The sequence below is a fragment of the Sunxiuqinia elliptica genome (assembly GCF_900113005.1).
GTDB classification, from domain to species: Bacteria; Bacteroidota; Bacteroidia; order Bacteroidales; family Prolixibacteraceae; genus Sunxiuqinia; species Sunxiuqinia elliptica.
In genome coordinates, this window is the sequence record NZ_FONW01000002.1 from 690615 (window position 1) to 748285 (window position 57671).

56 protein-coding genes, 2 tRNA genes and 1 pseudogene (2 of these 59 cut by a window edge) are annotated in these 57671 nt (G+C 40.6%); 35 read left to right on the forward strand and 24 right to left on the reverse strand.

What is annotated here, in order from left to right:
- Window positions 1–2526 carry the 5' portion of a glutamate synthase large subunit gene (gene gltB / locus BM156_RS07685; protein ID WP_244525719.1) on the reverse strand. The gene continues 1998 nt to the left of window position 1, outside the view, so only the first 2526 of its 4524 coding nucleotides appear in the window; it begins with the start codon at window positions 2524–2526; the stop codon falls past the left edge of the window.
- 321 nt (window positions 2527–2847) lie between these two features.
- On the reverse strand, window positions 2848–4179 hold the full coding sequence (gene argH / locus BM156_RS07690) for an argininosuccinate lyase (RefSeq protein ID WP_093919244.1): 1332 nt from the start codon (window positions 4177–4179) through the stop codon (window positions 2848–2850).
- 220 nt (window positions 4180–4399) lie between these two features.
- Between argH and BM156_RS07695 the strand changes: the two genes are divergently transcribed.
- From BM156_RS07695 to BM156_RS07725, 7 genes are all read left to right on the forward strand, one after another.
- Complete coding sequence (locus BM156_RS07695; protein ID WP_093919245.1) at window positions 4400–6025, forward strand: ArnT family glycosyltransferase; 1626 nt, start codon at window positions 4400–4402, stop codon at window positions 6023–6025.
- Between the two features lie 56 nt (window positions 6026–6081).
- Window positions 6082–7746, forward strand: coding sequence for an ArnT family glycosyltransferase (locus BM156_RS07700; RefSeq protein WP_139218230.1), 1665 nt, complete (start codon window positions 6082–6084; stop codon window positions 7744–7746).
- 72 nt (window positions 7747–7818) lie between these two features.
- Window positions 7819–9453 carry an ArnT family glycosyltransferase gene (locus BM156_RS07705; protein WP_093919247.1) on the forward strand — a complete coding sequence of 545 codons (1635 nt, stop codon included), beginning with the start codon at window positions 7819–7821 and terminating at the stop codon, window positions 9451–9453.
- A gap of 398 nt (window positions 9454–9851) precedes the next feature.
- A complete protein-coding gene (locus BM156_RS07710) occupies window positions 9852–10502 on the forward strand; it encodes a TorF family putative porin (protein WP_093919248.1) in 651 nt (216 codons plus the stop codon).
- A gap of 161 nt (window positions 10503–10663) precedes the next feature.
- On the forward strand, window positions 10664–11020 hold the full coding sequence (locus BM156_RS07715) for a P-II family nitrogen regulator (protein WP_093919249.1): 357 nt from the start codon (window positions 10664–10666) through the stop codon (window positions 11018–11020).
- A gap of 27 nt (window positions 11021–11047) precedes the next feature.
- Window positions 11048–12265, forward strand: coding sequence for an ammonium transporter (locus BM156_RS07720; protein WP_093919250.1), 1218 nt, complete (start codon window positions 11048–11050; stop codon window positions 12263–12265).
- 220 nt (window positions 12266–12485) lie between these two features.
- A complete protein-coding gene (locus BM156_RS07725; RefSeq protein WP_093919251.1) occupies window positions 12486–12929 on the forward strand; it encodes a GNAT family N-acetyltransferase in 444 nt (147 codons plus the stop codon).
- Window positions 12930–13079: 150 nt separating this feature from the next.
- Here the strand turns inward: BM156_RS07725 and uvrB are convergent, their stop codons facing one another.
- From uvrB to BM156_RS07760, 7 genes are all read right to left on the reverse strand, one after another.
- On the reverse strand, window positions 13080–15098 hold the full coding sequence (uvrB, locus tag BM156_RS07730) for an excinuclease ABC subunit UvrB (RefSeq protein WP_093919252.1): 2019 nt from the start codon (window positions 15096–15098) through the stop codon (window positions 13080–13082).
- 97 nt (window positions 15099–15195) lie between these two features.
- The gene (locus BM156_RS07735) at window positions 15196–16194 is read right to left on the reverse strand and encodes an endonuclease/exonuclease/phosphatase family protein (protein ID WP_093919253.1); all 999 of its coding nucleotides are present in this window, start codon (window positions 16192–16194) and stop codon (window positions 15196–15198) included.
- A gap of 331 nt (window positions 16195–16525) precedes the next feature.
- Window positions 16526–17134 (reverse strand): HAD family hydrolase, encoded by a 609-nt coding sequence (locus BM156_RS07740; protein WP_093919254.1) that lies wholly within the window; start codon window positions 17132–17134, stop codon window positions 16526–16528.
- 155 nt (window positions 17135–17289) lie between these two features.
- Entirely contained in the window at window positions 17290–17436 is a 147-nt protein-coding gene (locus BM156_RS20680; protein ID WP_170846889.1) for a hypothetical protein, read from the reverse strand.
- 90 nt (window positions 17437–17526) lie between these two features.
- Window positions 17527–19380 (reverse strand): hypothetical protein, encoded by a 1854-nt coding sequence (locus tag BM156_RS07745; RefSeq protein WP_093919255.1) that lies wholly within the window; start codon window positions 19378–19380, stop codon window positions 17527–17529.
- 488 nt (window positions 19381–19868) lie between these two features.
- Window positions 19869–20465 carry a hypothetical protein gene (locus BM156_RS07755; RefSeq protein ID WP_093919257.1) on the reverse strand — a complete coding sequence of 199 codons (597 nt, stop codon included), beginning with the start codon at window positions 20463–20465 and terminating at the stop codon, window positions 19869–19871.
- 18 nt (window positions 20466–20483) lie between these two features.
- A complete protein-coding gene (locus BM156_RS07760) occupies window positions 20484–20966 on the reverse strand; it encodes an RNA polymerase sigma factor (RefSeq protein ID WP_093919258.1) in 483 nt (160 codons plus the stop codon).
- A gap of 255 nt (window positions 20967–21221) precedes the next feature.
- On the opposite strand from BM156_RS07760, the gene BM156_RS07765 reads away from it, so the two are divergent.
- The 3 genes from BM156_RS07765 to BM156_RS07775 all read left to right on the forward strand — a co-directional run bounded on the left by BM156_RS07765 (window position 21222) and on the right by BM156_RS07775 (window position 22583).
- A complete protein-coding gene (locus tag BM156_RS07765) occupies window positions 21222–21536 on the forward strand; it encodes a DUF3303 domain-containing protein (RefSeq protein WP_093919259.1) in 315 nt (104 codons plus the stop codon).
- Between the two features lie 174 nt (window positions 21537–21710).
- Window positions 21711–22097 (forward strand): hypothetical protein, encoded by a 387-nt coding sequence (locus BM156_RS07770; RefSeq protein WP_139218231.1) that lies wholly within the window; start codon window positions 21711–21713, stop codon window positions 22095–22097.
- Between the two features lie 189 nt (window positions 22098–22286).
- Window positions 22287–22583 carry a hypothetical protein gene (locus BM156_RS07775; RefSeq protein WP_093919261.1) on the forward strand — a complete coding sequence of 99 codons (297 nt, stop codon included), beginning with the start codon at window positions 22287–22289 and terminating at the stop codon, window positions 22581–22583.
- Window positions 22584–22651: 68 nt separating this feature from the next.
- Here the strand turns inward: BM156_RS07775 and BM156_RS07780 are convergent, their stop codons facing one another.
- From BM156_RS07780 to map, 4 genes and pseudogenes are all read right to left on the reverse strand, one after another.
- Window positions 22652–23944, reverse strand: a complete 1293-nt coding sequence (locus BM156_RS07780; protein WP_093919262.1) for an aminotransferase class I/II-fold pyridoxal phosphate-dependent enzyme — start codon at window positions 23942–23944, stop codon at window positions 22652–22654.
- A 183-nt stretch (window positions 23945–24127) separates the two neighbouring features.
- Window positions 24128–24511, reverse strand: a complete 384-nt coding sequence (locus tag BM156_RS07785; RefSeq protein WP_093919263.1) for a co-chaperone GroES — start codon at window positions 24509–24511, stop codon at window positions 24128–24130.
- 126 nt (window positions 24512–24637) lie between these two features.
- Window positions 24638–25945 carry a sensor histidine kinase gene (locus tag BM156_RS07790; RefSeq protein ID WP_093919264.1) on the reverse strand — a complete coding sequence of 436 codons (1308 nt, stop codon included), beginning with the start codon at window positions 25943–25945 and terminating at the stop codon, window positions 24638–24640.
- A gap of 278 nt (window positions 25946–26223) precedes the next feature.
- Window positions 26224–27000: pseudogene (gene map, locus BM156_RS07795) on the reverse strand (type I methionyl aminopeptidase); the annotation flags it as partial.
- Between the two features lie 92 nt (window positions 27001–27092).
- On the opposite strand from map, the gene BM156_RS07800 reads away from it, so the two are divergent.
- Complete coding sequence (locus BM156_RS07800) at window positions 27093–27833, forward strand: acyl-[acyl-carrier-protein] thioesterase (RefSeq protein ID WP_093919266.1); 741 nt, start codon at window positions 27093–27095, stop codon at window positions 27831–27833.
- A gap of 152 nt (window positions 27834–27985) precedes the next feature.
- Here BM156_RS07800 and miaA read toward each other — a convergent pair whose 3' ends face one another.
- Window positions 27986–28912 (reverse strand): tRNA (adenosine(37)-N6)-dimethylallyltransferase MiaA, encoded by a 927-nt coding sequence (gene miaA / locus BM156_RS07805; protein WP_244525720.1) that lies wholly within the window; start codon window positions 28910–28912, stop codon window positions 27986–27988.
- A gap of 59 nt (window positions 28913–28971) precedes the next feature.
- Here miaA and BM156_RS07810 point away from each other — a divergent pair, with 59 nt between their 5' ends.
- The 3 genes from BM156_RS07810 to BM156_RS07820 all read left to right on the forward strand — a co-directional run bounded on the left by BM156_RS07810 (window position 28972) and on the right by BM156_RS07820 (window position 31084).
- Complete coding sequence (locus tag BM156_RS07810) at window positions 28972–29556, forward strand: Yip1 family protein (RefSeq protein WP_093919268.1); 585 nt, start codon at window positions 28972–28974, stop codon at window positions 29554–29556.
- A complete protein-coding gene (gene smpB, locus BM156_RS07815) occupies window positions 29546–30004 on the forward strand; it encodes an SsrA-binding protein SmpB (RefSeq protein WP_093919269.1) in 459 nt (152 codons plus the stop codon). Before BM156_RS07810 ends, smpB begins: the two co-directional genes overlap by 11 nt.
- A 102-nt stretch (window positions 30005–30106) precedes the next feature.
- Window positions 30107–31084, forward strand: coding sequence for a DUF4412 domain-containing protein (locus tag BM156_RS07820; RefSeq protein WP_093919270.1), 978 nt, complete (start codon window positions 30107–30109; stop codon window positions 31082–31084).
- Between the two features lie 50 nt (window positions 31085–31134).
- On the opposite strand, the gene BM156_RS07825 is transcribed toward BM156_RS07820, so the two are convergent.
- Together BM156_RS07825 and udk are read right to left on the reverse strand one after the other, a co-directional pair.
- A complete protein-coding gene (locus BM156_RS07825; protein ID WP_093919271.1) occupies window positions 31135–31857 on the reverse strand; it encodes a ribonuclease H-like domain-containing protein in 723 nt (240 codons plus the stop codon).
- A gap of 2 nt (window positions 31858–31859) precedes the next feature.
- A complete protein-coding gene (gene udk, locus BM156_RS07830) occupies window positions 31860–32465 on the reverse strand; it encodes a uridine kinase (protein WP_093919272.1) in 606 nt (201 codons plus the stop codon).
- A gap of 122 nt (window positions 32466–32587) precedes the next feature.
- Here udk and BM156_RS07835 point away from each other — a divergent pair, with 122 nt between their 5' ends.
- The 8 genes from BM156_RS07835 (at window position 32588) to BM156_RS07870 (ending at window position 37981) form a co-directional block, all read left to right on the forward strand.
- Window positions 32588–32887: a Dabb family protein gene (locus tag BM156_RS07835; RefSeq protein ID WP_093919273.1), complete on the forward strand. Its 300-nt coding sequence runs from the start codon at window positions 32588–32590 to the stop codon at window positions 32885–32887.
- Window positions 32888–32908: 21 nt separating this feature from the next.
- Window positions 32909–33889: a type I phosphomannose isomerase catalytic subunit gene (locus BM156_RS07840; protein ID WP_093919274.1), complete on the forward strand. Its 981-nt coding sequence runs from the start codon at window positions 32909–32911 to the stop codon at window positions 33887–33889.
- A gap of 106 nt (window positions 33890–33995) precedes the next feature.
- Window positions 33996–34583: a ribosome biogenesis GTP-binding protein YihA/YsxC gene (gene yihA, locus BM156_RS07845; RefSeq protein ID WP_093919275.1), complete on the forward strand. Its 588-nt coding sequence runs from the start codon at window positions 33996–33998 to the stop codon at window positions 34581–34583.
- 161 nt (window positions 34584–34744) lie between these two features.
- A complete protein-coding gene (locus tag BM156_RS07850) occupies window positions 34745–35683 on the forward strand; it encodes a ribose-phosphate pyrophosphokinase (RefSeq protein WP_093919276.1) in 939 nt (312 codons plus the stop codon).
- Between the two features lie 110 nt (window positions 35684–35793).
- Window positions 35794–36402 (forward strand): 50S ribosomal protein L25/general stress protein Ctc, encoded by a 609-nt coding sequence (locus tag BM156_RS07855; RefSeq protein ID WP_093919277.1) that lies wholly within the window; start codon window positions 35794–35796, stop codon window positions 36400–36402.
- A gap of 85 nt (window positions 36403–36487) precedes the next feature.
- Window positions 36488–37054, forward strand: a complete 567-nt coding sequence (gene pth, locus BM156_RS07860; RefSeq protein ID WP_093919435.1) for an aminoacyl-tRNA hydrolase — start codon at window positions 36488–36490, stop codon at window positions 37052–37054.
- Window position 37055: 1 nt separating this feature from the next.
- Entirely contained in the window at window positions 37056–37436 is a 381-nt protein-coding gene (locus BM156_RS07865; protein WP_093919278.1) for an RNA-binding S4 domain-containing protein, read from the forward strand.
- Between the two features lie 2 nt (window positions 37437–37438).
- The gene (locus BM156_RS07870; RefSeq protein WP_093919279.1) at window positions 37439–37981 is read left to right on the forward strand and encodes a DUF4924 family protein; all 543 of its coding nucleotides are present in this window, start codon (window positions 37439–37441) and stop codon (window positions 37979–37981) included.
- Here BM156_RS07870 and BM156_RS07875 read toward each other — a convergent pair.
- Entirely contained in the window at window positions 37978–38385 is a 408-nt protein-coding gene (locus tag BM156_RS07875; protein WP_093919280.1) for a thiol-disulfide oxidoreductase DCC family protein, read from the reverse strand. The genes BM156_RS07870 and BM156_RS07875 overlap by 4 nt on opposite strands.
- A complete protein-coding gene (locus tag BM156_RS07880; protein WP_170846890.1) occupies window positions 38382–39410 on the reverse strand; it encodes an N-acetylmuramoyl-L-alanine amidase family protein in 1029 nt (342 codons plus the stop codon). The genes BM156_RS07875 and BM156_RS07880 overlap by 4 nt, the downstream gene beginning before the upstream one ends.
- 111 nt (window positions 39411–39521) lie before the next feature.
- On the opposite strand from BM156_RS07880, the gene BM156_RS07885 reads away from it, so the two are divergent.
- The 13 genes from BM156_RS07885 (at window position 39522) to BM156_RS07945 (ending at window position 50869) form a co-directional block, all read left to right on the forward strand.
- Window positions 39522–40280 carry a 5'-nucleotidase C-terminal domain-containing protein gene (locus BM156_RS07885; protein ID WP_170846891.1) on the forward strand — a complete coding sequence of 253 codons (759 nt, stop codon included), beginning with the start codon at window positions 39522–39524 and terminating at the stop codon, window positions 40278–40280.
- The gene (locus BM156_RS07890; protein ID WP_093919282.1) at window positions 40273–41196 is read left to right on the forward strand and encodes a bifunctional metallophosphatase/5'-nucleotidase; all 924 of its coding nucleotides are present in this window, start codon (window positions 40273–40275) and stop codon (window positions 41194–41196) included. The genes BM156_RS07885 and BM156_RS07890 overlap by 8 nt, the downstream gene beginning before the upstream one ends.
- Window positions 41193–42797: an apolipoprotein N-acyltransferase gene (lnt, locus tag BM156_RS07895; RefSeq protein WP_093919283.1), complete on the forward strand. Its 1605-nt coding sequence runs from the start codon at window positions 41193–41195 to the stop codon at window positions 42795–42797. The genes BM156_RS07890 and lnt overlap by 4 nt, the downstream gene beginning before the upstream one ends.
- 585 nt (window positions 42798–43382) lie before the next feature.
- A tRNA-Ser gene (locus tag BM156_RS07900) sits at window positions 43383–43471 on the forward strand.
- Between the two features lie 15 nt (window positions 43472–43486).
- A tRNA-Pro gene (locus BM156_RS07905) sits at window positions 43487–43561 on the forward strand.
- Window positions 43562–44076: 515 nt separating this feature from the next.
- Complete coding sequence (locus BM156_RS07910; RefSeq protein WP_093919284.1) at window positions 44077–45552, forward strand: glycoside hydrolase family 130 protein; 1476 nt, start codon at window positions 44077–44079, stop codon at window positions 45550–45552.
- 180 nt (window positions 45553–45732) lie between these two features.
- On the forward strand, window positions 45733–46194 hold the full coding sequence (locus BM156_RS07915) for a hypothetical protein (RefSeq protein ID WP_139218232.1): 462 nt from the start codon (window positions 45733–45735) through the stop codon (window positions 46192–46194).
- Window positions 46195–46704: 510 nt separating this feature from the next.
- Window positions 46705–46950 (forward strand): hypothetical protein, encoded by a 246-nt coding sequence (locus tag BM156_RS20590; protein ID WP_139218233.1) that lies wholly within the window; start codon window positions 46705–46707, stop codon window positions 46948–46950.
- A 474-nt stretch (window positions 46951–47424) separates the two neighbouring features.
- A complete protein-coding gene (locus BM156_RS07925) occupies window positions 47425–47901 on the forward strand; it encodes a universal stress protein (protein ID WP_093919287.1) in 477 nt (158 codons plus the stop codon).
- A 64-nt stretch (window positions 47902–47965) separates the two neighbouring features.
- On the forward strand, window positions 47966–48367 hold the full coding sequence (locus BM156_RS07930) for a hypothetical protein (protein WP_093919288.1): 402 nt from the start codon (window positions 47966–47968) through the stop codon (window positions 48365–48367).
- Between the two features lie 106 nt (window positions 48368–48473).
- Window positions 48474–49025: a PAS domain-containing protein gene (locus BM156_RS07935; RefSeq protein ID WP_093919289.1), complete on the forward strand. Its 552-nt coding sequence runs from the start codon at window positions 48474–48476 to the stop codon at window positions 49023–49025.
- Window positions 49026–49283: 258 nt separating this feature from the next.
- On the forward strand, window positions 49284–49526 hold the full coding sequence (locus tag BM156_RS07940; RefSeq protein WP_093919290.1) for a hypothetical protein: 243 nt from the start codon (window positions 49284–49286) through the stop codon (window positions 49524–49526).
- A 359-nt stretch (window positions 49527–49885) separates the two neighbouring features.
- Complete coding sequence (locus BM156_RS07945) at window positions 49886–50869, forward strand: GTP pyrophosphokinase (protein ID WP_170846892.1); 984 nt, start codon at window positions 49886–49888, stop codon at window positions 50867–50869.
- A gap of 46 nt (window positions 50870–50915) precedes the next feature.
- Here BM156_RS07945 and BM156_RS07950 read toward each other — a convergent pair whose 3' ends face one another.
- From BM156_RS07950 to BM156_RS07970, 6 genes are all read right to left on the reverse strand, one after another.
- The gene (locus tag BM156_RS07950; RefSeq protein WP_093919292.1) at window positions 50916–53156 is read right to left on the reverse strand and encodes a glycosyltransferase family 4 protein; all 2241 of its coding nucleotides are present in this window, start codon (window positions 53154–53156) and stop codon (window positions 50916–50918) included.
- A gap of 296 nt (window positions 53157–53452) precedes the next feature.
- Complete coding sequence (locus BM156_RS07955; RefSeq protein WP_093919293.1) at window positions 53453–54766, reverse strand: PAS domain-containing sensor histidine kinase; 1314 nt, start codon at window positions 54764–54766, stop codon at window positions 53453–53455.
- A 232-nt stretch (window positions 54767–54998) separates the two neighbouring features.
- A complete protein-coding gene (locus tag BM156_RS20875; protein WP_262987304.1) occupies window positions 54999–55121 on the reverse strand; it encodes a hypothetical protein in 123 nt (40 codons plus the stop codon).
- Between the two features lie 156 nt (window positions 55122–55277).
- Window positions 55278–56603: a B12-binding domain-containing radical SAM protein gene (locus BM156_RS07960; protein ID WP_212733446.1), complete on the reverse strand. Its 1326-nt coding sequence runs from the start codon at window positions 56601–56603 to the stop codon at window positions 55278–55280.
- A gap of 176 nt (window positions 56604–56779) precedes the next feature.
- Window positions 56780–57304, reverse strand: coding sequence for a hypothetical protein (locus BM156_RS07965; protein ID WP_093919295.1), 525 nt, complete (start codon window positions 57302–57304; stop codon window positions 56780–56782).
- Window positions 57305–57371: 67 nt separating this feature from the next.
- Window positions 57372–57671 carry the 3' portion of a helix-turn-helix domain-containing protein gene (locus BM156_RS07970; protein WP_093919296.1) on the reverse strand. The gene runs 261 nt beyond the window's last position, so only the last 300 of its 561 coding nucleotides appear in the window; its start codon lies off the right edge, out of view; the stop codon is at window positions 57372–57374.

The window sequence follows — 57671 nt, forward strand, 5'->3', positions numbered from 1 at the left end:
GTTATCCTGTCTGACAAGTGCACTGTATTCTTTGTATTTGCTGTAGTCGTTGGTTCGGGTTGCCCATTGCAATAAGCCAATGGCTTCTGGGTTCCAGGCATGGTGCTCGCCATATTTTCTCCAAGCGTAAACTCCTGAGTTTTCAAAACGGAATTTTTCTGGAGTATTGGAGCTTTGGTAGGCTATGCGGTGGAAGCGGCTGTATTCTTCAGCAATTTCTTCTAAGCCAATGCCACTCAGGCGAGAAGCTGTTCCGGTAAAGTACTTGTTGATTAACTCCCGGCTGACCCCCATTGCTTCGAACATTTGAGCTCCGTGGTAGGAGCGCAGGGTTGAAATTCCCATTTTCGACAGGATCTTCAATAAGCCCTTGTCAACGGCCTTGATGTAATTTTTCCGGGCGGTCTTGTACTCTATTTGTACTTTCTCTTCTTTAACCAAACGGTCGATAGCTGCAAATGCCATGTATGGGTTAATGACGCTGGCACCATAGCCTAACAATAAGGCAAAGTGGTTAATCTCGCGAGCTTCGGCTGTTTCAACGATGATTCCAACCTGCATCCGCTTTTTCTTCGAAATCAGGTGGTGATGAACCGCTGCTACCGCCAGTAAAGAAGGAATTGGAGCATGCTCGGCATCCACTTTTCGGTCGGACAGAATGATGAAGTTCTTTTCGTTATCCACCGCTTTTTCGGCCATTTCCAACATGTTGTCAAAAGCTTGTTTAAAAGCTTTGAAGCCTCCTTTGACAGGAAAAACCATTGGAATGGTTTTGTGGGTGAACATCTCATCCTTCAGGTCTTTGATCTTGCCGAGGTCGGTATTGGTAATCAGGGGATCATCAAACTTAATCAGCTTACAGTGTTGAGGAGTTTCAGTTAAAATGTTTGAGTTTAAAGACCCAATGTAGTTGGTTAAAGCCATGACCAGCCCTTCCCGGATTGGGTCAATTGCCGGATTGGTAACCTGGGCAAACATTTGTTTGAAGTAAGAGAAAAACAGTTGAGGCTTTTCTGAAAATACGGCCAGGGGCGTGTCGTTCCCCATCGAGCTGGTTGGTTCAGCTGCTCCGGTGGCCATCGGCTGAATCAGCTCATACATATCTTCTTTTGAATAGTTGAAGACTTTGGCCATGGTTTCAAACGAATCAATTTCAGAAGGAACCCGCTGCTTTACTTTAATATCCTTCATGCGCAAGCGGTTTTCTTTTAACCACATTTCATAAGGATTGCGCTTGCTGAGTTGGTTTTTCACTTCATTGTCAGGAATAATGATTCCCAGCTGGGTGTCAACCAATAATATTTTTCCGGGACGAAGTCGTCCTTTTTCTTTAATTTCTTGAGGTTCGAATTGCTGAACGCCTACTTCTGAGCCCATAACAATGAGGTCATTGTTTGTAATGACATAGCGTGAAGGGCGAAGTCCATTCCGGTCGAGTGTCCCACCAATGTAGCGGCCATCAGAGAAAACCATGGAGGCTGGCCCGTCCCAAGGTTCCATAATGGTTGAATGGTACTCGTAGAATGCTTTCAGACTTTCAGGAATTGGGTTTTTTTCGTTGAACGATTCAGGAATCATCATACACAGGGCGTGATGCAGTGAGCGTCCGGTGAGATGTAAGAATTCCAGTACATTATCAAACGATGCCGAATCGGATTTACTGTCTTCAATGACTGGTAAGATCTTTTTCAGGTCTTCTCCAAAAACTTCTGATTTCAACAGAGCTTCACGAGCTTCCATCCATTTCCGGTTTCCTTTTACGGTGTTGATCTCTCCGTTGTGAGCAATCATCCGGAATGGTTGAGCCAAATCCCAGGTTGGGAACGTGTTGGTACTAAAACGAGAGTGTACCAAGGCAATCGCCGACTTGAATTTCTCGTGTTGAAGGTCTTTAAAGTACTCGCTTAGTTGGTGAGGGGTAAGCATTCCTTTATAAACAATTGTACGAGCAGAGAAACTGGGCTGATAAAAAGCTTCCTTGTATTTTAAGTTGGAATTGGCAACCGCTTTTTCGGTTAGCTTACGAACGATGTATAATTTACGCTCCAAAGCTTCAGGTTCCAAGTTGCTTTTTACAAATACCTGTTTCACTTTCGGCTCTGTCCGTTTGGCAATTTCGCCAGGGGCAGAGGTATCTATTGGAACATCGCGGTAACAAATTAACTCTAAGCCTTCTTCTTGGATGTATTGGGTCAACAAGTCCAAGCATTTCGATGCTTCTTTTTCTTGTTGAGGAAGGAAAATAAGTCCTGTTCCGTATTGTCCTTGCTCGGGTACATCAATCTTTAAAACCGACTTGATGTACTCGTGGGGAATCTGCATCAGGATACCAGCGCCATCTCCTGTGGCATTGTCGGCACTTGTTGCTCCCCGGTGATCAAGGTTTTCTAATACCCGAAGGCCTCTGGTTATGATATCGTGAGAGGCTTGTCCTTTGATATGAGCGACAAATCCGATCCCACAATTGTCATGTTCGTTTGCAGGGTTGTATAGTCCCTGCGCTTTTGGAAATCTTAACTGCATCATTTATTCATTTTAAATTTTTTCTCCCAACCTTTGCGATTTCGCAGCAAAGCACAGCACGAGCGGTTTGAAGCAACGACTGGTTACTTTAAATTTTTAAGCAAAACCCACAAAAAACTTATGAAGTGAAAGCAAAAATAGCTAAAAAGCAGATAACATCCAATTTTTTGCATTATTTAATATGCTGGATAACATGGTAGTTTTCCTTTGTAAATTGAATTTGATTTTATAAACGGGTGAAAGTCAAGAGAATTAGTGGGGAGGAGAGGAGGAGGACAGCGAAGGAGGGTGATTTAGAAATAACGTTTAATTAACAGTTGTTGCTTAATGCAACAACTGTTTTAGGGCAGAATCCATTCCTTTAAAGTTGAATGAATCAATGACTTGCTTCATTTTATGTTCGATTTCCGGAAGGCATAAATTGCCAATACTACCGGCATGGGTATGGTTAACTTGGCGGCTTGGTTGGTAGTCCCCTTGTTGGATTTGCTTACCCACCTGGATGTAGGCATCGCGGAATGGAACACCTTGCTGAACCAATCGGTTAACATCTTCTACACTAAAGAGGTAGCGGTAACGATCATCTTCCAGAATATTTTCTTTGATTTTCATTTCGCCTAAGGCAAAGTTAGCGATCTGGATACAGCTTAGAAGTTCTTCAAAAGCAGGCAGGAAAACTTCCTTGATAATTTGTAAGTCCCTGAAATAACCACTTGGCAGGTTGTTGAGCATGAGTGTTATCTGGTTCGGAAGTCCTTGAATTTTATTGCAATGAGAGCGAATGAGCTCAAAAACGTCCGGGTTCTTTTTGTGTGGCATAATGCTCGAGCCGGTTGTTAGCTCGTCGGGTAAGCTTACAAATCCGAAGTTTTGACTCATAAATAGACACACATCGAAAGCTAGCTTGGATAAGGTTGCTGCCAATGAAGCCATCGCAAATGAAACAGTTTTTTCCATTTTCCCACGTCCCATCTGGGCATAAACAACATTGTAGTTCATGGTTTCAAAGCCAAGCAGGTCGGTGGTCATTTGCCGGTCAAGTGGAAATGATGAACCATAGCCTGCAGCCGATCCCAGTGGATTTTGATTGGTGATTTTAAATGCCGCCTGCATCAGGGTCAAATCATCGGCAAGACTTTCGGCATAAGCACTAAACCAAAGTCCAAATGAAGAAGGCATGGCAACTTGTAAATGGGTGTAGCCGGGCATCAGTTGGTCTTTTGTTTTTTCGGCTTGGCTAAGTAGGGTTTTAAACAAGTCGTTGGTTGCATCAACCAACTGGCGGATTTGGTCTCTGGTAAATAATTTCAGGTCAAGCAGTACCTGGTCGTTTCTTGAGCGGCCACTATGGATCTTTTTCCCCATATCTCCAAGCTTTTCGGTGAGCATGGATTCCACTTGTGAATGCACATCCTCAATGCCATCTTCAATAACAAACTGACCATCTTCAGCTTGCTTGTAGATGGCTTTTAGCTCATTCAGCAGGCTGGGGAGTTCTTCTTTCTCGAGCAATCCGATTGACTCGAGCATAGTGATGTGGGCCATGGAGCCCAAGACATCAAAAGGAGCCAGGTATAAGTCAAGTTCCCGGTCTTGTCCAACAGTAAAATCTTCAATTAATTTGTTTACAGGTATGCCTTTATCCCAAAGTTTCATGATGTATGTATTTTTATAAGCCTGTGGTAAGCGAGATACGTGTAGGCGTTTTTGTTGTTCTAAAAAATGAAAAAAATCTGACCAAAGATACTGATTTTGGAAACATTATTGGGAAGTGCTCTTGTCACGGGGGAAGAAAGCTTTACTAATAATAAAAAAAATGCCAACTTTACCAGTTGTAAAACCGGTCTGAATCGACGGCCATATTTTAACAGGCATTATGCTACAAGATAAACTGTTTCAACGCATTTTTATAGCGATGGTGATAACTGCATTAGTCAGTTATTTTTTTGGTTTTTTTATTGATTTTACCCGCGATGCTGGTAAGTATGCTACTGTTGCGAAAGAGATTTTTGAAAACGGGAACTACGTCAATTTGACCGTGCATGGTATGCCATACGATCAGAAGCCACCTATGTTGTTCTGGTTGGGAGCACTAGGCTTTCAGCTTGGAGGGGTATCCAATTTCTGGTTTAAGTTTCCTGTGTTCCTTGTTATTTTGCTGGGAATTTATTCGACCTACCGTTTGGGGAGGAGCATGTATAATAAGGATACTGGGATTATTGCCGGAAGCTTGCTGTTCTTTTCGGTGATGTACTGCTTGTACAGTATGGATATTCATACCGACACGCCGTTGCAGGCTTTTGTAGCACTTGCGCTTTGGCAGTTGTATGACTTTATCAAAACAAAACGAACAATAAACTGTGTGTTGGGCTTTGGAGCCATTGGTTTGGCCATGCTTTCCAAGGGGCCTATCGGAATGGCTATTCCCGGGTTTGCTGTTGGTGGGCATCTGTTGTTGAGCCGGAACTTTAAATCGCTGACTGACTACCGGTGGTATCTGGGGGTGGTGTGGGCCTTTGTAGTTGCCAGCCCCGCGTTAATTGGCCTGTTTAATCAGTTTGGATGGGAAGGCATTGAGTTCTTCTTTTGGAAAAACAATGTTGGGCGGATGACCGGAGAGTATGTTGGTGCAAACAATACGGATTACTTCTTTTATATACACAACCTGGCTTACCTGTTTTTACCTTGGTCTTTGTTGTTCTTTGCGGCAGCATTTCTGGAGTTTAAACAGCTTTTCCGGGCGCGGTTTAAGGCGACAGAGTATTTCACCCTAACAGGGATTTGGGTGTTTTTTCTGATTATATCCATGTCGCGAAGCAAGTTGCCCAATTACATGTTTGTTATTTTTCCATTAATTGCTGTCTTGACAGCAAAGTGGATTGAGATTGCCATTCGAGAGAAAGACCGTTTGTTTAAAGGGTTTTTTGTAACCCAGAATATTGTTACTGCTTTACTTTGGGTAATGGTGCTGGGCTTGACCGCTTATTTGTTCCCACACCATAATCCAATCTTCTGGGGGATATGGTTAATCATGGGTGGGCTAACTTTTTGGGTCTATAAAAAGGCTAAAAGTAAAGCTGCTCGCTTGTTGTTGCCTTCAACCATTGTGATTGTTGGATTGATGTTGTATTTAACCGCTTCGGTGTTCCCCTTTATTTTTAAACATCAGGCACCTCCGAAAGCAGCGCGCTATTATACCGAGCATGCAGCAGAGGGCGAGAAATTATATAATTATCGCTACAGGCAGTATGAGCTGTTCTTTTATAGCGATCCGCAAGCTCTTCAACTTGGAAGTCTTGATCAGTTGAAGCAAGTTGCACAAGAACCCGGTTCCTGGATTTTTACGGATGATGTTGGCGTGGGGGACTTGGAACGATTAAATGCAAAAACAGACACAATTATAGAATACAGGCACTTGTATTTGAACCGTGGAGGAAAGTTCATTCTTCCGGGTAGACGGGATGAAGCTCTGAAGCCTTTATTTTTGGTGAAGCTAAAATAGTTGACCATTTCTTAGGGTGAAGGGAGTTATTGCCTACTCATGTTAATCAAGTTATTATGAATCTATTGGATAAGCTCGAGCGAAAGCACTACTTCTTGCTGGCGGGTTGGTTGCTGATCAACCTTGTGCAGGCGTTTTTTACAGAAATGCATGCTGATGAATCGTACTATTGGTTGTACTCACGTCATTTGGATTGGGGATTTTTTGACCATCCCCCAATGGCTGCTTTCTTAATTTTTTTAGGAGACTCAGTTGTGCACGGAGAGTTGGGGGCACGCTTTTTCTCCATTTTGCTATCGACCTTTACGGCAGCATTGGTGATGAATGAGCTAAATGAAAAGAAGGATTTTGTTTTTCTGGGAATTTTCATGATGTCGTTTCCATTGGTTCATACGCATATTGCCGGTTTCTTAGCTTTACCCGATACACCATTGGTTTGCTTTACCTTGCTGTTTTTCCTGGTTTACCGTCGCTTTGTTGAGGAGCCAGGCTGGAAGTTGTCGGCTTGGTTAGCTGTTCTGGCAGCGGCTATGATTTACAGTAAGTATCATGCCTTTTTAGTTTTGGGACTAATTGTCCTATCAAACCTGAAGCTTTTAAAGAATAAGTATTTCTGGGCGGTGGTCATCGGTGCAGTGGTGCTGCTATTGCCTCATATCATTTGGCAAATCAGTAACGATTTCCCCACCTTTAAATACCATTTGATGGGGCGTTCAAAGCCTTTGCAGTTGAAATACTTTGGTGATAATATCATTAACCAATTATTGGTGGCTGGCCCATTAACTGGGGTTTTACTTTTATATAGTCTGAAGAAATTTAAAACGCACGGAGATGTGTTTCGGCGAGCGGTGATTTTTACCATCGTTGGCTTTTATGTGGTTCTTTTAGTGATGAGTTTTTGGAATCGGATTGAAGCTCACTGGACCTCGGCCATTACGCCATTGTTGATGATTGCAGCTTATCCGCTGATTACCGATAATCCGGCTCTGAAGAAATGGTTTAAACGCTTGGCTTTGCCGGTGGTGGTCATCTTTTTTATTTTCCGATTTTATCTGGCTGCTAATTTTATTCCCAATGTTGGCATGATTAAGTTGGCTTTTTATAACCGGGAAGCTACCTCCGAGAAGATCCAGGAAATGGCTAATGGCCGTAAAGTTGCTTTCTTTAACAACTGGGCTTCTCCGGGGATGTATGAGTTTTACACTGGCGAGGAAGCAGTGCATATGGCAATTCCAGGATACCGCTACACGCAGTTTGATTTGTGGGATGATGAAGTTTATGGTGAAGGAGATTCGCTGTTTGTAGTGATTCCGGATCGCATGAAAAATGATAACCTGATTCAGCTGCCCAATGGAAAACGAGTAACAACAAGTATTAGCCCTGATTTTCAGTCATTGAAAAAATTGGATGTGGCCGTTGAGGATGTGAGCTATACTCCAACCGTAATCAAGGTGAAGATGGTGTTGGCGAATCATGCTGATCATCCGATTTATTTGGATCATCCGTCACAGCCTGCTATTGGTTATATGCAAAAAGGCGATGAGATTGATAAAATTCCCTTGGCCAATTTTAGTGCTGATAAGGAATTGGCTGTTGGAGATCAGCTGCAACTGGAGTATCAGATTTCGAGGGGAAATCTTGAGCCGGAAGAAAAGCTATTGATTTTTACGCAGACTGTTGATCGTAACCGGGGGCAAGTTGTCGCTGTAACTAATAAGTAGAGCGATCTGCAGAGAATTAGAAAGACAATTTTAAACGAGTTAATTACAAACCATAAAAGTATTGCCAGAAATATGCTTACCAATAATTCAAAAGATCAATTGATAATTAAGATTCTAATTGCTTTTGCTGCGATCGTTTATCTAGTGGGATTGTTTGTTGATGTAGCCGGAGATGCTGCAAAGTATGCTGCAATTGCCAAAAATATTTATCATTCAGGAGATTTTGTCAACCTGACAATTCATGGTGATGCCTACGACCAGAAGCCTCCGTTCTTGTTTTGGCTATCCACCTTGGGCTATGCCCTGTTTGGAATCAGCAACTTTAGCTTCAAGCTTTTTCCGGTTCTTTATGGTTTGCTAGGATTGTTTTTTGTCTACAAACTCGGAAGCAGCATGTATAGTAAGCAGGTTGGTAAGCTGGCAGCCTTGCTATTGGGCTTCTCCGAAATCTATTATTTATATAGTGTTGATGTACATACCGATGTGGTATTGCTTTCGAATATGGCTTTTGCCTTGTGGCAGCTGCATGAATACTTAAAGAGCAAGAAGGCTGTTAACTTTGTGCTGGGCTTTTTCGGTGTGGGTTTGTCGGTGATGACCAAGGGGCCCATTGGCTTGTTTGTGCCTGCCTTGGCTGTTATTTCCTACCTCTTGTTTAATCAACAATACCGCGAGCTGTTCAATCCAAAATGGATCTTGGGGCTGCTGATTACCTTTGTAACGGCAATCCCAGCCTTTTATGGTTTGTATAATCAATTTGGGCTTGAAGGGATTGAGTTCTTCTTTTGGACCAATAACTTTGGTCGGATTGCAGGAACCTATGTGGGAAGTACAAATACCGACTATTTCTTTTACCTGCATACCCTGCTTTACATTTTTGCTCCTTGGGGATTTGTTTTGTTTTTTGCCATATTCTTTGAGTTTAAAAGTCTGGCTGGGCGAAAGGCAAACAAAGCGGATTATTTCCTGCATGGCGGAATTTGGTTATTCTTTTTAATCCTTTCGGTAGCCCGGGGAAAATCGCCGAACTATATTTTAATCATTATGCCTTTGCTGACTGTTTTGCTGGCAAAATGGCTCAATTACTTTTTGGAAAAGCCTGAAACAGGCCTTTATCGGGTGGTGACCAAGTTGCAAGGGGCAATTGTCGTTTTGTTATGGGTTTGCCTGATGTTGTTTGTGGGCTACTTATTCCCCATGAAACAATTTGCGTATTGGGGTTTGATTGTCGTTGGCCTTGTGGGAACCTGGTTCATCTATAAACAAGGATCAACTCCTGCGATCCGCTTTTTTGCACCATCTATGTTGGTCATTACTTTATTGAGCTTTTTCCTGAACGCGCATATCTTACCCTATATCTTTCAATACCAATCGTCGATTGTGGCGACAAGAGTGTTTAATGAGAAGGCCGATGCTGATGCCAGGTTGTATAATTACGATTACGAGCAGTTTGAATTGTTCTTTTATGGACGTGATGAGGTTGAGTTGATCGAAGATTCAACTGAATTAAAAGTCGTGACAGCGAATCCTGACTCGTGGATCTTCTGTTATGAGAAGGGCTTGAAGGATATTCAGGCGCTTGAGGTTCCTGTTGATACCATTTATGAGTTTAAGCACCGTGGCGTGTATCGAACAGGTATCCAGTTTATTAATCCATCATCTCGTGAACGATCTTTGGGGACTACTTTTTTGGTAAAACTCAAGTAGCTTTCGAAAAGAATAACTGATGTAAGCATAAGGAGTACCTTATAAAAAATAGATCCGAATTACTTTTGCTTGCTCTAAATCAAGTTAGAGGAAGTGACAAGAAGCCGTTTTTCATTGAAAAACGGCTTCTTGTTTTTTATTCCTATGGTAAAATAGGGGGTGGTTTGGCAAAAAGTTAGTTTTTTTCTCGATGAGGTGTCTTTCTGATGGGGTGTTTGTTAAAAATATATTAATTTGTCAGTGTTGGGCTTTGTTTTTAGGGGGTGTGTTCTAAAATGACGATACTTTTGAAGTGTTGCTCCTCGAAAAAAGGGGGGTAGTTCAGAAAAAAGAGCATTTTCTGGGATAAGACGTTAGAGCAAAGCAAAATTTTAAACAAACCCTAAAATTTTAACATCATGAGAAAAACACTGACTGTATTCTTTTTTTTGTTGGCCGGAGCTTTGTCTTTAAATACACAGGCACAAGGATGGGACACTGGAGCTGATTTTGTATCGAGCTATGTGTGGCGTGGAACTAAATTTGGAACAGGGCCTGCTGTGCAGCCTTGGGCTGAATACAGTACCGGCGGTTTTGCCATTGGGGCTTGGGGCTCTTATGGATTTACCGATGATGAAGCGGCGGAGGCTGACCTGTATGCCAGTTATGGCTTTGATCTGGGGGATGCGTCGGTGTTAACCGTGACGCTTACGGACTACTACTTTCCGGGAACCAATTATTTTGATGGTGATGCTCATTTCTTTGAGCCGATGTTAGGCGTTGAGCTAGGGACCTTTTCGTTTGCGGGAGCTTATATGATTGGCTCCGACGCTACGGACGTGAGTGATTTGTACCTGGAAGCCGGACTCGAACTTGGTTCGGTGGCTTTAACTCTTGGAGCAGGCGACGGAGCTTACACCATGGATGGTGATTTTAATGTCTGCAATATCGGAATTGGGACAAGCAAAGAGCTGAAAATAACAGACTCCTTTTCAATTCCAGTGTCGGGAGCGGCCATTCTGAATCCATCTTCTGAGCAATTCCATATTGTGGTTAGCCTTTCTTTATGAGGTAATTAACTCAAAAATAACCAGGATGAAACGAGCATGAAATTTTTCATTCAAAAATTACATAAACAAGAATGAGAAATTTTTATGTGAGAGCGACGGATGGAGCGGTTCCGTCTGTCAAGTTTGAATTTTTAACTATCAGGAAATTAAAATTTATACCAATGAAAAAGATTGAAGCAATAATTAGGAAGACCAAGTTTGATGAGGTGGCCGATGAACTTCGTGAAGCAGGTATTGAGTTCTTCTCCTTTTGGGATGTTCGGGGAGTCGGACAAACTCGCCAGGAGCGTATTTACCGTGGTGTGGTGTACGATACCAGCACCATTGAGCGAACCATGTTGTCGATTATCGTTCGGGACAAGAATGTGGAGAAAACGGTGTTGGCCATTATGAAAGCGGCGCGAACCGGAGAGATTGGTGATGGAAAGGTTTTTATCTCGGGAATTGAAGAGTCTTACCGCATTCGGACGGGAGAGTATGGTGATGAATCTTTATTCATCAAGGGAAAAGAAGAGTAGTTGTTAACGAATTAAAATGAAATTATCATGGAAGAACTCGCAATGTCGATAAACAATATATGGGTTTTGGTTGCCGCTTTTTTGGTTATGTTTATGCAGCCTGGATTTGCAATGGTGGAAGCTGGTTTTACACGTTCAAAAAACACGGCCAACATTCTAACGAAGAACTTGGTGGACTTTTCAGTTGGATCGATTATCTTCTGGTTGGTGGGCTATACGATCATGTATGGCGAGTCGATTGGTGGATTGATTGGGATGCCTGAATTCTTTTTCAATGACAATGGCATTGGTGATTATACCAATAAAACAGATTTGATATTTCAGACGATGTTTGCCGCAACGGCCGCAACGATTGTTTCCGGAGCTGTTGCAGAGCGTACAAAGTTTAATGCTTATATCATTTTTACCGTTGTTATTACGCTGTTTATCTATCCTATTTCCGGGCACTGGAAGTGGGGTGGTGGCTGGCTCGATCAACTGGGATTCCTGGATTTTGCCGGCTCTACCATTGTACATTCGGTTGGAGCTTGGGTAGGTTTGGCCGGAGCAATAACCTTGGGACCCCGTTTAGGGAAATACGGAAAAGATGGAAAAGCCAAAGCCATTCCGGGACACAACCTGACCTTTGGAGCTTTAGGAGTGTTTATTCTTTGGTTTGGCTGGTTTGGATTTAACCCCGGATCACAACTGGGGGCGGCCGGCAACGACAATGCACTGGCAATTTCTCACATTGCATTAACCACCAACCTCTCTGCCGCAGCTGGGGCAATGGCAGCTTTGTTTTTTTCTTGGTTCAAATTTAAGCGCCCCACCTTATCGCTGGCATTAAACGGTGCATTGGCCGGGCTGGTCGCGATTACAGCTGGATGTGATATCGTATCACCTGGGGGAGCTGTAATGATTGGACTGATAGCCGGTGTGTTATTGGTCTTGAGTGTCGAGTTTTTTGATCAGGTCTTGAAAATTGATGATCCGGTTGGTGCAATCTCAGTCCATGGTGTTTGTGGCGCTTTTGGAACCTTGGCTGTTGGATTGTTTGCCACGGATGGCGGCCTGTTTTACGGAGGAGGAACTTCTTTATTGCTAGCTCAGCTGATTGGTGTGGCAGCAGTGTTTGCCTGGGCTTTCCTTACTGGACTAATCCTTTTTAGAGTCTTGAAAGCAACCATTGGTTTGCGTGTGTCCAGAAGGATTGAGGAAGAAGGCCTCGATGTTTACGAACATGGGGAAAGTGCTTACAATTAATCATCAGCCTTCATGTTATTTTTTTCTCCTGGGGTCTGTCCAATTGGGCAGGCCCCTTCCTTTGTGATGAAAACGAAAAGGACGATAATTGCAGCTGTTCGGATTGGGGGTAAGCGATAAAGAATAAGGATCGATTAACGCGGGGGTAACTTGTTTTTTATTTTTTTGCACAAACAATTGGCTTGGCTTATTGTCGTATTAGTAAACCCATTTCTATTTTATGCTTGAATTTAAATTGTACACGGCGCAGGAGAAGCCTACGCCAATGGAAAAAGAGGATCTGATTGACTTTTTGTATCATCACTTGGAACAGTATGGCGATGCCCGTTCGGCAATTGAAAAAGCCATTGACTATTCGCTGGAAAATTACACTTCGTTTGGTGGCTTTGTGTTGACAGCTACCCGGAATAATGAGCTTGCCGGGGTTGTTGTAATCAACCGGACGGGGATGAATGACTATATTCCGGAGAATATTCTGGTATACATTGCGGTGCACCCTAAGTTCCGCGGACAAGGACTTGGACGGAAAGTGATGCAGGAAGCGATCAATCAAGCTGAAGGAAACATTGCTTTGCATGTGGAGCCGGATAATCCTGCTCGTTTGCTCTATGAAAAGCTGGGCTTCAGCTCCAAATACCTGGAAATGCGCTTAGAGAAAAAGTAGATTTAGGAGAACGGTGGTCTGTGGACAGTGGTGAGTGGTCTGTGGACGGTGATCAGTGTTGAGTGATCGGTGTAAAGTGGATCTAAAATTACTCCCTGCTTTTCGTCTTTACCTCTATGTCCTTAGCTCTTGGCTCTCTGTCCTCCGCTCTTATTTCTTCTTTTCTTTTAGAATTTCCTGCAGGCGATACATTTCATCGCGCAGGCGGGCGGCCTCAATAAAGTCAAGTTCTTTAGCGGCAGCCTGCATTTCTTTTTTCGTTTTCTCGATGGTTTTTTCCAGGGCATCGACATTCATGTATTGAACAACCGGATCAGCAGCAACATCCAAATGATCGGCACCACCCGCGTATTCTTTTTGTTTGTTTTCGCGGTACTCGTAACCAATGATTTCGCGTGTCGGTTTGATGATGGCTTTGGGGGTAATCCCATTTTCCTCGTTATAGCGCATCTGTTTGGCACGTCGGTAGTTGGTTGAGTCGATTGTTTTTTGCATCGAGTCAGTAACCTTGTCGGCGTACATAATCACCATGCCGTTGAGGTTACGTGCTGCGCGCCCTGCAGTTTGGGTGAGTGAGCGCTCCGAGCGCAGAAAGCCTTCCTTGTCCGCATCAATGATAGCGACCAGCGACACCTCCGGAAGGTCGAGCCCTTCCCGTAGCAGGTTGATTCCCACCAATACGTCAAAGCCTCCTTTGCGCAATTCCTCCATGATTTCGATACGCTCAATGGTGTCTACATCCGAGTGAATGTAGCGTGTTTTAATGCCCATATTAACCAGGTATTTGCTTAGTTCTTCGGCCATGCGCTTGGTAAGTGTGGTCACCAGCGTGCGCTCGTTCTTCTCAATGCGCAGGTTGATTTCATGGATGAGGTCATCAATCTGGTTGGCGGAAGGACGTACATCAATGATTGGGTCAAGCAGTCCTGTTGGGCGAATGATCTGTTCAACAACCACGCCTTCTGATTTTTCCAGTTCGTAGTTGGCTGGGGTGGCACTGACGTAGAGCGTTTGATTAACCAGGTCTTCAAACTCTTCAAACTTTAGCGGACGGTTATCGATGGCTGCCGGCAGGCGGAAGCCGTATTCCACCAAGTTGATTTTTCGGGAGTGGTCGCCGCCGTACATCGCCCGGATTTGGGGGATGGTCACATGGCTCTCATCCAGAATGGTCAGGAAGTCGTCAGGAAAATAGTCGAGCAGGCAGAATGGGCGCGTGCCTGCTGCCCGGCCATCAAAATAGCGCGAGTAGTTCTCAACACCGGGGCAATATCCCAGCTCACGCATCATTTCCATGTCGTATTCCACCCGTTCCAAAATGCGCTTGGCTTCCAGGGGCTTTCCAATTTCCTTGAAAAACTCCACTTGATTTAGCAAGTCATCCTGAATTTGGTGAATGGCCAGCTTCATCCGTTCTTTGGTTGTTACAAAAATGTTGGCCGGATAGATGATGGCTGTTTCCATCTCATCGATGGTGGCTCCATTGGCCGGATCAAAACTGTAAATTTCTTCGATCTCATCTCCCCAAAAAACCACCCGAATGGCCTTGTCGTCGTAAGCTAGGAAAATATCAATGGTGTCGCCTTTTACGCGGAAGTTCCCCCGCTGAAAGTCGACTTCGTTGCGGGAGTAAAGTGCATCGACCAGCTTATGTAGAAACTGGTTGCGATTGAGTGTTTGTCCAACGCTAACGCTGGTTACGTTGGCATGAAAATCTTCGGGGTTTCCAATACCGTAGAGGCAGGAGACCGACGAAACAACCACCACATCACGCCTTCCGGATAAGAGGGACGAGGTGGTGCTGAGCCGCAACTTCTCAATATCCTCATTAATGGAAAGGTCTTTCTCGATGTAGGTATCGGTGGTGGGCAGGTAAGCTTCGGGTTGGTAATAGTCGTAATAAGAAACAAAGTATTCCACCGCATTCTCCGGGAAAAACTGCTTCATTTCGCTGTACAGCTGGGCTGCCAGTGTTTTGTTGTGGCTCAGAATGAGGGTTGGGCGTTGCACTTCCTCAATCACTTTGGCCATGGTGAATGTTTTTCCCGATCCGGTTACCCCGAGTAGGGTCTGGTGGCGCTCGCCTTCGCGAATGCCAGCTGCCAGTTGCTTAATTGCCCCGGGCTGATCCCCCGTTGGTTGATATGGTGAAACTACTTTTAAATCCATGTTCTTTTCGTCCTAATTTCAATGTTCCCGAATTGCTGATCATTTATCAATTCCTGTTAGCCTGTGTCCGTTCTCCGCTTTCCCGTCTCCGTCTTGCTTACTGCCAGTTCAGCTGAAGGTAAACCGGAAAGTGGTCGGAAATGCCTCCGTAATAGTTGGGGCCACCGTAGGTTCGGTTTGGCGATACTTGTCCTTTTTTATTCCGGTACTCCATCCATTCTTGCTGAAAAACTTGCCCCAGTTGGTCAGTAACAACAAATCCCTTTCCACGAAGCACCGAAGCTGAAACAACCAAGTTGTCCAACATGTTCCAGTTGCCGCGGTAGTTGTAGCTTCCCTTGTGCTGTTCATCCAGCGGAATCATCAGGTTGTAGAGTTCCGCTTTGCTGTTGGGGGCTTGGGCGTTGAGCGCTTCAGCCAGGCTTTTGTTGTCCGGTTCGTCGTTCATATCACCCATAATGATGATCTTGGCTTTGGGGTCGTCAGCCAATAGCTCATCTACTTTGGTTTTGAGCGTTTCAGCAGCGACCAGCCGGTTGGGCTGCGATTTTGCCAGTCCGCCCCAGCGCGAAGGCCAGTGATTGACAAACAGGTGTATTTTATCTTTTCCCAACTTGCCATAAACGTGCAGGATGTCTCGGGTTTCAAACCCAGGATCAACCAGCAGGGCTTCGTGGTGAATCAATTTGAATTCTCCTTTTCTGAACAGCAAGGCCACATCAATGCCGCGCTTGTCGGGGCTGTCGATATGGACCGTTTGATAGTTACCCTGAGCCAGCGGAGCTGTTGCTGCCAAATCTTCAACAACCTGGCGGTTTTCAACTTCACACAAACCAATAATCTCAGGTAGCTCTTCCAGACTAACGGCTCCCAGCACCCGGCTTAAATCTGCCAGTTTCTTGGCGTATCGTTCACTATTCCACTTTTTTTCTGCTTCCGGCAAAAATTCTTCGTCGTTGATGGCCGGATCGTTGATGGTGTCAAACAAGTTTTCAACATTGTAGAAAACAACGGTTGCCTGCTTTTTGAGCGGGTCTTGCTTACAGGCGCCAAGAATAAGAACGAGCAGCGCAAGTAGAATAAGTTTTGATTTCATTTTTGAGCTTCTTTGAATGTCTGATTATTGATAAACGGATTTGCCCCTAAAGTTAATCAATCTGCTTGGAGTTGAGTTGCTGTGTTTAAAAGTTCCTGAGTTGGTATCACTCCCTGCGTTTTTTACTGGTGAACGGTGATCTGTGAACTGTGGTCGGTGATCAGTGAACGGTGGTCGGAACGTTCGTCTTCAATCTTAACGCTTTGCTCCATGCACTTTGCCCTCTGCTCCATGTACTCTGCCCTCTGCTCTCTACCCTCTGCATTCTTGATCTGTGCCCAGTGATCAAAAAATCCGGTTTCCTGTCTCCGTTTTCCGTTCTACCGGGTTGCTACTCTTGCCCGATGGTTACCTCGTAGTGTTTGGTGACATCCACCACTTGCATGCCTGCTGTCTGGGCGGCTTGAATTCCCAGGATGCCATCTTCAAAAACAAGGCAGTCTTTGGGAGCAACACCAATCAACTCGGCACACTTCAAGAAGGTTTCAGGATGGGGCTTGTGATGGGTGACATCGTCGGCTGAAACCAGCTTGTCGATGTATTGGTCCACTCCAATCAGGTGCATGGATTTTTGCGAGATTTGGCGGCCACCACCGGTTCCAACAGCCATTGGTAGCTGACCATGATAGCGATGGATAACCTCCATCACTGGCTCTACCGGGCGCGCTTTGTGCATGTTGTTTTCGTATTCCTGTTCTTTGGAGTCGCCCATTTCCTGCGGATCAATATTTTTATTGAAAAGTTTGTTCAGCTTTTCAACCGTTGGGTAAAGCGGAATGCCGGCTAACTGCTCAAACAGCTCGGTGGTGAACTCAATTCCGTAGCGAGCTGCCGCATTTTTCCAGGCAATATAATGAATCGGCATGGTGTCGGAGATCGTTCCATCCAGATCAAAAATCAATCCTTTAATCTCCGGGCTTACTTCTATTTTTGCTGTCATGTTTCTGTGTTTTCCAAAATGAGCAGCAAAAATAGCCAAATTCTACCGAACACGCCTAAGTTCAGCATTACCAAAAAATTAAGACTTTAAGCCGGTGAAAATAGGCGGCCCGAAGTCCTGTTGAAAAAGCAGGCGAGGGCTTATTCTTTTTTAGCTTATTTCGAATCTCTATTTTCTTCAATCCTTTTGAGTCGCTCATCAAGTGACTCCAGCCCTTTGAGTAATTCGTTAAATCCATTTTTTAATATATAAGTGATGCCTCCTACAAAAATTAGGATGGCGATGAGAATGATAAATTCCATGGTTGAGGTGTTTAGTTTTTAATCAAGTTTTTTATAAATATCTGCTTTTGCTCGTGGTTATAAATATCGGATATTGGTTGTTCTCAAGGCTTATTTTTTTATTGCCTTTAAAATTCTTTCTTCTTTAATTAAAACATCTTTCATGAGTAATTGATAAGGAAACTGCTTGTGTTTTGATTCTCGAAATCCATCAAGAATGTTTACGAGAGAAGCAGCTGTTATTAATGAAAGGTTTATTTCAAATTCTAAGTCACAGTCATTTACAAAATCATCGCTAAAGTCAGGAGCAACAAGAAGTGATTTTACAACATTTAAACCTTCTTTTTTTGCTAAATCAACGTATGACTTTATCTGTCTGGAAACGGAACTGAATTTATTATATCCACTTTCTTTTACTGTTTTACATTCGATTATTATTATGTTGTTATTGCCTAGGTTTAGTACAAGATCGATTTTGTTCTTTGCAGTGTTTAGTTTTTTCTTTAAAGATTCATCAACATTAAACCCTAGCTGTTCAAAGATCTTCTGAGTGAGGCACTCAAACTTTAATCCTAGCTCACTTTCTTTAATAACAATGCCATTTTCTTTTAATAGATTCAAGTTTCGAAAACCAATTGCGACATAGTTTTCAATTAGTAGGTTTTCTGAATCTTTGTAGGCATCTAAGATGTTAAGAACTAAATCACCTCTAGATTTCAATTCTTTAGCCGTAATGAAGGTTTTAAGGTCTTCAGTCGGTAGAATGTCGAGAATGTCACGCGGTTTAATGTTAAAATCTAAAAGAGTACTGCTATTCAAAACTGTCTCGTCAGGCATCTCAAATTCATTTAGCACTAAATTTCTAAAAGACTTTAATTCATCATTTATCTCAATAAGTAGTTTTTCGTAACCTTCAACTGAAATGCCGACTTTTTCATCAAGTTCAATTTCATTGAAATGGGCAACAATGTTATCAATCTTTTCTTCGAGTGTACCTCCTTTTAAAGTGTTTGCAATTTTCAACCTTTTACACCAAATATCAGTAACCGCTTTTTTTCTATCGGTTAAGTTCGTTCCATCTTTGTGCATACTGCTTTTAAGCAGATTTGAAAATGAAATACCCTCTTTTATAATTTGTTTGATTTTTGATTCATAATCAAGTTCTTTAACATCAATGTTATGTTTGCGACAGATGAGATTTATTTGTGATTCTTTTAAGGTCTTAAGCACTCGTCGGAAGTATTTGTCTGCAATTTGTTTTTTTCTGACTTTTCGCAAAACACGAACAACTTCATCTGCTACATAAATCAGATTGTTCTTTTTCGAGAAAAATATTACTCCAATATTTTTAAGGAATGTTGTTACAGTGTCAATATCTGATTTTTCAGGTGGAATGATTAGGTAGTTGATTAGTTTTACTTCTTCTTGTGATAGTTCTAGTTGATTTGTTAGTGTGAGCAAAATTGATAATTCATCATCCGTGATTTTTGAATCCCGGTTGTTTTCAGAATCATTGTTATAGGCCGTTTCTACACATGCTTTATAGATGAGATAGTCACGTTTCCTCAATTCGCTAATTTCAGATTTGTCAGATTCAAGTTGTGCTTTTAGTTCTTTTGTTTTCCTTCTTATTTTTACCAATTCTCTTTCGTAGAGCCTAGCGAACCAATCTTGTTTTAAGATGTTGTTTCCGTCCTTTATAATTATATCAATTAAAATGTCTAGTTGCGAGGTTGTATTTACAAACTCCGCTTTAATGGTTTCTGCAAATTCATCTTTTATTAGGTCGAAAACCTTGGCGATGTTAATACTGTCAACGCTTTTTAGATTATTACTGCTTTCAGAAAGAATCTTATCGATTTCTTTACTGTTTTTGGGATTGGAGGATTTGATGTTGTCAATAATTTTTAAAAAAGAATTTTTTTCAAGAGAATTAACATTGTCAAGGACTTTTTCAAGTTTCATAGTTGCAGGTTTTTTGTTAGTATTTTACTCTTCAATGATGAAGAGCTTTTGTCGTTTTCAGATTTGCAATTTCTGGTAATAACCTAAGAGATGTTTTTGCTCCCATCACCTCGTCTCCTCTTTATTTTCCTAAACAAACAGCAATTTACCAAAACAAAATGATAAATTGGATTATGTTTTTTATGCTATAGAGCGTGTTGGCTTTGGGTCCTTCCTGCGGAAGGTTTAGCTGTCCTGTAACCCTTTTTGATTGTCCTGTAGGTTTTTTTCTGATCCTGTGCCCTTTTTTGTCGTCCTGCAAGCTTTTTTTGTAATCCTGCAGGGTTTTTTCGGGCCCTGCAGTCAGATTTTGTAATCCTGCGTAGCAGGGAAGGGGACAAGGCCGCAGGGAGGCTAAAAGAACAACAGGGCGCCCCTGCATACTTGCAGGACGCCTCTGAAGGGTGCAGGGACTTGATGTTTACTTGTTTCGTGGTGGGCGTTTGGCGCTATTCGGGTGTGATTTCCAGTTGGTTGTGGAGTTCTTTCAACTCCTTCAGCGTTTGGGTGTAGTTTTTATTAAAGCGGAAGCGTATCGTCAGCACAAACGCCAGGATAATGGAGAACGTGATCAGGGCTGTAATAGCATGAAAAGAGTTGGTTAATAGCCAGGAGGTAAAAGGAATGCTAAACCCTAAAATGATGGCGCTGGCATAGATGAGAATTCCGTATCGGCTTTTGATGCGGATGTCCTTTTCAACTTCCCGGATGCGGTATTCCAGCCATTCTTTCACCGGGCTGTTGCGTGCGAATTTATTCATCGTTCGGGCTGAGCGCTCCCAAATCAGGTACGATACGCTTAAAATCAGAAGTGCCCCGAGGTCAATTAGTTTTAAGCCCAGGCTATCGTTGCCAACGGCCAGGTTGATGATCAGGTAAAGGCTGACAGCATAAATAATGAGCCGAAGAATCCAACCGGGCTGGATGGTTTTCATCGCCTTTCGTGCAGATTTAACAACGAGCTCATTCAGCTCAGCATCAGAATAAGGTTTGATCTTGGTGTCGACTTTCGATTGCCAGATGTCTTTTATATCAGTGGTTTTCATGTGTTTGGGATTTGAGGATTAACGGTTGAATTGTTTTTGTAGTTGGGTTTTTAAGCGGTGTATTTTCACGCCTACATGCGATGGGCTAATGCCAACAATGTCGGCAATCTGTTCGTAGCTAAATTCTTCGAGGTACAGAAGCATAATTGATTTGTCGATTTCATTTAACCGGGACAAGGCCGCGAGCAATTGCTGGTAGTTGGCATCTTCGTTGAACTCCGGTTGTTCAACCATGGAAAAATCGGGAAGTGACTCCTGAAAGGTCAGGTTGCAATCTTTCCTTATTTTAGAGATTGAGGTGTTGATGGCCACCGAGTAAATCCACGAGGCGGGCTTGTTTTTGTTTTTTAGCGATGGAAAGGATCGCCATAATTGAAAGACCACTTCCTGAAAATTATCTTGCTTGTCCATGTCGGTTTTGAAATAGATTAAGTTCACCTTATGGATGATGCCTTGATAATCCGTTAGTACTTTCAAAAATTCATCGTGTACAGGGTTCATAAGTTGTTTTGTTTTTCAACATAGTCGGAGCTGGGCGGCATTTATTACAAAATAGAAGAAAAAAGTTGAAGGACTTACTCCAGAGGATGGAAGCATGTAACTTTTTTGAGAGGGATGGGGTAATCTAAAAACAGGTGGGTATTCTCCACTTTTTCAACGATGCAAAGCAAACTGGTTAGAGATGGCTTTTGATTGGCTGCAAGGGCTGTTAAAACAACCAGTTTCCAATATATCAAAAAAAGAAAGGAGTAATTTATGAAGTACCTCATGCGAGTGAAGTGGCCCACGGCTGCAAGTAGTAACGATTTTTTGAAAGACCCAAAGTTTGGTGAAAAGATGCAAGAAGCGCTTGCAGATGTGAAGGCTGAAGCGGCTTATTTTACGACACTCTGTGGAAACAGGGGGTGTTTTATCGTCGTGAATATGGACGACGCGTCGCAAATGCCAGCTATAGCTGAGCCATTTTTTATGTGGCTGAAGGCTGAGATTGATTTCTACCCGGTAATGACTCCGGAAGATCTCGGAAAGGCGGGGTCGTCGATTGAAAATGCGATTAAAAAGTGGGGATGATGATGCAGGCTGTTTAGCTGGTTTTTGACTTTGGATAGTCGCTGCGGTTCCCCATGGTGAAAAAGGACAACTGGTTTTAAAGTTGCCCTTTTTGTTTGTGTGAAAACGGATTTTTTTTCGATGCTTTTTCCATTACCGAAAAAAATAAACACTTTTGACCAAATTTTGGGAAATATGGACCGACAAGCATTTTTAACGTTGACCACCAGTTCGCAATGGGTGTTGTTTCTGGGAATTGGTTTAATCATTTTTTCGTGGGTTGAGAAGAAACGGCTGATCCAGCAGTTTGGACAAGGAACTTTTGTTGCTTTGGGGCTGTTTGCGCTGTGGGTAATTTTGTCGGATCAAATTGTGGTGCCGGAAAATATTTCAGTAAAGACGGTGCCGGTGGAGGCTAAGGCGCTCACCTATTTTACGGGAGTGGTGGCTGCCGGAGCAATCGCTGTTGTGGCCTTTATCCTCGGGAAATTGGAATCGAGCTGGGCCAAAGTTTCCAATATGATTCTGCTTGCTGTGGCAATCGCCTTGTTCTTTATGGTGTATACGATTCAGCAAATGTAAAGGAGGGAGAACGGAGAGTGGACGGTGATCAGTGGTGTGTGATCAGTGGACGGTGGTGAGATATCAAGTCCCCAACTTCTCCGATAGGAGAAAGGATTGGCCTACAAGGGTTTTGATTCAGAAAACAAGGGGAGACATGGTGAGGGATCTGGGTAAGAAACTCTGTTTGACAATCCCGGTTATCCGATTGTGATCGGAGGATCGGGAGAGGAGTTGAGTTTCTCGGCATGGCTGACCCGTAGTTTTCTATTAAAAGGCTGGTCAGCCTTGATTCTTTTGGTTCCTTTTCTCATCCAAGGAGAAAAGGAATTGTCATTAAAAAACTTGGCGCATGCTTGCCTAAGCGCTATTCTACAACTTCACAGTTACACCAGTAATCATTTTTACCTTAATATCCTCAATGCGTTGCCTCGAGCTGATGCTTTTGCCCCGTTGGGGCGTGAAGAAGTGGTCGGTGTTCTGTGGTCAGTGGTAGGTGGACGGTGATCAGTTTTGGGGATGAAAAAAGGCCATTCCAACTCGGAACGGCCTTTCGTTATTGCGTAGCTTTTTAGCTATTGTGCTGCATCTTTACAGGCATTGTAAATACCTTCAAACAATTCTTTTACATCGGAAGCGGCTACGGCCGAGAAGGCTACCCGAAGCACATTGTTCAGGTTAATCAGTCCAATGCTGTACTTTTCAATCAGGATTTGACGAACCTGTTCGCCATCCAGGCCTTCAGCCAACTGTACACACATGAAGTAGCCCGAGTTGTAGGGCAGGGCCGTGAAGTATTGTTGGTACTTGTCGTCTTTCAAAACTTCTTTTACCGCTTGGTAGCGGGTATTCATAATCTCGAACTTGGCCTCCTTTTGTGCGTGGTAAGCTTCGTTTTCGAAGGCACTCAAAAGCAGTGACTGCGAAACGTTGGCTGCGTTGGAAATGTTTCCACGAACGGCTCCACCGGTTTTGGCTTCCAGGGCTCCGTACAATTCAGCATCGCCACCTTTCACTCCGTAAGTCATAAAACCAACACGGAATCCCCACACATAATCTTCTTTGGTTGGTCCGTCAATTTTCAGGGCCAATACGTTTTCGTGCAGGTCGCTCAATGGGGCAAAAATACTTTCCGGTTCAATCCCTTCTTCGTAAACCAGACCGAAATAGGCATCGTCGGAGAAAACCACGATTTTATTGCCAGCTTCTGCCGATTCTTTAATAATGCCAACAATGGCTTTAATTTCTGCTTGAGTTGGGGTGTATCCTGTTGGGTTGTTTGGGAAGTTCAGAATTAAAATCTTCTTGCCAATGCCGCCTTCAGCCAATTTTGCACGGAAAGCTTCCAAGTCAAAGCCACCATCTTTAAACAGGTTAAACTTGCTTAGCTGAGCTCCATAAGCATGCGTCAGAATCAGGTTGTAGTTGCCCCAGAACAGGTCGGGAACAATGACTTGGTCGCCTTCATCAACAAACAGGTAGCCAGCCATGCTCACCCCGTGGGTTAGCGCATTGGTCACTACCGGAAGGCTTAATGTTTTTCCTTGCAATGAAGGGTTTTTTTCAAAAATCATGCTTTGCCACTTCGCCCGGATGTCGGGACGGCCAAAGCTGGGTGCATATGGGAATACCAACGATGGATCGAGTTTGATATTAGATTCAATGCTTTCCAAACGCATGGGGCTGCCATTGTCTTCGACCGCGGCTCCAATGGTCGCATTAATCCGGGTGCCTTTTGCATCGGCTGTCTGTCCCAGGATTCCCTTTTTAGGGAAGAAAATGTTTTTCCCTTTAGCTGATAAAAGGTCGTAAATGACTGGGTTTTTAGCTTGAATAATCTTGTTTAATTCCTCGGCTTGTGGATTCATATTTAAGTATTTTACTGTTGTTTAGAGTTTCCCCTGATCTAAGTCCGGATAAAACGCCTGCAATTTAATTAAAAAACTTTATCGAATGGCTTTTTTCTTTCATATTGAAATTGAAAAACACAATTTTTTCACAAATTGTAAAAAAATGACCCGTTTTTTGTAGAATCAGCTTTCGATTTGAAACTACTTTAACAAATCTTCGTCACGAATGATCATGAGAATGGACGAATGGGGCAGAATAATGTATTTTTCTTTGTTGAATTCGATTTCAAAACCACTTTTGGCCAGGTAAATGGCCAGGTCCCCAACATTGGCCTGTAGTGGAACATATTTCACTTCATCTTTTTGTTCTTTCCAAGGTTCGTTATCATCGGTCATTGCAGGAATGGGATAGCCCGGTCCAACCTTAACAATATACCCACTTTGTGTTTTTTCATTTTCCTGAACGGTTGGAGGCAGGTAAAGCCCCGATTTCGTTTTGGTTTGTGGGCTTTTTGGCTTGACCAATACCCGGTCTCCAACCATGATAAATTTTGCGAGATCCTTTTCTTCGATTATGAGTGACATGACTGAATATTTTTTGCTGCAAAGATAAAACTTATCCCTGTAGTGTGGAATGGAAATCGGAAGTAGATGTTGGATCTTTGAAGGCTAAGCAGAATCGAATGATTGACTGTGGGGTAAGCACTTTGTTTAGTCAACCAGCGGCAGGGTGAACCTGACTTTGGTGCCTTTGTCAGGGGCGCTTTCAATAACAATTTCTCCCTCGTTTTTGTGGACAAACTCTTTGGTCAGAATCAGGCCAATCCCAGACCCGGGTTCTTGCATGGTTCCGGGGTTTGAAAAAGATAGCGATGAGTTAAAGCGAAGCAGTGAGGCATCATTCATTCCCACGCCTTTATCGCTAACGCTGATTTGCATTTTGTCGTCTTTCTCTTTGGCCGAGATCCGGATTTCACCGCCAGAATGAGAGAACTTGATGGCATTGGAAACCAGGTTTCTTAAAATGGCACTGGCCATGTGGTAGTCGGCATAAATTTCAGAATTGCTTCTCATCTTCAGAAAAACCGAGAGTTTCTTTTCTTCAATCAATGGGTTGAAGAGTTCAATAACTTCGCGGTAAATCTTTTCAAGCTTGAAGGCAACCGGTGCATATGGAATATGGTCCATCTGTACTGTTGACCACTTGAGCAAGTCGTGCAGAAGTTTGTAGTTGTTTTTGGAAACACCGGCCATGTGCTTAATCAGCTTTTGCTTGTCTGCGTTGGAGAGTTCGTCGTATTGATCATTCAGCAAAGACGAAATTGCCATGAAGCTGCCAATGTGGTCGCTCAAGTCATGCGAAATAATAGACAGAAATTTCTCGCGGTTGACTGCCAGATTTTTATAGCGCTCCTGGCTGGTACGTAGCGAGATCGACATTTTTTCGAGCCGGCCGTAGAGCAATTCAAAAATAAACTCGTTGGCAAAGGCAATGGTGGCAATAAATAGAAATACAATGGAAAGCCTGAAAAGCATGGACTCGCTGTAATTGGGGCACCAGCTAGCCTCGTTGAAGGTCGCGTAAATCACCGTGTTGATGATGAAGAAGGCTAGCAAGGCCATAAATCCACGTTCTTTTCCCAGAATCAGAATAACAGGCAGAGGCAGCATGAGGGCAAAAGCAATCCCGGATCGGTTACTTCCGCCAGTCAGGAAAAAGAACGAGCTGATGATGAAAATGATGCCAACAAAAAGAATGGAGGCCGTCAGCAGCTTTTTTTTCTTCCGCAACAGCCAAAAGGTAAACGCAGCCACCACCAGGCATGCTGTGTTAAAAAGGGCTGTGCCAAAGTCATTTTTATAGATATTCATTCCGATGAATACTCCGATAGCGGCAAAAAAAAGGAAAAAGAAAAGATTCAGGAGAATGCTTTTCTTTTTTTCTTCCAAGCGCTCGAATGAGGTATTATCCGCATTGAAAAGAAATCGTTTTAAATAATAGTTTATCAGTTCGCTCACGACCAATTATTATTTCGTACTAAAATAGCCAATTCAAAGAACTAATGCACTACCTGTTGTGCAGAAGTTGCTTGTTCCTGTAAATTGAGTCGGTAAAATATGGTTTCGAGTAGTTCAATTGGTGTTTTTGAGGATGAACTAGCGAAGAAGTGAACTGGTTCTGTCAAGATTAAGCTGAAAGCAACAAGCTGCATTAATGCCCGAGCTACCAATAAGCAAAAGCCAGCCAACGGAACTCATTGTCCAATGGCTGGCTTGTAATCTTTTTATTCCTGGGCTTACTTGTACTCTCCGGTTACATCCGAAAGAACTTCGTAGCCTGTCTCGGTAACCAGTACGGTGTGTTCAAATTGAGCTGAAAGTTTACCGTCGCTTGTACGGGCAGTCCAGCCATCGTGTTTGTCTACACGAGTTGTTGGACGGCCTTCGTTAATCATTGGCTCAATGGTGAAGGTCATTCCCGGGCGCATCAGGTCGCCGGTGTTCTTACGCGCAATGTGATCAACCTGTGGTGCTTCGTGGAATTCAATTCCGACACCATGTCCACAAAATTCGTAAACAACACTGTAGCGTTGTGCTTTGGCATATCGGGCGATAACAAAACCGATGTTACCGACGAAATTCCCCGGACGAACTTGTTGGATTCCCAAATCCAGACAGTGCTTGGTTGCTTCAATCAGCCGTTTGGCTTTATCTGAAGCTTCTCCGGCGGTGTACATTTTACTGGTGTCGCCAAAGTAACCATTCAAAATGGTGGTTACATCAATGTTTAGAATGTCTCCTTCTTGCAGGATTTGTTTTTCACTTGGAATTCCGTGGCAAACGACTTCGTTGAGTGATATGCATGTGGCTTTTGGATAACCGTTGTACCCAATGGTGGCAGGAATTGCACCATGGTCACGTACAAATTCTTCAATTTTGTTGTTCAGGAATTCGGTGCTGACACCCGGTTTTATGTAGTCTTCAATCATAATTAATGATTGTCCGGCCAACTGGCTACTCTTCCTGATTCCCTCAATTTGTTCTGGTGTTTTAATTATAATATCACTCATTCTGTAGAAAAAATTTTCGCAAAAGTCGTAAAAGCTTCTTTATTTTCAAAGCTGAACAATACTTTTGTCGAAAGGTTTAAAAAAAACCAGATGTCATGAAGAAATTCACACAGCATTTAAGCATAGGTGCTTATCACACCAACCAATACACGCAAGTTTCAGTAAGCTCTTTATTTAATTTTATGATTGAAGCAGCTTGGCTGCATGCGCAGGTCATGGAGTGGGGCTACGAAGATTTGAAGACCAACAACATGTTTTGGGTTTTGTCGCGGGTGTATATTGAATTTGAGAACTATCCGAAGTGGCAAGATGAAATTGAGTTAGAAACCTGGTCGGCAGGAACTGATGGCATGTATGCTTACCGTGAATTTATTTTGAAGGATCAGGCTGGTGAGGTGATTTTAAGAGCCAATACAGCTTGGCTGATTCTGGATGTGGAATCGAAACGAATTTTCCGGCTTCGGGAGCTGAAAGATACGTTCCCGCGTTTGGAAGGCGTGCAGGTTTGCCGCCAGCCGAAGCGTATCAAACCTGAGGGGAGAGCCGAAGAACTGTTTTTTCAGCCGGTCCGATTTAGTGAGCTGGACATCAACCGCCACTTCAATAGTGTCAAGTACATTGAGCGGGTGCTGGATCACTTTGGAATTGACTATTTGAATGAGCATGAGCTGGAGAGCCTGGAGGTAAACTACCTGAAAGAAGGTTTGGCGGGAGATTGCTTGGCTGTCAATACCAAATTGTTGAACGAGCAGGCATTCTTATCAACCATCGTGCGGGAGTCGGATGATGTAGACTTATGCTGCGTAAAAACCAAGTGGCGTGCTCGAAAAAGGTAGGAGAAGAAGGAGACTGGAAACCGGATCATCTGACCACCAATTAAAAATTGCAGAGAGCAGAGAGCATGGGGCAAAGAGCAAAGCGTAATGATTGCTAACAAACTTTCTGATCACCGTTCACTGGGCACCGACCACTATTCCCCGATCACCAATTAGCTGTTTAAAAGTTGTTGAATACGTTCCATTTTTTCTTCCAAAGGCATAAAACCATCGAGCCAGTGAATTGGCGTTCCATGCTTTTCCATACGTCGGAACCAGGTCATCTGTCGCTTGGCAAACTGGTGAATGGCAATTTCCAGCTTGGTAAACATTTCGTCGTAGCTAAGTTCTCCAATCAGGTGAAGGGTCAGGTACTTGTATTCCAGTCCATAATAGGTGAGCTGCTCTGGCGTTAAGCCTTTGTCAAGTAGGCGTTGCACTTCGTCAAGCATGCCATCTTCCAGGCGCTGCTTGAGTCGTTCGGTAATTCGTTTGCGACGGTTTTCACGATCAAACTTAACACCAACAATCAAGCTGTTAATTTCCGGCATCTCATTATTTAGTTCCGGATTGTCTTTCATGTAGATTTCAATTTCGATGGCGCGTAAAACCCGGCGACGGTTTTCAATATCGGTGGTATTGTGGAGCTCCGGTTTGATTGCTTTCAGCAGTTCACTCAATTCATTCAGGCTTTTAGGCTCTAATTCAGCTCGGAGCTCATGGTTCTTGGGAACCTGGATTAATTGATAATTATTTAAAACTGCTTCGAGGTAAAGACCACTGCCTCCGCACAGTACCGGAAACTTCTGGCGGCTGGTAATATCGGAGTATGCTTCCAGAAAGGCATTGTGAAACAAATAGACATTGTACTCAAAGCCCGCATCAACAATGTCAATCAGGTGATAGGGGATCTGTTGGCCGTCAATTTCGTAATCTTCATAATCTTTGCCGGTTCCCAAATCCATTCCGCGATAAATCTGCCTTGAATCTGCCGAAATGATTTCTCCGTCAAGTAGTTTGGCAGCGTGGGCAGCAACCGTTGTTTTTCCTGAAGCGGTTGGGCCCAGAATGGTTAGCATCTGATATTTTGTTTGTTTCATCTCCATTTGTGATTAGGGTTTACAAAATAATGTATTTTTGTAACGCAAAACCAGAGAATATGGATTTTAAAGAGAGATATCGTCAGCTTTTTTATACTTGTCGTCATGTTTTAACAGAACCCAAAAAAGTTTGGAAAGATGAAGCTGCCGGCTTAAGCCCTCAGGCTTTGTTGAAAAACTTTTATCTGCCTTTGGTTGTATTGGTTGGCCTTGGCGTTTTTTTGGGACAGCTGATTTTTAGTAGCCAGTTTTTACTAAGCTATGCCTTGGCGAAGTCGTTGCGCGAGGTGGTCAGCTACCTGTTGCAATACTTCATGGCCGTTTATTTGCTGAATGAGTTGCTGACAGGTTTTGGTGGCGAAAAAAACAAAGAGGCTGTGAGTCGATTAGTCGCCTATTCATTTTTGCCTTTCCTTTTAATGTCATTTGTGGTTGGCCTTTTCCCGGGCTTATATGCACTTGGCGTTTTAGGTCTTTATGGGATTTATTTATTTGTACAGGGAGTGAAAGAGAGTTTGGTGCTACCTTTGGAGAATCAAAATCGCTATACCATGGTTGGCTTACTGCTGATTTTTCTTATCTTCCTTCTGCTAAATGTATTTAGCTGGAAATTATTACAAGCATTCTACGGTTATGGTGCATAAAAAACAAAACATCAATATAAAAAATAAGCGTGCGTATTTCGATTATGAAATTCTGGAGAAATTTGTTGCCGGGATCCAATTGGTGGGTACCGAAATAAAATCGATCCGGGCTAGTAAAGCATCGATCGGAGAAGCCTATTGTCGTTTTTCTCGAAATGAATTGTACGTGGTGAATATGAATATTTCGGAGTATGACTTCGGAAACATCAATAACCATGAAGCACGCCGGGACCGCAAACTCTTGCTGAATAAAAAGGAACTTGAGAAACTGCAAAAGAAGATTAAAGAGAGTGGATTGACCATTATTCCGCTACGCTTATTTTTAAACGATCGTGGTTTAGCCAAGCTGGAAATCGGTTTGGCCAAGGGGAAAAGAACCCACGATAAGCGCGAGACCTTGAAAGCAAAAGATGCTAAGCGCGATATGGACCGGGCCATGAAATTCTAAATAGCCGAAAATTCCTTTATTTTTTAATTTGACTCTTGCTTCGGATGGGGCGATTGTCGTAACTTGTAGCTTGTAATTTTAAATATAAAATAAGTTAATGCTATGAGTAAGTTTTTACCCCTAAGCTTGATCTTAGTTGTTTTAATTGCTTTTGCTGAACCAGCATCTGCCCAGGGTTTTTTGAATAAACTGAGCAAGAAGGTTCAGGATAAAATCGAACAGAAAGTCGAGAAGAAGGTTGATGATAAGATAGATGAAAAGGTAGACGAAGAGTTGGATAAAGTCTTTGAAGAACAGGAAGAGGATGATGCTGTTGATGATGCAGACCGCGATGCTGCTCGCCTTCAGAAAATGATGAAGGGTTTTGGCATGTCCGGAGAACCCGTTCCGGTGGAGGATGATTACACTTTTGACTCGAAGTTGCAAATGCATATTGAAACCTACAACAAAGATGGAAAGCAAGAAAGTGACGGTGACTTTATCACCTATTTAGATTCAAAAGGAAAGAACTTTGCCTATCAGTTTATCGGCGGCGATATGCAGGATAAAGGTAAAGGTATGTTTATCATGGACCTGAAAAACAAAGCCATGATTATTCTCTCCGAAGATGAGCAAAGAGGAGAACGACTGGGTGTTGTTTATGGCTTGGATATGTCAGAAATGGATGATTGGGATGAGGAGGTATACGACGATTTGAAAGAAGATGAGGTTCCTGATATAGCCATGAGTCCTTATGTGAAGAAGACTGGCCGGACAAAATCAATTGAGGGATACAAGTGTGAAGAGTATTTGTACAATGATCCGGAAGATGAAGTTGAAGCCAGTTTTTGGATTAGTAAAGATGTGAAGATTGCGACGCGCGATTTTATGGGAACATTAATGAAGTCGGCAAGCTATTCTCATGGAATGCCATGGGGCTTTGTTATGGAGTCGGAATCGACGGATACCGAAACCGGTGAGCGTTCGATTATGCGCGTGACCGATTTGGATACGAATGCAAATAAAAAATTTAGTCTGAGTGGCTATAAAATTACCAATATTGGGTCAATGCAAATACCCAATGTGGACGGGGAAGAATAAACTGTTTATGCTTTTAACATGGGCTCTTTCGGTTACCGGAAGAGCCTTTTTTATACCACTTGAATATTTTCCATGGGAATAATTGGTTCGCCTTTATAGCGAAGTAGCAGGTTTGCTACCGCCAGCGTATCTTTCTCACAATACCTGATGACTCGATCAATCTCACCATCTTCATAATACACCTGAGCAACCTGGCTACCATCAATGTCATCTTTAGGAGTGGGGATGTTAAAAACGGCACAAAGCAAGTTTAAGGAGGTGTAGTTTTTGTAATCGCCAAATTTCCAGAGCTGGAGGGTATCCATGAGTTTGTCTTTTACTTCCCAGGGTTTCATGCCGGCAATGTCGAGTGCTTTGGGGAGCGGAAGTCCATTAATCAGGGTGCGGCGGGCAATGTAAGGATAGTCAAATTCCTGCCCGTTATGTGCACAAACCCGTTTTCCGGAATGCGACATAAACTTGTTGAGCATGTCGTTGAACTGGGCGAGTAGCTTCTTCTCATTGTCATCGTAAAATGATTTTACGCGATAAACCCGTTCGCCAAGTCGCTGGGTAACTACGCCCGCCGAAATGCAGATGATTTTTCCAAACTCAGCATAAATACCTGCACGCTCATAAACATCAGCAGGTGTTTGCTCTTCATTTCTGAAAAAGGTCGATTTCTTTTCCCAAAGTCCCTGGAATACTTCATCCAGTTCATCGAAATTTGGATGTTGAGGAACGGTTTCAATGTCGATAAAAAGAATGTCTTCTACATTTACTTGACTGAGCATGACTACAGGTTTTGTTTGATGAAATTGGTGAAAATATTGATGGCTACCGTATTGTTGCCTCCCTGAGGAATAATGATGTCGGCAAAGCGTTTGGTCGGCTCGATAAATTGAAGGTGACTAGGGCGAACGGTTTCTTCGTAGCGCGTTAAAACCTCTTGGACATTTCTGCCACGTTCAATAATATCACGCTGAATAACCCGGGACAAACGGACATCGGAATCACAGTCGACGTAAGCTTTGATATCCAGCATCTTTCGTAACGAAGCATTGGATAAAACCAGGATCCCTTCCACAATCAATACGGATTTGGGACTAATGGTTCTAGTTGTTTTCTGCCGGGTACAAGTCAGGTAAGAGTAGGTTGGCTCTTCAATGCTTTGGCCGGTTTTTAGTTCGGCTAAGTGTTTGGTGAGCAAGCTGAACTCGATGGAGTCTGGATGGTCAAAGTTAATTTCTTTGCGCTCTTCCATTGGAAGGTGGCTATTGTCGCGGTAGTAAGAATCTTGCGAAATAACGGCAACCTCGTTTTGAGGGAGTTGCTCAATGATTTTTCTGACAACCGTTGTTTTCCCAGAACCGGTTCCTCCGGCAATACCAATGATGATCATACAAGTTGAATTTTAAGTAAAGATAAACAAGCTTGGCTTAAAATTGGCATTTTATGGTTCCACGAAAGGAAAATGTTAACTTCGCAGACGAAAGATAAACCCTTTTTAAAAACACATTACCTATGATTAACCACGTGGTTCTTTTTAAGTTAAAAGACTATCCTGAGGCTGAAAAAGAAGTTGTTTTACACAAAATTAAGTCAGCACTTGAAGGTTTGAATGGCAAGATAGAACAACTGAAGCACTTGGAAGTGGGATTGAATTATGAGTTGAATGCAAAGTCTTATGATGTTTGCCTGATCTCGCACTTTGAAACAGTTGCCGACCTGGATATTTACCGGGTTCATCCTGAGCATTTGAAAGTCGTTGATTTAATTACTGAAGCAACAGTGGAGCGTGCTGCTGTAGATTTTGAATTTTAAATTACTTATCAAGAGAAAGAAATGGAAAAATTATATCCGTTGAAATTTAAGACCCAGTACATGGATAAAATCTGGGGTGGACAAAAAGTCAGAACTCACTTGGGAAAAGATTTCGGTAAACTGCCTAATTGTGGTGAAACCTGGGAAATTTCGGGGGTTCAGGACCACGTATCGGTTGTTAGTAACGGCTTCCTTGCCGGTAATTCGTTGGAAGAACTGATTGAAGTTTACATGGGCGATTTGGTTGGTGATAAGGTGTATGAACGATTTGGCGTAGAATTTCCTTTGCTGATCAAATTTATCGATGCCAATGATGATTTGTCCATCCAGGTGCATCCTGATGATGAATTGTCGAAAAAGCGTCACCAGGCCTTTGGTAAAACAGAGATGTGGTACGTTATGCAGGCTGATCAGGGAGCAAAGCTGAACTTGGGGTTCAAAGAGGAATTGACCAAAGAGCAATACCTGGAAAAGTTTGAAGCTGGACAATTGATGGACATCCTGAACTTTGAAGAAGTAAAAGAAGGAGATGTGTTGTTTATGCCAGCAGGAAGAGTACACGCCATTGGTCGTGGTGTGTTGGTTGCTGAAATTCAACAGACTTCTGATGTAACTTACCGAATTTACGACTATGAACGGAAAGACGCCGAAGGTAATGAGCGTGAATTGCATACAGAATTGGCATTGGATGCTATTGATTTTACTGTTCCAGAATCATATAAGACCGAATACGAGGCAAAACAAAATGACTCCGTAGAGGTTGTTAAGTGCGACTATTTTACAACCAATGTGTTGGAGCTGAACCAAAAATTGGAGCGCGATTTCCACCAAGAGGATTCGTTTGTGATTTATATCTGCCTGGAAGGGGAATTGACCATTGATTTTGAGGAAGGAAGTGAATCCGTAAAGAAAGGCGATACCGTATTGGTACCTGCTGCTTTGGAGCAATTCTTTTTAAGCCCTCAGAATTCGGATGTAAAATTGCTGGAAGTACACTTATAATATAAACCAAGAGGTAGGCAATAATTGTCTGCAACTGCTGGAGGTTTTCGTCGTCGAAATGGTGTGAACCTCCGAAGTTTTTTAATAAGAATTAAAACAAAAATTGATGGAGATAAAAACAGCCCGCTTTGTAATGAGTAACTCGGATGTGAAAAAATGTCCTGACCCCAATAAACCTGAGTTTGCATTTATTGGTCGTTCCAATGTGGGTAAATCTTCATTGATAAATATGCTAACAGGGCAGAAGAAGTTGGCAAAAACCTCGTCACGACCAGGAAAAACACAGTTGATCAATCATTTTCTGATAAATGAAGATTGGTTTTTGGTTGACCTGCCAGGCTATGGCTACGCCAAGGTTTCCAAGAAAAGCAAGGAAAAATTTCAGGCCTATATCGTGAATTACATCTTGCAACGTGAAAACCTATACTGCTTGTTTGTTTTGGTTGATGCGAGGCATGAACCCCAGAAAATTGATATGGAGTTTATCAATTGGCTGGGAGAAAAAGAGGTGCCATTTGCGCTTGTTTTTACGAAAGCTGATAAGCTGGGACGTACGAAATTGGATAAAAACCTAGCCGCTTATAAAGCAGAGCTTTTAAAGGATTGGGCAGAGTTGCCCCCCCTATTGGTTAGCTCGGCTGAGGCGGGAGTGGGGAAAGAAGATATCTTGTCATTTATTGAACAGAACGTTTAATGAAGTAAGAGTTTTGTTCTGTTATTCAGGTAGCTAACATTTTAATTGCTTGTGTTTTTTTTCATTTTTAAATAACTTAGAACAATTGCTGGTAAGGTTATTTTAAAGATTTTTTTACCTTTGCGCGCATTCCCAATGCTACAAAAATTAAACAAAAAAAAATGGCTAAAAAGGCTCCTTTAAAGATTTTTACAGGTACAGCAACAAAGTATCTAACAACTGAAATTTGTAAGAGTGTTAATGTTGACCTGGGGAAATCTTCCTGCCCCGTTTTCGCTGATGGTGAGTTTGAACCGTGTTATGAAGAGACGATTCGTGGGGCACATGTATTCATCGTTCAGTCTACTTTCCCAACTTCTGACAACTTTATGGAGTTGTTGTTGATGATTGATGCGGCTAAAAGAGCGTCGGCATATAAGATTATTGCCTGTATTCCGTATTTTGGATATGCTCGTCAGGACCGTAAAGATAAACCACGCGTTTCAATTGGTGCAAAACTGATGGCAGACTTGCTTTCGGCTGCAGGAGTTGACCGCGTTATTACGATGGATTTACATGCTGATCAGATTCAGGGATTCTTTAATGTTCCTGTTGATCACTTGTTTGCTTCGGCACTGTTTATTCCATACATCCAAAAAATGGGATTGCGTGACATCGTTATAGCGTCACCAGATGTAGGTGGAACCAAACGTGCAAATACCTATGCCCGAATGCTGGGAACTGATATGGTAATCTGCCACAAATCGCGTGCAAAAGCAAACGTGGTAGGCAGCATGACCTTGATTGGTGATGTTCGGGATAAGGATGTGATTATTGTTGATGACTTGATTGATACAGCTGGAACAATTACAAAAGCAGCTGGATTGATGATCAAAGAAGGAGCTAACTCTGTGCGTGCATTTGCTGCTCACGGATTGTTGTCAGGCCCTGCTTACGAACGAATTGAAGAATCAGCCTTGCAAGAGGTTTATTTTACTAACTCTATTCCGCCTAAAAAGGAATCGAGCAAAATTAAATACATCTCGGTTGCTGACGCTTTTGGTGAAGCAATTCAACGCGTGTATAAAAATGAATCGATTAGTTCGTTATTCTTTAAATAATTTAATAAATTTGCCCCGCTTTTTCCAACGGCATAATGGTTATGTATGCTGTTTGCCCTTTTAACAAAAGGGAGGACTGAGTACCATAATTAATTTAAAACATTTTTAAAATGAAATCAATCGACATTAAAGGCCAGATTCGTGAAGGTCTTGGAAAGAAAGAATCAAAAAAATTAAGAAACGAAGGAAAAGTACCATGTGTACTTTATGGTGGCGAAGAGCCAATTCACTTCTTTGCGACAACTGGTGATTTTCGTCCATTAATTTATTCTCCTGACGTTTACTTAATTAATCTGGAAATTAACGGTGAAGTGCACAGCGCTATCATGCAAGATGTTCAATTCCACCCGGTTGAAGAGCAAATTTTGCACGTTGACTTCTTGAAAACAACTGAAGAGAAGCCAGTTAAAATTGAAGTTCCGATTAAAGTTACTGGATATGCAAAAGGTATGCGTTCAGGTGGTAAGTTGAAAGTAAACTTGCGCCGTCTGCGTGTAAAAGCATTGGCTAAAGACCTGCCAGACGTAATCAACGTTGATATTACCAAACTTGGTTTGGGTGACAGCGTTAAAGTTGGTGAGTTGGAGTTGGAAAACATTGAATTCTTGAACTCAAAATCAGTTCCTGTTGTTTCAATTATCATCACTCGTGCTGCTCGTGCCGCTATGGGGACAGCTGCTGCTGGAAATGATGATGAAGAAGAAGCAACTGAAGAATAAAACTTTCGGAACGACCCTATTGAATTTTGTTCTTAGGGCCGTTTCATCCGTATTGCCGGAAAATACCGAAAAAGATTTTTTACGGATGAAATATTTAATAGTAGGACTAGGTAATCCGGGGAGTGAATATGAGAACACCCGGCATAACATAGGATTTAAAATATTGGACGCTCTTGCTGATGCGTCCAATATTGTTTTTAGCGATAAACGTTATGGCTTTGTAACCGAGTACAAGTTTAAAGCTCGAACGTTTGTTTTGCTGAAACCCACTACTTATATGAATCTTAGTGGGAAAGCAGTAAATTATTGGTTGCAGAAGGAAAAAATTCCATTCGAAAACCTTTTGATATTGACTGATGATTTGGCCTTGCCTTTTGGGACATTGCGGCTACGAGGAAAAGGTGGAGATGCAGGTCATAATGGATTGAAGAGTATTCAACAAGTTACCGGACGTAGCGACTACGCTCGTTTACGGTTTGGAATTGGGAACGATTTTCATCCCGGGCAACAGGTGGACTATGTGTTGGATGAATGGGACGAAGAAGAGAAAGCAGCTCTACCCGAAAAAATTGATACTTGCGTCCAGATTATTAAGAGTTTTGGTACCATTGGTGTTGCACGCACCATGAATCAATTCAATAAACGGAAATGACATGGGAGACCAGGTTCGCGTTGATAAATGGCTATGGGCAGTTCGGGTTTTTAAAACTCGAAGCATAGCAACTGATGCTGTTCGTAAAGGACGGGTGATGATTGATGACTTGCCTGTAAAGCCATCGCGCGTACTGAAAGTAGGAGATGTGGTTCAGGTGCGCAAGTCTCCGGTAACCTACCGTTATCGGGTGTTGAAATTGGCCGAAAAACGTATGGGAGCTAAATTGGTTAGCGACTATATGGAAGACATAACGCCACAAACGGAATTGGAGGTTCTGGAAGTCCAAAAAAATATGGGCTGGTTTCAGCGTGAGCGCGGAACAGGACGTCCGACCAAAAAAGAACGACGAGACTTGGATAACTTTTTTGAAAATGATTAGCCATGTTAATTGCTAAGGAAAAACGGAAAAAGAATATTGCAGAGTACATTCTTTACTTATGGCAAGTGGAGGATTTGTTGCGGGCTTTAAAATTCGATCCAGAGCAAATTGATCAGAATTTGGTGGCGCGGTTCGAAGTGGATAAGGATACGCGAAAAGAAATTGCTGATTGGTATCAGAATCTCGCGCTTATGATGGAGAAAGAGCGGATCACCCAGCAAGGGCACCTTCAGTTTGTTTTGAACCTGATTGATGATTTATACCAATTCCATTTGCAGTTATTGGGGACCAGAAAAGATCCTCAGTATCCAGCTTTGTTTCAATTGGCAAAGCCTGTCATTGAAGAATTTAAAACAAAAAGTGCCACTCAGGAGGACAATGATATCCGGTTTGCTTTTCAGGCACTATACAGCATTGTACTTTTGCGCTTGCAGAAAAAGGAAATCTCGACTTCCACGCAGACGGCAATGGAGCATATTAGTAAGCTGATAGCGCATTTGTCAGCCCGCTACCTTCAATTTGAACAAGGCAAGTTTGAGCTTTAAATAAAACGGTCTTTATCCTCCGGATTTGGAAGCATGCAGCTTGTTCGTTTCCCAAACCATCGAAAGCGTTTAGCCGCAACCCAGCGGTAGAGCTGATTACGCCATGAGTGAGGTAAAATCTTCGCAATATTGGCTAAAAGAAATATTCCACCCAATTGGTTTGCTATTCGGAGTATCGCATCTGCATGGGTGTAGTGGTTCCCAGCTTCTATTAGAATAATCGAATCGATCGTTTCGGGGATGGCTCGTTCTTTTTTGATTTGCTCTCCGATGGCATTACTTAGTGGACTAAAAAGAAACTGTTTTTTCTGGTCGTATTTTAGTATCAATTGAACAGACCGACTACAGAGATGACAATACCCATCAAACAAGATAATGCTCTTATCTCTGGGAAGCTTGATCATTTATTGTTTTTAAAATCGAGTAAAAGTCCTTCTGCAAGCCAGTTGGCCAACGCCTGGCGGTTATTGCTTTTGATAAAGCGTTGTTGGTCCCGATAGTGATTGATGTTCCCTAGTTCAATAAAAACAGCAGGAGGGTAGCTATATTTCAGGACATATAAATTGCGGCTCGAAACTGTTCCGTGGTATCCTCGGTTAGGCTGATGTGTGTCGTATTTCCTTTTAAATGTTTGCTGAAGGTTTCCTGCTAATTTCTTTCCTGTTTTACTTCGTTTGTCATGGTAAAAGAAAACATCAATATCTTGCCCCTTACTTCTCGAATCAACATGGGTGATGACTAAACGCTGAAAGCTGCCACGGTGCTTCATATACAACTTATTGACAGCATCTTTTCGTTGCCGAAGCCGCTTTAGTTGGTTGTGCGGAATGGTCAGTTTAGGATAACAAGTTTCGTCTTTGTCGGGCTTCAAAAAACTTGCATCACGAATGCCATCATTTTCATCCCGCGTAATCATGTAAACTAAAGCACCATGCTCGATCAGGCGCCGGGCTAACCTGAGCGTGACATCATAGGCGTATTCGTCCTCGCATAAGGTATGATTTCCATAGCGTCCAACAGCACCGGGATCAGGTCCTCCATGCCCGCTTACCAAATAGTAAATAGCTCCTTGTAGTGCATTGTCAATGGGTTTTACCTGTTCGTAAGTTTTTCCAAAAATAGGGTAGATTGCCCCGCCGGAACTAACCGGTTGAGTGGTTTGTGCTTTGTTGGGTAATCTGTAGCTTTGTCCGACGTAAAGGCTGTTGTTTTTACCCAACTTATTTTTGTTTAATTCGATAAAGGCATTTAAATGTTCTGATGGTGATAGATCATGACGCTTGAGTAAACTGTAAATTCCTTCACCATCTTTTGCGACGGTTGTTGGGTAGTCTTGAGCTATCGAGGCCAAGCTTAAAAAAAAGAAAATCAGTGTAAGTGAAAATTTATAGGAAAGGCTCAACAATTGGCCTGAAAATCGGTTCTTCATTGAATTAAAACTATTTTTTATAAGAACGAATTGTTAAGTTTAATGTTTATAAGAAACAACAAAAACGTAATTGGGAATAAAGCTATTTTTTATTCCGGAAAAATAAAACGAATGCGCTACTCATTTATCCTCATCATGCTGTTGATAATCTCTTTTTCCTGCAAAACTCCTCTGAGTGTCAGTTCTGTGGAAATGGATAATATTTCGAACCAACCAAGCAGTTTTTCTGATGATTCAGCCATTGTTCGGCTTGTTGCTCCTTACCGGCAAAGTTTGGAAGAAGATATGTCCGAGGTATTGGCCATCTCTTCCGAAGAGTTAAGTAAAGCAAAGCCGGAAAGTAAGCTTTCAAATTTTGTGGCCGACTTACTGATGAATTCAGGAAAATCATACTGTCGAATGAATAATAAAGCTTTTTCGCCCGATATGGCCTTTGTTAATTACGGAGGATTAAGAACCAGCTTGCCACGTGGAGAAGTTACTGTGGGAAAGATTTATGAGCTGATGCCATTTGAAAATGAAATGGTGTTACTGAAATTGCCTGGAGCAACCATGATGAAGTTTTTGAAGCTAGTGGCTGCCCGAGGAGGTGATGGAATCGCGGGAGTCAAGCTGGGAATACAAGCAGATGGTTCAATCTCGAGCTTGCAAATTGGCGGACGAACGTTCAATGAGGCTCAGGACTATTGGTTGGTTACCAACGATTATATTGCCGGAGGTGGTGATGCCATGACAATGCTTGCAGAAGCTACGGAATATCTGGGGACAGGCTTGAGGATTCGGGATCTTATAATTGATAGCTTGAAGCAAAATTACAAGGACGGGAAACGCATACGGATTGAATTGGACGGGAGGTTTTACTATGAGTAACAGAAGAAAATTTATACAGCAACTTACAGCAGCTTCATTCGGGTTAGGATTAACAGGAAAGTCAATTGATTTGCTGGCTGATGAAGGACTAAAAACCTTAACGATCTTGCATACAAATGATGTACATTGTCATATTGATCCTTTTCCCGAAAATCATTCCTTTTTCAAGGGGCGGGGCGGATTAGCTCGTATGTCAAGTTTGGTAACCCGGATCAGAAGAGAACAATCCAATGTTCTGTTGTTGGATGCGGGAGATATGTTTCAAGGAACACCTTACTTCAACTATTATAAAGGGGAGCTTATTCTGAAAGTAATGACCGAAATGGGCTATGATGCTTCTACTTTAGGAAACCATGAATTTGATAATGGACTAAAAGGAATTGCAGATGTGATCGATTATGCTGGTTTTCCATTGGTATGTAGTAATTATGACTTTTCGAATACCCCTTTGGTAAATACCTTCCCTGATTATTTGATCTTTAGAAAAGATGGAATTAAGGTTGGTATTTATGGTTTAGGAATTGAGTTGGATGGCCTCGTTAGTCAGTCCAATTATGGAGATGCGGTTTACCTGGACCCAGTGAAAGTTGCACAGGAAAAGGAGGCTTACCTAAAAAATGAAAGAGGATGCGACTTGGTCATTTGTTTGTCGCATTTAGGCTTGGAGTATAAAGAGGCAAAGATTTCGGATAAACTTTTGGCCAAACAAACACATTTTACCGATTTAATTATTGGTGGTCATACGCATTCCTTTTTAGATGCCCCATTGGAATTGAAAAATGCAGATGGAAACCGAATTGTGGTTAACCAGGCTGGCTGGGGCGGAATGGTGCTTGGACGAATCGATTTTATTTTTGACCGAACTAAAAAGCAGGCAGCAGGACTTGTGGCTCAGAATATCCCGACTTCCTTATGAAACCAATCAATCAAATTTTATTGGCATTATTGAGTGGATTACTTTTAGCCTTGCCATGGATGGGATTAGCTCCTGGCTGGATTTTGTTTGTTGGCTTAGTGCCACTATTGGCTCTTGAAAATAATTTTGATAGAAGTAAGACGACTTCATCTGCAAGCCAATTTTTTCGATATGCTTTCCTGGCTTTTTTTATCTGGAACCTGCTTTCATGTTGGTGGATTATGCGTTCCCATTTGGTTGGAATGTTGACCATTGTGTCTATGAACGCTTTGTTGATGGCAGGTGTTTGGTGGCTTTTCCATCTCATGAAGAGGCGATTTAATGTTGGGCTTGGTTACTTTTCTTTTTTGGCATTCTGGCTGGCTTTTGAGTACATACACTTTAACTGGGATTTGGAATGGCCATGGATGACTCTGGGGAATGGCTTTGCAAATCAGGTAAAACTGATTCAATGGTATGAATATACCGGAGTCTTGGGAGGTTCTGCTTGGATTTTAGGGACGAACCTGCTTATTTATCGAGCAATTGAACGAAGTCGTCAGAAACAATGGTTTCACGTGTTTGGACGAGGGACGCTGGCGATCTTATTGGTGCTAGTTCCGGCTTTAATATCAAAGCGCTTATACAATCAACAGGCTTTAGGCGGAGAAGAAACCTGTCACGTGTTGGTATTGCAGCCGAATGTTAATTCGCAATCTGAAAAGTTTAAAGAGGGGAATGAGTATAAACAGCAAAAACAGCTTATTTATTGGGTTGACTCTTTGGTTGACGAGCAAACTGACTTTGTTTTGGCTCCGGAAACTGCTTTACCCGTGGTTATTTCCAGCGATAGCTTGGCCTATAGTAAATGGCTGGCTCCTTTTGTGCATCGAACAGACAAGGCAGCGATGCCGGATATTGCATTGGGGGTTTATACGCGCGAAGATTATTCGGCAGAAGACCGCTCAGCAACCGCCAGGTATGATGATGAGACAAAAAGCTATTTTGACGTTTACAATGCAGCTTTGTTGGTGAATGCTTCAGGAGATATTCAAGAGTACCGAAAGAATAAGCTGGTAAGTGGGGTCGAAAAGATGCCCTATAGTCGCTACTTTTCATGGATTGAACGGTTTGTTGTTGATATGGGGGGTGTGACAGGGAGTTTAGGCCGAACAGAAATGCCTTCAGTGGTGAAAGCAAGTGACGGTGTGCTTATTGCTCCGGTTATTTGTTTTGAATCTGTTTTTGGCGCCAATATAGGCCAACAAGTAAAACAGGGTGCCAACCTGATTTTTATTTTAACAAACGATGGTTGGTGGGAAGATGCTGAAGGTATTCAACAGCATTTGGCTTTAGCCCGACTTCGTGCGATTGAAACCAGAAGGAGCATTGCTCGTTCTGCGAATACCGGTATTTCGGCATTCATTGATAAGTATGGTAATTTATTGCAGGTAAGCGCTTGGAATCAGGAAGTAGCTCTCAAAGGAGAACTCGAACTTAGTCATGAGCTTACATTTTACGTTCAGAATGGTGATTATCTGGGGCGTGCGAGTTTGTTTGTTAGTGTTATGCTTCTTTTATACCTACTGGTTCAGCGCCAAGTAAAGAAGGAGGAGCGCTAAAAAAAGACAAAAAGAATCCGCATTAATTCTTTTGTGTAAAATCCCTAATCAAAAGGATTTGAGTGCCTGGTCGATCAGACTTCCACCGGTAGCGAACTACTCACCTCGAATACTCGAGGCTACAAGGCCTGTCTTTACGTCCAAAAGCTTTCTCGGTTCAATATAAACTGTTGAATTTACCAAATTTGAACTAATGCGGACAATATCTTTGTTATAGAACGTTTTCTTGGTTCAAATATAGTTTCCGGCGTGTGACTTTCCAAAGAAAATAGGTGATTTAATAACATTCGGTGAATATCTGCTTGATTAATAATGGTATTGCTTGTAGCCGCTACTATGAGAGGGAACTTTCATGTTTTTTATCCGTAAAAAAACTTTGGTGAATAAAGTAATTCTTGTTTCTGCTTTAGTTCCAATAACTTCCCATTTTTTTGTAAAAAAACCTTCATTTTTTTAGTGGAATAATTTTGTGAAAGCGAAAAGTAGTTCTATATTTGCACGCACATTCGAAACGGGAAACACCCATCGGATGGGAAGTTCAAAAGATTATTACAAAGAGAGACGAAATTTAGTCACGATATTTCAGGAGAGATGGGTGAGTGGCTGAAACCACCAGTTTGCTAAACTGGCGTACTTCGCAAGGGGTACCGGGGGTTCGAATCCCCCTCTCTCCGCATTAAAATATTATTCGGGATGTAGCGCAGTCCGGTTAGCGCACCTGCTTTGGGAGCAGGGGGTCCCAGGTTCGAATCCTGGTATCCCGACAAAATGGGAAACCATAGAAAATCAAAAGCCTGTAAATCGTATGATTTACAGGCTTTTATGTTTTTGGTAAAGTCAATTCATATCAGTCAATATCACAAAAAATGTGAGTTAAACGGTGAGTTTTTTTTTTATTTAACTTCGAACTCACCAGATAGGCTTAATCGTTTGTTTTTCAGTTGTTAGTATGGGCTCGTTTTTTGTAATTTTCTGCTGATTAGAGGCTGGTATTTATGCTTGTAGGTATAGCATAATGAGTTGATTATAATGGATGAATAGTTTGGTGTAAACAGTCTGAAATGTTAGACGAAAGTCTTTTTATCTCGATTTATTTTTTGAAGCAGGATATTTAGAAGTTGGGTAAGGAAGCAAAGTGAGCAAATAAAAGGAACATGACCAAAGTTAAAAGTTGCTAAGCAGCTTAAAATGAATTATTAAATGTTCCAAACAAATCTGGAATAATCAATTTTATTCAAGTTTTGCAGTTACCTTTATAGAAATCCCAAATCTGTTTCTAATGCAAATTACAGTAACGAGAAAAGCCATTAAGTTTCTTCCTGACTCCAGTAGGGTAATCGCACGTTTCCTTTATGTGAATGATCACCGAGCTAAGAACACAATTCGATCGGTCTTGAGTATGAATGAGAATGAAGTAGTCTCAGCATTAAGTCCTGTCCTTAGGGATTATTCTCTCCGCCATCGAAATATCTCAAGAATTTTTGAATTGCATTTTAATAAGATTACCCATTTAATTCAATCACTTGGGGAGGAACCTCAATCGCTTAGTATTTCAAGAAAAATTTTGATTGGCTCTTATTTTACGATGGAATATTCGATTGAATCGGCGGCTTTTTTTAATCCATCAATTGTAGAGCATCCTGATCAATCAGAAACAGGCCTAGGGGAAAAGAGAGTTATATTAAGTTTCAGGGCAACGGGTGAAGGTCATATCTCATCAATTGTTTTCAGGACTGGCGTGCTCGATAAAACGAATAAGCTATCCATAGAGCCTGTAGGAAAGATGCTGGAAGAAGCTGAGTATATCCGTCACCATATATACGATAAAGAAGCTTTTGAAGAGCAACTGAATGAAATGAAAGATTTTCATGGGATTATCCCTTCTAATTTGATTATGAGACAACTCAATGATAAATTCACCTTTGAAGAGTTACAGAAATGCATTGAAGAAGCTCGAAAATCTCTACACCTTTCGGCGGACAAAGAAGTCTTGTTTAATCAAATCAATTGGCTGGCTTCATCTCATTATGAACTGGATTTTTCACTAGACTCGAATATCTCGGAACGAGTTATTTTTCCTGTATCATCGAATGAGAAAAATGGTGTTGAAGATGCTCGTTTTGTGAAGTTTATAGACGACGATGGCGCTGTAACTTACTATGCGACTTACACGGCATATGATGGGACAAGTATTTTGCCAAAAATGCTGGATACCAGGGATTTTTATCATATTAGAGTATTGCCTCTTCATGGAGAGATTGCTCAAAATAAAGGAATGGCTCTTTTTCCACGCAAGGTAAATGGGAAGTATACGATGCTTTGTCGCTTAGATGGTTTCAATAACTATATAGCTTTTTCAGATAACATTAATGTCTGGCGGGAAGCTCAATTATTGCAGCAACCTAAATTCTCGTGGGAATTAATTCAAATTGGAAATTGCGGGTCACCTATTGAAACTCCAGAAGGATGGCTGGTCATTAGTCACGGAGTAGGGCCTATGCGAGAATATGCACTTGGGGCTTCGCTATTTGATCTTCAAAACCCAGAGAAAGAGATTGGACGACTGAAAGCTCCTTTGTTGTTACCCAATGCCGAAGAACGTGAAGGCTATGTTCCCAATGTGGTTTACTCTTGCGGCTCCATCATTCATAATGATGACCTAATTATTCCTTATGCCATGTCTGATTATGCATCAACTTATGCGACTGTTGATTTACGTGAGCTTCTGAATGAATTGAAAAAGTCTAAAGAGTAGCTCATATCTGCTATTGTTATGGAATGAAAATATTTTAGTTCAAAATGCTCATCTTCAGGATTGTAGAGTGTGTGTGCGTAAATGTAAGAAAGATGTAACTCTTAACTTGAATTGTGTAATGCTTTTGGGGTAAGCAAAAGATAACTTTATGTATTGATTATTCATTTAATACACAATTCAATGAAAAAAGTAATTTTTCCCATGATCATGGCAGGCATAATGGTAAGTTTGGTTTTTATGTCATTTGGACAGGAAGCGAATAAAAAGGCCATAAAAGCCAGAGTTAATTTACAAGACGACCAAACTGACACTACTACCCACAAGATGGAAATGATGAAAGTTCATCTTGATTTCATTTCTGAATTCCAGAATTTCAAGAAAAAGGCTGAATTGAAATTTGCGAACAATGAGAAGTGTATTGCAGATTTTAAGGAGAACCAGACTAAACTCAAAAAGATGGATGATGCTTGTAAGGAAAAGATTTCCAAATTAGAACAAAGGAACAATAAGCTGAAGAATATGCTGACAAATTACAAAGATGCTGGAGCTTATGAGTGGAAATCGTTTAAGAACTTATTCAATTATGATATGGAAGAGCTTGAGGTAGCATTGGAAGAGCTTGCTCCTTTCGAAGAAAAGTAGTTAATAGGTCTGTTATATTTTGTTAGGCTAATTGTTAATATAGAAACTTCGACCTAATGTTTGAATCTAAAAGTCGATGAAACGAGGACAAAGCTTTTTAATTCATTTTATTACTAGCAGGAGTTTAGATTTCAGGAAAGAGCTGAATTAAGCTGATTCATTAGTTCAAATGGAGCGAGCTATCGTTGTATGATGATGTTGTTGACAGTGGAAAAATGTGAATCATGTAACTCTTATTCAGAACTATGTAACAGATATCAGTTTGTCGTAGATTATCTTTGCTTGTATCAATTTTGAATTGCAGAATTTTAAATTGAATAAGATTATTAACAACTTAAAAAGAAAATGATACTCATAGGTCTTTTAGTAGTTCTTCTTTTTTTTCCATCTAATTTATCTGCTAAAAGGATCAATTTTAATTTTTCAACAATTGTTCCTACGGTAACAGGCTATGTGGAGGTTAAGGGTGGAAGTAACAGGAACCACTACATTAAAATTAAAATAAGTAATTTGGATAGAATTGAAAAGATGGAATGCTCCGAATTAACCTATGTGCTTTGGATGGAAACAGATCAGGACGAAACTGAGAACTTGGGGCAACTAGTCAGTACCCCCGTCCTTTTCTCAAGTAAGTTACAGGTTACAGTAGAGACTGTGTCTTCTTATCAACCTGTAAAAGTATTTATAACAACTGAGTCTGAGGTCAACGTTCAATATCCAGGACAACAGGTTGTACTAACAACAGATAGATTTTAGAATGAAGTGTTGTCATTGTTGATTTGATTAACCGATTGACAATCAAATTCATTTTTTGGAGTCAATGAAAAGTAAAAGTCATGAAAAATTCACCTTACATTATTGCAGGATTACTCGTTCTTCTGTGGGCTATTGTGACCTTAGGATTTCATTCCTTTAGGTATATTGATATTCTTTTACCTATAGCTGGATTCATTGTGCTTCTTCGGATTTTGTTTCACAGTGATGCTTTGAAAAAACGCTGATGGAGAAGCTATTTTGATATTAATCGGTAATAGCTTTATTTGATACTAAGATGAGATCAAAATAATTGAGAGCACATTATCAGAAGATTAGACGAGGGGAGCTTTTATAGCCAATGTTGATCTTACTCTTATTGAAATTTGGATTTTACTCTTGTATAAGTTGTCAATGCTGAGTAGAATGCTGAAATACGCAGGAACCAAAATTAAACAAAAATAAAACGGAGTTCGGATGACAACTAAAGCAAAACAGGTATTGATTGCTCTTGATTATGATCCAAGTGCACAGAAAGTAGCAGATAAGGGATTTTTGTTTGCCAAAACAATGAAGGCAAGAGTTACCTTACTTCATGTAATTGCTAATCCGTCGCATTATACTTCAATTGGACGAGTTACGATCTTGGGATTTTCCGGGCACTTAGATACAAGCAAAAAAGTAGTTGAAGTAGATCTTGAACCGGATGAAATATCTAGCCAATTTCTTGATAAAACAAAACGATATTTGGGTGATGATAGGATTCAAACCCAAACAAAAGAAGGCGATTTTGCTGAATGCATATTAACTGTAGCAAAAAGTATTCATGCTGATGTTATTGTTATGGGGTCTCATAGTCGTAAGTGGTTTGAAAACACGGCAATGGGAAGTGTTACTGAGAGAGTATTGTTATATACAACGATACCAGTGTTGATTATTCCTACAAAAAAATAAATCTTGATTTAGATAGCATAAATAGTAGGTTTTATCTATCGCAAAACGGCTAAATTTTAAGAAAATGGAAATGAAATCATTAAAACAATTAGGAGTTTGGATGGATCATTCAAAGGCCAACATCATGGAATATTCAAATGAGGAAGTTATATCAATTTCATTAAAGTTAACTCCTGCCTTTTCGGAACAGGTCCAAAATTTGAAAATGAATGAGAGTCTAATACACAACAAGGAACAGAATAAGCAAAACGACTTTTACAGTAAGTTAGGAGATATTATAAATGATTATAACGAAGTTCTTTTGTTTGGACCAACGAATGCAAAAAGTGAATTATTCAATAGGTTAAAAGATGACTTGCAATTTAAAAAGATAAAATTTGAAATCAGGGTGACTGATAAATTGACCGAAAATCAACAAAGGGCTTTTGTGAAAGACTTTTTTCGAGAACGAGAAACAAGCAATTGATACTTGAAATGAGTAGTTGAAACAGGTTCTGAAAATATTAATCTGGTTCTTGTTTTCTTAACGTCATGTTAAAAGTGTGTTGTATACAAATGTATAGATTAAAAATATGAACTATAAACAACTTAATTCATCGATAAGAGATGATCTAAGGCAAAAGGCCGAAAAGCAGGTGAATGAAAAGCATCTACAAATAGTTAAGCCCAATATGAGTTCCGAGGAGAAGAAGCTGTTACGTGAAGTCCAAATATTACAAATTATTTTAGAGATGCAAAATGAAGAATTACAACAGACCAATGAAGTTGTAGAAAAGGCCTTGAAAAAATACACAATGTTGTTTGATTTTGCGCCAATTGGCTATTTTATCCTTGATACTGAAGGTTTAATCTGTGATTTAAATTTCACAGGTGCTGAAATGTTAGGTGAGAAACGTTTCAGCTTTTTAAAGACTGACTTTAAACTGTTTATTTCAAAAGAATCACATACCATCTTTTCTAGGTTCTTTGAGCGAATATTTTGTGATGCTGAAAAAGTATCCTGTAAAATAACTCTCGGCTATAACGATCGATTAGCACGTCAGGTCTATCTGGAAGGGCTTGTTATCGAGAATGAACAGGAATGCTTATTGTCCGTTATTGATATTTCACATTTTAAGAATTGATATTTAGGAGTAAACTACACCGATTATCTATTATAACTCACAAAGAATAACGGATCATTAAGAATAACAATATTTTATCATCTAAAATGTGTGAATCATATAATTCTTTTTAAAAGTTCTGTAAGAAAGAGTTAAACGATAGGTGTTAATTTTACTTTGACTAGTGATGCGAATGGATCTCTGTAAATGACTGATTTTTGTCCTCTATTGAGATATAAATGTAATGGACTATTGCCAATATTAAAATGTCACGATCGCATGATAACGAGTACTTTAAATAAACAAGAAGCAATAACTGATTTAAATTCAATGATTTTAAAGATGACCATGGTCATCAGTGAGTACTATCCTGAGTTAGCTGGATTTTTAGAGGAAATGCCTGACACAATTTCTGATAACGCTGACTTAGAGGTAACGATTGAGCAACTGGAAAGCTATTTTGAATCGTTGAGTTCGCTTTTGACCAAATATCTCCTGGAGCATCCGATAAGTTCCAGATAATATATATTTTACTGCGTATTTCATGAGTGCAGCAGATATCTTGGACTTTCAAGATTGTTTTCTGTACTAATCAATATTTTTTTTCTTGGGAAGCTTATATTACTCCTGTAATAGATTTTCTGTTCTGTTAAGCAGAAAAAACGAGCACAAATCAGTTATCAAGCCCGTATAACCCAAATATGGATCAATAGCTGAAAAAAAATGAAAATCAAGTAAAAAAAATTTCGGATGAAACTTGGTGAACAGATTCAGCTAGAAGACTATTCTTCACGTTTAGAGTCTGATTAAACAGTCCTATAGAGGGATAAGAATGGAGCTGCGATATTTAAACCAATTTTTCATATTTAATGATTCAGTTTATGGAGGATGTCGAACTCAAAATAAAAGAATTTAAAAAGTATTATTATTCCAATTTAGCTTTTTACAATTCAGCATTAAGATTTTTAATCGAACTTATAGATTCACTTCCTAAAGTAGAACATGTTTCGGGACGGATTAAAGACTATTCCGAATGCCTGAGCAAATTTAATCGTAAATATGTATCGAAAATTTCAGAGGAAAATAGAGATTATCAAATAATCGATTCGTTGTCCGATTTTATTGGAATTCGAGTGGTTTGTCTTTATGTTAGGGATGTAAATCTCATTAGAGAGGAGTTGAAAAGATATTTTATAGAAGTTGCTATTACCGATAAAACAGACCAGTTAGAGAGCACTGATGATAAATTTGGATACAAAAGTTTGCACCTTGATTTGAAGCTAAATAGCGAATATTGTAAGAAAGTTGAATTGATTCCTTATGCCAACGTTCGTTTTGAGTTGCAAATTCGTACAATTATTCAAGATGCCTGGAGTGTATTGGATCATAAAATAAAATACAAGAAGAGTATTCCTCAAAGCCTAAAGAGAAGAATTAATCGCTTGTCAGCTTTGTTTGAGATTGCAGATGATGAGTTTTTGCGGATAAATGATGAAATACTTTTGGAAGAAAAAAGAATCAATGATCGAATTAAGCAAGGAGGAACGATTGAAAAAGATAAGGCTTTGGATGTTTTTAGGTTTCTATTCGTGGTTCTGAAATATTTTCCCAACTATAACTTCATTGAGTTTAAGGTTGATGGTTTTGTGCAAGAAATATTGGATATAAAAAAGGGATTTACTGAAAGTGAATTGAATGATGGATTGAGAAACTATTTACATATAGCGGAAAAAGTTGAACAAAAAGAAAAAAAAGAACTGAATCCATATACTAAAATCCGCTATTGCCTGTATCTTTTCGATCGAGATTTATTTTCTTCTATATTATCTACATATCAAAAGAACAGTCTCTTGACAGTTGGATAATTAGAATTAACTAGGCTTGGTGAATATGAACTGGGAGTCGGAAAGACTATTCCCTGTAGTCAGATCTGTGTAACTCTTCATAAGCTTGTAAAACAGTTAAATGAGAAATTAGATATGCAAGCGTGCTTTCAGCACCTTGATTGCGATTGACTCCATAGTTGTCAAATCCATCACAACAGCCCTTGGTTTCAAAATCATACAGACTCATGCGTAAATCATTTTCTCCTAAAAACCACAAAAAGGAAGTATACAGTTTATTCAAGTAGTCTTTATTTTGGGTTAGATAAAAGGCCTGGTGGTACATCAGTACCATTGCCATAGCATCAATTGGTTGCTGTGCAAAAATAGAACGCTCACCTTCTTTTCGATACCATTCTTCGTTGCCAATAATTGATAAGTAGTTGTCTTTTAATGTGTGACTAGTCAGAAAGTTCATAGATTCAAGAGCTGTTTGGGTTATTTCTTGATCATTAAGTATTTCTGCAGAATGTAAGAGAGCTAAAGGTAAAATGCCATTATCATAGGCGAGTAAGGATTCAAACCATTTCCAGTCTTTTGATTCATTGTTTTTGTAATGTTTAACAAGTGTTTGAGTCATGTTACGGAGCCGTTCAGTCATGGAGTCGTCAGATGGATTACTTTTCAAGTAGTAACTGATGCCAATCATTGTATTGGCGATGCCACGAATTGAACTTAGTTTTTCAAAATTAGGAGCAGCATTGAAAAATACCAACCTTCCTGTCTGGTAATAGGCATCGTTTGGAGCGTTACCCAATAGATATCCTAATGCCCAGATGGTACGGCCAAATGAATCTTCAGATCCAACTTTGTCTAGAAATATTCTGCTAAAACTCAGGAAGTTCCGGAAGGTTCCATCTGCATTTTGAAGATAGTGAATATAACTAAGATAGATAGGGGACAATTCCAACGCTTGCGTGTTTTTCATTTGTCTGTAGGCCATTAGTACCATTAATAATGCTCGGGCGTTATCATCTAGACAATAGCCTTCTTTTAAGTTTGGGATACCAAATTTTGCATGCTGAATAATTCCAGTATCATCTGTTAATCGATTGATGTGGGAAAGAGAAAAGGGAGGGAGTATTAATAAATCCATTACCGTTTCTTTCTTTTCTATATCATGGTGGCTATCTTCCAGTATCGTTGATACTAGATCCATGTATTTTGCTCCTGTTTTGGACCAGGTTATCTTTTCTCCGTATGCTGAGGCTTTCCGTTTCATCTCATTCAGTTCTTCGGGATGATCCAATAGATCATTCAATGTTGTGGCAAGATGCTCCGAGTCATTGAAGTTAAAAAGTCGACCTCTTCCTTCTGAAAGTAATTCTACTGCGTGCCAATAGGGAGTTGAAAGCACCGCTGCGCCAACTCCAACTGCGTACGACAGGGTCCCACTGGTTATTTGGGCTTCGTTTAAGTAGGGAGTGATATAAATATCACAGGAATACAGATATTTAAATAGATCCTGCTCGTCAACAAATTCATTTAAAAATACGACATGTTTATCCAGCTGAAGTTTTTGTACCAGGCGCATAAGGGAAATACGATATTCTTCACCCGAATGGCGCAATACATTGGGGTGGGTTTTGCCTAAAACGATATAAATGACATTGGGATGTTTGTTAATGACTAGAGGCAGCGAATTGATAATCGTTTCAATTCCTTTGCTACGGCCTATAAAACCGAATGTCAGGAGCACTTTCTTGCTGTCAAGCTTAAATTCTCTTCTTGATTTTTCGGCGTCGAAATGAATATCAGGAACGCCGTGTTCAATCAGTGTAATTTTGGCAGAAGGAACGTCATAAATCGTAGTTAGAAATTCAATAGCTTTATGACTCATTACAACAATCCTGGTAGCCATTTTGCAGATTTCCTTCATGATTGCCTTTTCGTTATACGAAGGGTTTCTTAAAATGGTATGAAGGGTTACGATGAGCGGCATTTCAAGTCGATGGAGCAAGGGGAGGATATAAACGCCGCTGTGTCCCCCAAATATGCCAAACTCGTGCTCCAGGATGCAAATGTCGGCACCGCTGAGGTTGATGTATTTAACTGCTTTGAGGTAATCTTCCTGGTGATCCTGACGGATGCTTAGTTTGACTTCTTTGGGATATTTATACTTCAGGTCATTATCGTCTAAGGCAACAACAAATCCTTCATTCCGGGTTGTTCCATGGTGATGGTGTAGCATGGATTTATACAGGTTATTTGTGAAGGTGCCGATGCCACACTCCCGAGGAGGATAGGTCGCAATATAAGCAATTTTCATTTCTGTAGTTTAAATTTGTTGATTTAAAGGACTTTTTACGGCATCCTAATATGAGAGAATCTAGTCTTTCCTCTTGTTCTGTAACGATTTTTATTTTTTGAAATCGATATTTCTACTTTTTGTTTTGCAATGCTTCTTTGATAATCTATTCAAAATTGACTTACAGCGACAGGCGTTTTTATCTCCGATTTCACCGAGATTGATTTTTGCGAATAAAAATTTTGAACATTGCGCCATCTTCGATAAATAGAATTTTCAAATTTCTTATTGGAGCAAATGATTTTTATCGGATTATTTCAAGCTTTTATTGTTCCTTTAATATTTTGAATGACAGTTTTATAGGGAATGGTGAAATGAAACGAAGCTCCTTTACCTTCCTCACTTTCAACACAAATCTTACCACCTAATAATTCTACATAAGCTTTTGATATAGATAAACCTAAGCCAGATCCTTCATAGTTCCAGCTGTGTTTAGGGCTGTATTTTCTGAACCTTTCAAAAATCGTTTCTGCCAGTTCATTGTTAATTCCAGAACCCGTATCTGTCACATAGAATTCCAGAAATGCGCCTTTCTTGACATAGCCGAACTTGATCCCTCCTTTTTCAGTAAACTTGATGGCATTTTTGACCAAGTTGAATAGAATCGCGTCGAGTTTATTTTGATCGGTGTTGATAATACCTGCTTTGTCGGGTAAGCTGTTGTGCAAAGAAAGTTGAATGCCTTTCTTGTCGGCTTCCGGTTTGAAGAAAGTGTAAACAAAGTTGAGTTGGTCATTTATATTGGTTTTAGAAATAGAAATTTCCATTTGTCCCGCTTCTATTTTTGAAATATTAATTACATTATTGATTATTGACATTAGGTGATTTCCACTCTGTTCAATGATATCGATGTACTTTTGCCCCAATTCATTTTGAGTCATTATTTTCTTCAGAAGTTCTGTAAATCCCAGGATACCATTCATTGGTGTCCTGATCTCGTGGCTCATATTAGCAAGGAAGGCTGATTTTAGATAGTCGTTTTCTTCAGCCTTGTTTTTAGCTTTGACTAGTTCCAGTTCTACCTTCTTGGGGAGGGTGATGTCCAGGGCATTTACCAGATATTGTTCTCCATCTTCAACAACATTACCTGAAAGGTGCAGGTACCTGGGGGTGTTTTCATTTGTGATCATAGCAACTTCACAACCTTTTTGGGTCTCGCCTTCAAATAATTTGTGTAGAAAACGGTTAAAGATTGACTTTGAGTGATGCACAAGGAATAATTCAAAAGGGTAGCCTTTCAGCTCAAAGCGAGACTTGTTTAGCATGCTAGCTCCGCTAAAGTTTAATGAAATGATTTTTCCCTCTTTATTAAGAATAAAATAGCTCGTTGGGGCAAAATCATATAACTTAGCATATCGGTCTCTAAGTCTCAGTGCCTTAGTAACTGCTAATACTAATTTCTTATTTTGGAGTTCCAACTCAAGCAGACGAAGCTTTAATTTCTTATTGTGCTTTTCTATATCTTCTCGAAGATTATGCGAGCTCGGTTTAAGTGTTTTCTTTGATGTTAACTCTTCTGTCTTTTGACAAAGTAATTTGACATCCGTTTGCTTATGAAGAGTTTTCATCATGTATGAAAATTATGATTTATCAACTATTTTTGGTCTGCACGAGTTGTTTTATTGATTTTAGCTACTATAGCTGTTTATTAGTTTTTCCAAGCTAGTAATAGAGCTATGTAGATTAGCATTTTTCAGACATCTTTATTGAATTCGGTAATACAAAAACGTTTTTCATCTGACATCTCTTTTAGTGTTTGGCTTTAAGGAAATGAACAGGCAGCTTAATGACCTTGGAATGGAGTTATATTTTTCCGATTTCACTCTTCTTTTGTTGTTTGATCTGCTTTGCAAGTCTTTTCTCTTTTAAAGTCCTAGCTGGTGCTTTCTTATTTGATTTTCCTTCTTTTGTTTTCGATTTTGACATAACTTTCACTTATTTTTTTTTGATTCTTCTATATTTCGACTTTCTCAATTTTCGTAATTGGTTCAATAAAAGTACCTCAATACCTGGTGCGAAGTATTATACAATTGAGGATATAAGTTACATCATTCTCACATTAAAAGAATTTCTTATGAAGCCTCAGTCTTGTATCCCATATACTTTTCGAAAGTGGTAACCATAAACCGTATAAGTAATGGCATCATAAATGGCTGCCGGTCGATTGAAAAGAGTCCAAATGACCAACTTCCAATATTCTCGTCTTCCTTTATTTAAAAGACCAATAATCAGGATAGATTTAAGAAAAGCCCTGAATAAGGAAAAGGAAATCTTACTACGGTGCTCGATCTTTCTATTGTAACTTAAGATCAGTTTTCGAACCCTTTTGTAATAGGGTTTTGTGCTGTAAATACTATAAATGATATGGTGATAGCCTTCCTGTAGGTTTTTTAATCCCATTTTGGGAACAAAATTTGTCGTCATATCTGTGTTATTGCCGTTTAGTTCAAAAGTTAGCCTATCCTGTGCTTTCATTTGATTGTATAATTTGGTATGCTTGGGGGCATTTAGCAGACCAACCATAGCAGAAACAATTCCACTTTTCTGAATAAAGTCAACTTGACGTTGAAAAACACTTGGAGAATCACTGTCAAATCCCACAATAAACCCGGCAGAAACATGCAATCCGGCTTTCTGAATCCTCTGGACACTTTGCAACATATCTCTATTTCGATTCTGAACTTTATGGCATTCTTCAAGAGAGCGTTCATCAGGAGACTCGATTCCAATAAATGTTGATGTGAAACCTGCTTCTGCCATCAATATCAATAATTCTCTATCGTCAGCTAGGTTGATAGAGGTTTGAGCACTGAATGAAAAAGGATAGCGATGTGCTCGCATCCATTCTGCGATAGCAGGTAATATCCTATTTTTAACTTCTTTCCGATTTCCAATTAGGTTATCATCCACAATTGAGATTGGTCCTCTCCAGTTTAGGCTGTATAGCATTTCTAATTCTTGTATAACCTGACGAGGCGTTTTGATGCGGACTTGGTGTCCCAATAAGGAAGTTATTTCGCAAAAATCGCAAGAGAAGGGACATCCCCGGGAGATTTGTATATTCATTGAAGCATATTCATTGATTGATAGTAAGTGGAAGTCTGGAGCGGGGGTGGACTTCATATCTGCATATTTTTCTGTTTGATATAGTCGTAACGGGTTGTTTTTTTGTAAATCATTTAAAAACAGGGGCATTGTAATTTCTGCTTCATTCAAAATGAAATGCTCAATTTGGGGATAGCAACTGTATTCCTGTGTAAAAAGAGGTCCTCCAGCAACCACTTTCGTATGAAGTTTTACGCATTTAGCTAGGACTTTATCGACAGATTCTTTTTGAATATACATGGCACTGATGAATACGTAGTCTGCCCAATGGATGTCATTGTCTTGAAGACTTGTAATATTCATATCTATCAGCCTTTTCTCCCAATTTGAAGGAAGCATGGCAGATACTGTTATTAAACCCAATGGGGGAACTGCTGCTTTTTTTGATATAAATTTTAAAGCATGCTTGAAGCTCCAAAATGAATCAGGGCACTCTGGATATATCAATAGTATTTTCATCGTCTTATTTTAGTTTGTAGTTATTTTTTTAAACTATTTGGAATCGTAAAAGGAATAAAGAAGTCAACAGTAAATTTCTCATGACTTTCTTCATTTAGATCATCAATGAAATCCTGATAAAACTTTTTAAACCGTTTCAAATCATCATGAGCCAATAGAAATAGCAACTTTTGGGTGTTGTGAAAATTGAACCCATCAATGTTTGTGTAGATTATAATTACTTCAAAGTCATTGACTTTGTCGCGTTTGTGTAGGTGAAAACTGATGAATTTATTTTTGTTTTGTTGGGGCGTTACGACATACCTATAGTTTTGAGCTATCCGGTCCCACTCAAAAAAGATAATGAAATCATTGATTGAAAAATGCGGAATGATGAACTTTTTAAAGATATCCTCCAGATAGTATTTCTCCTTCTTGTTCAAAATCAAATAAATTAAGACAGTTCTAGTTACGGATCCGGATGTGTTGGCTTTTCCTTTAACAGATTGCAGTGTACTCTGAAATAAAAACGTTAACTCGTTTTTATCCTGGTTATGGAACTTCATTCATACACAAAATTCTGGAATTTGGATTATTGTTTCGTTACACATTTCCAAAATAATTTTGTATGATTCACACATTTTCAAGTGTTTTTCGTCTTTTGTTCTTTAACTTTTTGAAATGAGAAGGGGTTAGTCCTGTAATTTTTTTAAATTGGTTTGATAAGTGAGAAACACTGCTATAGTGCATTTTGTATGCTATCTCTGTAAGATTTAACTCATCATAGACAATGAGTTCTTTGACCCGTTCAATTTTGTGGGTTAGATAAAACTTTTCAATAGTAATGCCTTTAACTTCAGAGAAAAGATTGGCAAGGTAAGTGTAATCGTAATTGAGTTTTTCACTTAAATAGTCGGAAAGATTAATTTTGAG

What these genes read in the sequence shown, in the direction of transcription:
- BM156_RS07960 (WP_212733446.1), bottom strand. Translation starts at nt 56,603, where the DNA reads ATGAATATTACAAGTCTTCAAGACAATGACATCCATTGGGCAGACTAC.
- BM156_RS07765 (WP_093919259.1), top strand. Translation starts at nt 21,222, where the DNA reads ATGAAGTACCTCATGCGAGTGAAGTGGCCCACGGCTGCAAGTAGTAAC.
- BM156_RS20680 (WP_170846889.1), bottom strand. Translation starts at nt 17,436, where the DNA reads ATGGAATTTATCATTCTCATCGCCATCCTAATTTTTGTAGGAGGCATC.
- BM156_RS07850 (WP_093919276.1), top strand. Translation starts at nt 34,745, where the DNA reads ATGGCTAAAAAGGCTCCTTTAAAGATTTTTACAGGTACAGCAACAAAG.
- BM156_RS07720 (WP_093919250.1), top strand. Translation starts at nt 11,048, where the DNA reads ATGGAAGAACTCGCAATGTCGATAAACAATATATGGGTTTTGGTTGCC.
- BM156_RS07735 (WP_093919253.1), bottom strand. Translation starts at nt 16,194, where the DNA reads ATGAAATCAAAACTTATTCTACTTGCGCTGCTCGTTCTTATTCTTGGC.
- BM156_RS07890 (WP_093919282.1), top strand. Translation starts at nt 40,273, where the DNA reads ATGAGTAACAGAAGAAAATTTATACAGCAACTTACAGCAGCTTCATTC.
- BM156_RS07945 (WP_170846892.1), top strand. Translation starts at nt 49,886, where the DNA reads ATGGAGGATGTCGAACTCAAAATAAAAGAATTTAAAAAGTATTATTAT.
- BM156_RS07935 (WP_093919289.1), top strand. Translation starts at nt 48,474, where the DNA reads ATGAACTATAAACAACTTAATTCATCGATAAGAGATGATCTAAGGCAA.
- BM156_RS07760 (WP_093919258.1), bottom strand. Translation starts at nt 20,966, where the DNA reads ATGAACCCTGTACACGATGAATTTTTGAAAGTACTAACGGATTATCAA.
- BM156_RS07700 (WP_139218230.1), top strand. Translation starts at nt 6,082, where the DNA reads ATGAATCTATTGGATAAGCTCGAGCGAAAGCACTACTTCTTGCTGGCG.
- BM156_RS07915 (WP_139218232.1), top strand. Translation starts at nt 45,733, where the DNA reads ATGAAAAAAGTAATTTTTCCCATGATCATGGCAGGCATAATGGTAAGT.
- BM156_RS07950 (WP_093919292.1), bottom strand. Translation starts at nt 53,156, where the DNA reads ATGAAAATTGCTTATATTGCGACCTATCCTCCTCGGGAGTGTGGCATC.
- BM156_RS07855 (WP_093919277.1), top strand. Translation starts at nt 35,794, where the DNA reads ATGAAATCAATCGACATTAAAGGCCAGATTCGTGAAGGTCTTGGAAAG.
- BM156_RS07865 (WP_093919278.1), top strand. Translation starts at nt 37,056, where the DNA reads ATGGGAGACCAGGTTCGCGTTGATAAATGGCTATGGGCAGTTCGGGTT.
- argH (WP_093919244.1), bottom strand. Translation starts at nt 4,179, where the DNA reads ATGAAACTTTGGGATAAAGGCATACCTGTAAACAAATTAATTGAAGAT.
- BM156_RS07800 (WP_093919266.1), top strand. Translation starts at nt 27,093, where the DNA reads ATGAAGAAATTCACACAGCATTTAAGCATAGGTGCTTATCACACCAAC.
- lnt (WP_093919283.1), top strand. Translation starts at nt 41,193, where the DNA reads ATGAAACCAATCAATCAAATTTTATTGGCATTATTGAGTGGATTACTT.
- udk (WP_093919272.1), bottom strand. Translation starts at nt 32,465, where the DNA reads ATGATCATCATTGGTATTGCCGGAGGAACCGGTTCTGGGAAAACAACG.
- pth (WP_093919435.1), top strand. Translation starts at nt 36,488, where the DNA reads ATGAAATATTTAATAGTAGGACTAGGTAATCCGGGGAGTGAATATGAG.
- miaA (WP_244525720.1), bottom strand. Translation starts at nt 28,912, where the DNA reads ATGAAACAAACAAAATATCAGATGCTAACCATTCTGGGCCCAACCGCT.
- BM156_RS07940 (WP_093919290.1), top strand. Translation starts at nt 49,284, where the DNA reads ATGATAACGAGTACTTTAAATAAACAAGAAGCAATAACTGATTTAAAT.
- yihA (WP_093919275.1), top strand. Translation starts at nt 33,996, where the DNA reads ATGGAGATAAAAACAGCCCGCTTTGTAATGAGTAACTCGGATGTGAAA.
- BM156_RS07810 (WP_093919268.1), top strand. Translation starts at nt 28,972, where the DNA reads ATGGATTTTAAAGAGAGATATCGTCAGCTTTTTTATACTTGTCGTCAT.
- BM156_RS20875 (WP_262987304.1), bottom strand. Translation starts at nt 55,121, where the DNA reads ATGTCAAAATCGAAAACAAAAGAAGGAAAATCAAATAAGAAAGCACCA.
- BM156_RS07840 (WP_093919274.1), top strand. Translation starts at nt 32,909, where the DNA reads ATGGAAAAATTATATCCGTTGAAATTTAAGACCCAGTACATGGATAAA.
- BM156_RS07780 (WP_093919262.1), bottom strand. Translation starts at nt 23,944, where the DNA reads ATGAATCCACAAGCCGAGGAATTAAACAAGATTATTCAAGCTAAAAAC.
- BM156_RS07910 (WP_093919284.1), top strand. Translation starts at nt 44,077, where the DNA reads ATGCAAATTACAGTAACGAGAAAAGCCATTAAGTTTCTTCCTGACTCC.
- BM156_RS07710 (WP_093919248.1), top strand. Translation starts at nt 9,852, where the DNA reads ATGAGAAAAACACTGACTGTATTCTTTTTTTTGTTGGCCGGAGCTTTG.
- BM156_RS07770 (WP_139218231.1), top strand. Translation starts at nt 21,711, where the DNA reads ATGGACCGACAAGCATTTTTAACGTTGACCACCAGTTCGCAATGGGTG.
- smpB (WP_093919269.1), top strand. Translation starts at nt 29,546, where the DNA reads ATGGTGCATAAAAAACAAAACATCAATATAAAAAATAAGCGTGCGTAT.
- BM156_RS07715 (WP_093919249.1), top strand. Translation starts at nt 10,664, where the DNA reads ATGAAAAAGATTGAAGCAATAATTAGGAAGACCAAGTTTGATGAGGTG.
- BM156_RS07925 (WP_093919287.1), top strand. Translation starts at nt 47,425, where the DNA reads ATGACAACTAAAGCAAAACAGGTATTGATTGCTCTTGATTATGATCCA.
- BM156_RS07695 (WP_093919245.1), top strand. Translation starts at nt 4,400, where the DNA reads ATGCTACAAGATAAACTGTTTCAACGCATTTTTATAGCGATGGTGATA.
- uvrB (WP_093919252.1), bottom strand. Translation starts at nt 15,098, where the DNA reads ATGGATTTAAAAGTAGTTTCACCATATCAACCAACGGGGGATCAGCCC.
- BM156_RS07745 (WP_093919255.1), bottom strand. Translation starts at nt 19,380, where the DNA reads ATGAAACTTGAAAAAGTCCTTGACAATGTTAATTCTCTTGAAAAAAAT.
- BM156_RS07825 (WP_093919271.1), bottom strand. Translation starts at nt 31,857, where the DNA reads ATGCTCAGTCAAGTAAATGTAGAAGACATTCTTTTTATCGACATTGAA.
- BM156_RS07705 (WP_093919247.1), top strand. Translation starts at nt 7,819, where the DNA reads ATGCTTACCAATAATTCAAAAGATCAATTGATAATTAAGATTCTAATT.
- BM156_RS07820 (WP_093919270.1), top strand. Translation starts at nt 30,107, where the DNA reads ATGAGTAAGTTTTTACCCCTAAGCTTGATCTTAGTTGTTTTAATTGCT.
- BM156_RS07725 (WP_093919251.1), top strand. Translation starts at nt 12,486, where the DNA reads ATGCTTGAATTTAAATTGTACACGGCGCAGGAGAAGCCTACGCCAATG.
- BM156_RS07885 (WP_170846891.1), top strand. Translation starts at nt 39,522, where the DNA reads ATGCGCTACTCATTTATCCTCATCATGCTGTTGATAATCTCTTTTTCC.
- BM156_RS07965 (WP_093919295.1), bottom strand. Translation starts at nt 57,304, where the DNA reads ATGAAGTTCCATAACCAGGATAAAAACGAGTTAACGTTTTTATTTCAG.
- BM156_RS07930 (WP_093919288.1), top strand. Translation starts at nt 47,966, where the DNA reads ATGGAAATGAAATCATTAAAACAATTAGGAGTTTGGATGGATCATTCA.
- BM156_RS07755 (WP_093919257.1), bottom strand. Translation starts at nt 20,465, where the DNA reads ATGAAAACCACTGATATAAAAGACATCTGGCAATCGAAAGTCGACACC.
- BM156_RS07785 (WP_093919263.1), bottom strand. Translation starts at nt 24,511, where the DNA reads ATGTCACTCATAATCGAAGAAAAGGATCTCGCAAAATTTATCATGGTT.
- BM156_RS07740 (WP_093919254.1), bottom strand. Translation starts at nt 17,134, where the DNA reads ATGACAGCAAAAATAGAAGTAAGCCCGGAGATTAAAGGATTGATTTTT.
- BM156_RS07875 (WP_093919280.1), bottom strand. Translation starts at nt 38,385, where the DNA reads ATGATCAAGCTTCCCAGAGATAAGAGCATTATCTTGTTTGATGGGTAT.
- BM156_RS07835 (WP_093919273.1), top strand. Translation starts at nt 32,588, where the DNA reads ATGATTAACCACGTGGTTCTTTTTAAGTTAAAAGACTATCCTGAGGCT.
- BM156_RS07870 (WP_093919279.1), top strand. Translation starts at nt 37,439, where the DNA reads ATGTTAATTGCTAAGGAAAAACGGAAAAAGAATATTGCAGAGTACATT.
- BM156_RS07955 (WP_093919293.1), bottom strand. Translation starts at nt 54,766, where the DNA reads ATGATGAAAACTCTTCATAAGCAAACGGATGTCAAATTACTTTGTCAA.
- BM156_RS07880 (WP_170846890.1), bottom strand. Translation starts at nt 39,410, where the DNA reads ATGAAGAACCGATTTTCAGGCCAATTGTTGAGCCTTTCCTATAAATTT.